This is a genomic window from Cytobacillus pseudoceanisediminis, from assembly GCF_023516215.1.
GTDB classification, from domain to species: Bacteria; Bacillota; Bacilli; order Bacillales; family Cytobacillaceae; genus Cytobacillus; species Cytobacillus pseudoceanisediminis.
Genome location: NZ_CP097349.1, coordinates 3,687,235 through 3,744,905 on the forward strand (window position 1 = coordinate 3,687,235; position 57,671 = coordinate 3,744,905).

The window sequence follows — 57,671 nt, forward strand, 5'->3', positions numbered from 1 at the left end:
CTGTACAATGTCACTAAATAAAGTAACATGTTACAGGGCTTAATACTCTTTGATAATCCCCTTTTTAATCGCTAAAATCAGGATAATATCAATGAACATAAACATATTAGACTCAAACGATGTGATCTCAAATTCACGCTGGGATTCAATTGTCGGATCGAGAATAGTAAACACAATATCGGCCAATTTCGCTGTCGTGCTTTTATCATTTCCTGTGAACAGGACGGTCTTTAACCCCTTTTCCTTAGCAATTTGGACTTTTTCAATTACCTTGCTTGTCTCTCCAGATCGCGAAAAGACAATCATCAGCCGATACTTCTGGATATTATTAAAGAAAATCGCCCTGCTGTCACTAGTCGATGTATTTGAAACATAATACCCGAAAAGCTCCAATTTCTTAGCAAGATAATTGGAGAACAGCGTAGAAAAGCCTGCTCCATAAAAATAAATCATCTTATGCTTTTCAATTTCATTTAAAAATTCCTGGATGCTTTCCTCATCTATGTAATCAAATGTAGTTCTGATATTTTTTATAAATTCATTGATGCTCGCTTCCAATGGACGATGGATCTCTTCTACTGATTCAGCATCTGAACTATGCACCTTCTTCACTTTCAGACCAAGATTATATACAAACTCACTGTATCCGCTAAACCCCAGCTTTTTACACAAACGAATGATGGATGTAGTTGAAACAAACAGCTCATCCGCTGCTTTCCGTATACTTAAATGCTGGTCATCTATCTTGCTTTTAATTAAAAAAGAAAGAATCTCTTTCTCTGACTGATTCAAGTCTTTATCAATTGTATAATCTAAATATATCTTCTCTGCATTATCCATTGATTCATCCTCTTTACATCTCATTTTTCTTATTATGACCGGCTGGTTCTATTTACATTGCTTCTATTATTAATATCCTACTATTATATAGGCGACATCAAAAGAATTTACCTTTCTACAGCAAAAAAGGAATGCCGCATTAAAGCAGCTTTCCTTTTAACTTTAATTCACCGCCATCCTCCCCAGCGGCCCATTTTCATCAATAATATCCTGCAGTGCATAAACGGAAATCGGAAACATCGGGAATCCATAAGCATAAGGCGTTATTTCATACAGCTGGAAATAGATGATCAGTGCTTTATCCGCTATATAAAAGTCCTGATCTGGCCTGATTGCTTTAAAGTCTACTAAGAGCGGTATATCACGCTCCTTGATTTGCACCTTAATCAGCTCGGATATTCTTTTTACATAGTCACTTCCCGGCTTGAATAAATCCTTAAGCTCCACCTGCCTTCTCTTCTGAAGGTCAAATGTCAGCGATTTTATAACTGTCATTCCATGGGCAGCATGATAGTGATATACATAATTGTTCAAGGACAAACTCAGTACATCACGCTGATTATTTTTAATCTCATAGTATCCATACAAATCAACCACGGTTGTATCCATATTGCCTGTCTGCTCGTTAATGATCTGCTGGTTTTGTCGGACAATTGTACTGTTAATAAATTGCTGCAGCTGCTTATTTTGCATTCCTTTCACACGGGGATAATAAACCACTTTAGTCGGCCCGCTGCTGATTGTCACCGTTTTGATGCCTACTGGAAAGTTGATTGCCACGGCTATCCATCCTTTTTGGGTTTTTAACATTCTATTCATCGGATAGGCGTTAAGGTGCATAACAGGTAATGGAAGTTTCAATGGTATATAATGATATCGATATATAAGAGACAGGAGCACACAAAGTGGATAAAAAGCAAACCAGCCTAAAACCATTCATTTCACTCATACTATCGACAAAAATACCAAAGGCTGCCCTCATCATTGGTTTAACAGCCAGCATTTTAACAACCTTGACTGGCCTTCTCGTACCGCTGCTGACCAAAAATCTGGTGGACGGTTTTTCTGTTGAATCTTTAAGCGTTCCGCTCATGATCGGAATTGGTGCAGCCTTTATCGTCCAGGCCATCATCAGCGGGATCTCCATCTACCTGCTCAGCTATGTCGGCCAAAAAGTGGTGGCCCGGCTTCGGGACCGGATGTGGATGAAGCTCATACGGCTGCCGGTCAGTTATTTTGACAAGCAATCCAGCGGCCAGACTGTCAGCCGTGTAGTTAATGATACCAGCATTGTCAGGGAGCTGATTACCAATCACTTTCCGCAATTTATTACCGGTATTATCAGTATTATCGGTGCAATTATTATCCTGCTTGTGATGGACTGGAAAATGACACTGCTGATGCTTACTTCTGTTCCTATTACACTGGCAATTATGATTCCACTTGGCCGAAAGATGGCCAAAATATCCCGTGGCCTTCAAGATGAAACTGCTATCTTTACCGGAAACATTACCCAAACACTCGGTGAAATCCGCTTAATGAAGTCTTCTACTGCAGAGCAAAATGAAGAAGAAAAGGGATTGGATGGGATCGACAAACTGCTTGGCTACGGCTTGCGGGAAGCCCGCATTTTTGCGATGATTGGTCCCACTATGTACCTGATCATGATGGTTGTTATTGTCATGATCATCGCCTATGGAGGCATGCGGGTGGCTAGCGGAACGATGTCAACGGGTTCTCTTGTAGCCTTTTTGCTGTATTTGTTCCAGATTATTATGCCAATTACCTCATTTGCGATGTTTTTTACTCAGCTGCAAAAAGCAATAGGCGCAACAGAACGGATCATTGATATTTTAGAGGAGCCTTTGGAAGACGGACAAGACGGCATCGAAATGGATATCAGCAGCAAGCCGATTACAATCAACAATGTCTCCTTCTCCTATAGCGCAGAAGAGAGTGTTCTGGAAAATATCTCTCTTGAAGCCCAGCCAGGTCAGATGATTGCACTGGCGGGTCCAAGCGGAAGCGGAAAAACAACCCTGTTTGGTTTGCTTGAACGATTTTACGAACCAGCTGCTGGTGAAATCAAAATTGGCGATACACCCATCCAGCAGATATCCCTTAAATCCTGGCGCAGCCAGATCGGCTATGTTTCACAGGAAAGCGCCATGATGGCAGGTACAATCCGTGAAAATTTATGCTATGGACTCGAAGATTCCAAAAGCATTGCGGATGAGAAGTTATGGGAAGTGGCGAAAATGGCATACGCCGATCAATTCATTGCCGACTTTCCGAAAGGGCTTGATACAGAAGTTGGTGAGCGGGGTGTGAAGCTATCCGGGGGACAAAGGCAGCGTATTGCTATAGCACGGGCTTTCCTGCGCGACCCTAAAATATTGATGATGGACGAAGCCACTGCCAGTCTGGACAGCCAATCTGAAGGTATCGTCCAGCAGGCCCTTACCCGCTTAATGGAAGGCCGGACAACTTTCGTCATCGCACACCGCCTTTCCACAATTGTCGACGCAGACCAAATTATTTTCATCGAAAAAGGCCAGGTCACAGGCATTGGCACACATTCCGAATTGACTCAATCACATGATCTATACCGTGAATTTGCCGAGCAGCAGCTTGCATAAGAAGTAGCCAGTCTATCAAAGACTGGCCATTTTACTGCAGATTTTGATTCCAGACCCCTCTTAAAACCGAAAACCTGTGATAAAATGTGACAAATTATCCATATAAACAAGAAGGTGAATTCCTTATAATGGAATTAAGATCTCAGTTAGTCATGCCAATCCAAAAGGAGGCTGAAGACTATGTCAATAGATCACACACTTAACATGCTTGAAACATTGAAATATTATTGTGACTCTGAAATCACTCAGACCTTTTCAAATGACAAGCAGCAGGTTTTATCTGTATGTTATTTGAAAAACAATCATTCTTTTGAAATTACCTACACAGAAACTAATATAAAGAAAAATTTCCGCCACATAGAATCAGCAGCAGAAGCAATCGAAAAAGCTTTAAGGTGATTAAGACATCCTTAAAGCTTTTTTTGATTGTTCTCCTTCCATGTAATTTACGAGTACAGGATACTGCTCCCTGCATCTGTTCATTTAAGCAGAAATCATACTGCAGCTTAAATCAATCAAACGTTTGAATGACTTTTTTCTGGCTGTTATAAAGCTTTCTCAGCCTGAAGAACTCTCATAATTTCCTTGCTGTCTTTTGTCAGAATGTCTTTCACATTTGGTCCAAACCATTCCAAAGATGCATCCATTTCCATCAAATTCGAAGCCTCTCTTAAAAACATCCTGTAATCTACAGCTCCTTCAAATAATGAAACCATGCCTTCCCTGCTGCCCGCTGCTGCATAGACATTATTAGGAGCAAACACGCCAAGCTGGGAACGGGACTGGATATTTTTAAAATGAAAGTGCGATATATATGGACGCAGCTGTTTTAGCGCAAAGATCGGATCCACTCCTGATTCCCATATATGAAGCACATCAAAATTAACCCTTAACGCTGAATGGTCTGTTTCCTCAATGAGCTGAAGTGTGGAGGATGGGTTATCTGTCAGTGTATTAGGATGAGTTTCAACCAGAAGCATCTGTCCCTCGGCTTCAGCCATTTTGCAGAGCATTTTCATGCGCGAAACCAGTTCGATTCTTTCCAGCCTGCTGATATCCGCACTGCCTTTTGTCCCGGCAAACGTTCTTATTTTCTTCGTTCCCCACCTATGTGCCATTGCACATAATTTTTGCATTTCTGTCATTAAAACTGGAAGAGGAGCATCAAGAGGCAGATAGTCGCTCAGCATGGTCGTTTCAAGATTATAGGAGCTAAGCCACTCACTTCCATAATGAATATCTTCCGCCAGGTTTTTGGCATGTACACCCCATATTTCTATCCCCTGGAATCCATTTGTCTGGGCATAGTGTGCGATTTGGTCAATGGACTGAAGATGATGCCGGAATGAGATGGTGCAGAGAGATAGCTTCATAGAGTTGCCTCCTTCATATTTTGGGATTCCTGCAGTTTAATCCAGGCTTCAAAGCTTTTCTGCAATCCCTGCTTAATTTTAAATTCCAGGATATTTAGTTCATCCAGTTTTAAAGAGATTTCATTTTTCAAACCCAGGTTTCCTGTCATGGCAAGCTTCATCGCCCGATATTGGATAACCGTATATCCTTTTACGAGCTTCTCAATTTCATTACACCAGGCTTCAAAGCCTTCCTCTTCATACCCAAGTGAATCCCAGAAAAACGCAAAAGCATGTTCATAGGCGTATTTTCGGATGGCGAGGACAGGGAGTTCCCTTAATGCGAATGTCAATCCTGATAAAGGGTAGTTATCGCTTCCGGATGTATATAGACCGACAATCTTTCCAACTGCATCAGTCATTGGGTTGCAGTCAAGCTTAATGCATGTATTAAAATATGCCTCCACTGTTTCAGCAGATGGGGGAATGATATTGGCTGCATCAAAGAAATATCCCCCTTCAGCAGAGGGATCCTCAATAGCTGCCAAAATCCTCTCCTTCGGCAAAATTCCTTCCCAGCGGAAGTCCGGATCATACATAAACCATTCCTCTTCGTTTCCTGTCAATTCCAGCATCACATAATGCGGAAATGGACTTTGATGAAACTTATTCTCCCTTTCAGGCAGCTTGGACAAATCAAGCATCACCATTACATACTGGTGGTGCTTCTTGTTCTCAAGCAGGCCCAGAAGCTTGTTTATGTTTTCCTGTTTGCTGCGTTTTTCGTCATACCATCTATATAGCTTAATTCCATACAGCATTTCATACCATTGGTGGAAAAAATCATGGTCGATCCGTTTGGAATGATAGGTCAGAACTCCATTATCCAATACATCGAAATCAGCATCCCATACTCCGAAATAATAAGGTCTGTGATCGGCCCCTTGCGTCTTTTTGACTGCCTCACATACACAGCTCACAAAACAATGGACTTTAATCATAAGAAGCCTCCGCTGTGACAGGCTTCTGCAGGTGATTCAGAAAGTCGGCCAGGCTTCCTACAGTCCTGAAATCTTTAGGCACCAGCATTTCATCCGGGATATCAAAGCCAAGATCCACTTCCAAATGAAGGATAAGCTGCAGGATCATGATGGAATCCATATATAAATCTTCATTTAAACGGGCACCCTCATGAAAGGCCGCCATCGAAGGCAGTTCTATTTGATGCTGCATAATATCTTGTAAAGCCTGTAAAATTTCTTCTCTTGTCATGCCAGCACTCCTTCTCCCAGCCTTTTTCTGCTGATCTTGCCATTCGGGAGCTTTTCTATTTCTTCTGTCTGGATAAATTCCATCGGGATTTGGTAAGGAGCGAGATATTCCCTGCACCACTCCCGCAGTTCCTGCTCCTCTATAGGCTGGGTGCATACATACTGCGCACAGACTCTTTCTCCGGAAAGCGGGTGGATTTTTTTATAAACCACTGCTTCTGCAATTCTTGGTTCTGCCATCAGGACATCTTCCACCTCCTGCGGATATACGTTCAATCCCGCTACATTAATGGTGTCATCCATTCTTGCAAGAAATGACAGGACACCGTCTTCCATAAAGCCAAGGTCCTTAGTAAAGATGGTTTTCTCAGAATCACGGATGATAATTTCATCAGGGTTTTCCTTACTTCCAGCCTCCACTTTTACATGGGGAAGCGGATAGCCCATCTCACGGGGGTCACATACATCCGGGTGAATGGCCACACACCCTGCCTCCGAACATCCATACTGCTGAAGAACCCGGTTTGAAACACTTTTTAAAGATTCCAGCCAGCCCGATGGCATTAAAGTGCCCGATGTCATCACACAATCGAACTGTCCGCCATCACGAACCAGATGTGTTAATGTATGCAAAAGCGCAGGAGCCCCATAGAGAATATGCTTCGGATATTCCTTAATTTTGCTAAGCACATACTTCGGGTTCATATTTGTCAGAATGACCGGTTCCGAACCGCGCCTTAAGCTTGCAAATACGCCGCAGATCAACCCATATGAATGAGTAACCGGACAGGCAACAATAGATGTGGTCTGATGATCTGCCGGCAATACAGAAACATAGCTTTCCAGTTCAAGCTCGATGGAATCCCAGCTGCGTTCAATGCATTTTGGTGCACCAGTCGTACCCGAACTCATTTGGACCAGGACACCTTCACGGGCATTCTTTTGTTTTGACAGTTCGATCGGTGTATGAGTATTTCCGTAAAGCAAGCTATGACTTCCAGCCGATGAAGCTATTCGTATTGCCCCTTCTTTCGGCATGGAAGGATGGATCGGAACAATGGATCCCCCTTTTCTGCGTACAAATAAACAAAGAGCGAGCCACTGAAACACATCCGGAATACAAACAGCTAATCTTCTATTTCCGCAATCTCTTAAATGAGGAATGTTTTCAAATTCTGTATATTGCTGCTCAAGGTTATCTAATGTATAGTAATGATCATTTACAAAAAACATCTCAATTCTCCTTTTGATGGTTATCTTAAAGAGTTTTTGACATAATGGCGAAACCCGCCAGCCTCATCTTTTTGAACTTTTCTCTTCAGCAGTGATTCCGCATAAATTACCGGTGCAGTATGCTGCAGCAAATAATTTCGGAATATCAATTCCGGATAACAGCTCAGGTGCTCCGTTAAAGCTTCTCCTGTCAGCTTCCAAAATCGCTTCTCACTGAAGCCATATTGCTCTTCAAGTACATAGGACAGTTCAGACAGATGAAAAACAAATAATGTATCCATTGCCAGTTCTCTAAGCGATTCAATAGAAGACATCCAATAATACTGATCTTCCCTGCCTTTTTTAAATTGTTCATGAATGCCCGCAAACTCCGGAATACGGTTTGGCTCCTCCAAAAAGTCATGGCAATACTCAACACTGTCATGGAAATCCCTCAGTGCAACACGTGTTGGCCAGCCGTCCTTATGAAGAAGAATCATATTCTGGGCATGCGCCTCAACGGCAATTCCATGCGCGGCCAGCAAATGCCAGACAGGAACCACACATACTTCCACGAGCCTTTTCAGCCATTTTTCAATTCCATAGCGTTTCAGCCATTCGTCAATAAACGGAAATCCGTCCCTCTCCATTAATGGCAATGCCGTACAAGGCACCGCCGCTTCATCTTCTTCCATATAAAGCCGGATGCTCTCTCTCCATATAGCTCCGAACTTTGCGCAAGGTTCTTCCTCCTCGGGATGATAAGAAATCCCTGCGTATTCCTTAAGAATGACCAATGAAGCTTCATCTTTTAAAAATGGATCTCCTTCCACTGTATCTGCTATCCATTTGGAAATATGGGGTGCGGCACAAACCGCGTGTGTGTCCAGAGTTCTTAGCGATGATGTGTTCACCATATTCATCGATAGTTTCACATGAGCTTTTTCTGGATTTGTCATATTCCATAGCGTACGGACGGACTGTGTTGACCGATAAGAATCTCCGCTGCTCCCCAGAAGCACTATGTCTGCATCAGCATTTGCTAACTTCACCTGCCAGGGGTGAATGGGCAGAAATGTGTATTCTTCAATGGTTTTGCCAATATGCTGCAAATCAGCAAGTAATTGTCCAAACATGGAAGGGCCAAGTTCCCGTTCCCAGAAACTTGTTTCATCCTCAAGCAGTTCGATTCTGGCATATTCACGTCTGACAGCTGCCCATTGCAGCTCGAATGACTGTCTTGCTTCCGGCCCATATGCCGCATGATCCCCAAGTGAAAATCCGCTTCTCGCCTTAAAGCAGGGATGGTAGGGGTGCCCTTCCCATATCTCTGATTCCAATTCTTCATAGCTGAAATTTCTCCTGGACATAGAATGCATTAGATGAGTTTCATTCCACTCACTCAGCAGAATGGTTTGTTCCAGCTCATTAATGAGCTGATTCCTTTTTCCGGATCTGCAATAAGGTCTTCAGCCAATTCCTCAATCACGGTTTCTGTTCGTGAGCCATCAGGGTGGACTGAGCGAATGCTTCCTTCAATTAAACGCACACGGTCAAACGAAGTAATTTTCCCCTCACAGCAGTATGTTCGCCGATTTCCGAAAATCGTAAAATGTAAGAGCGGATCTTCTGGCCGTTCAGCCGATTTGGCATAATCCATTAATCCTTCAAAAATAATAGCCTCCATGAACTGTCTGAGTACTCTTCTTTCAATTGTTTTAGACAATTGCGGATGCAGCTTCAGCATAGTTTTCCTCCTTCTTCATGGCGGCGAATGGATTGGGCAAATAGGTGTATACCGCTTGTTCGTTCTTTGCCATCAGCTCATCAACATCATGAAATCGGGTTAAAAGATTGGCTTTATAAGATAATTTCTCAGATTGAAGAATATGCCGAATGAAACCTTTCCCCTGTCCAAACAATCCTTTTTCCAGAGAGCTCAGCTGGTTTCGGCACCATTTGATTAAACGGTCCTCACTGATAAGATCATCCTGCCCAAGTCTTGAAATGACTGAAAAAAGCTGATTCATGAACAGATAATACGTAAACCTTTCCTGAATGAGAGCATCCTCATAGAATAATTCCTGGCATTCTTCCAATTCAGGCAGCAGTTTGCAAAGTTTCTCTCTATGAAGATTTGATAGATAATATCCTTGATTATCCCTGTAAAAATAAGTTTCCGGGTAGCCGGAAGAAAGATCCAGAACGCTATTTTGCTGATGAGCCTCTAATGCCATCCCATGTTCATCATATAAACGAATGAGAGGCTCTATTGCACATTTCCAATATTTCCGGAACCATTCCATGCTGACATCTTGGATATTACGAGATTCTTCCAATGCTATTCTCTCAATGGTTCGGCGCAGCCTTGAACGCATGCCAGGCAAAGGATCCTGAACCAATGCAGCTATGGAAGTAATTCCTCTCTGTTTTTTCCCTGAAATGGATTGGATCGCAGTATAACTTCAAAGCCTGATTCCTTCTGACCAGGGAATATGGCAGTAATATAGGCCGGATCATCAATCATCCTGAAAACCGGGTGTTCTTCTGTAAATCGGATTTTCTTGATTAACTCCGCCATAGCCGTGCCTGCCCTTAACTCATGGAAGCGATTTTTCCTTAGCGAATTTGTTATTTTTACCGGGACCGAAAACTTATACATCCACTCCTCTTCAGGATTGTAAACTGTCCTGATCGAAGAAGTAGCTGAATAATAAGGCCCCATACTGCCAAGGTCCTTTATAAGGCCCTTCTCTATTGCCTCTCTGACATAGTCCTGCTGCAGAAGCCATTGGGCCTGTAGAGGGTGCATTGGAATGAGGCATTCCTTTTCCGGAACAGTAAGGTGCGGCAGTGATTTTTTTATCGATTGAAGAATAATTTGACTTGCAGTTTCCTTGTCATTAGAGGATTCTTTTACCATCTCCCTTTCAAATTGGAAATAATGGAGCTGAAACTGTCCTTTTAATTCTGGCGCATAGCTTGGCTGCTGCCATCCAGTCATTCCTTGTCTGCTTTTCGGTGTAGGGTGAAGCCAGTGCCCAAACAGGAGCGATTGTTCTGCTTCAATGAAAGTACAATCCTCTGAATACAGGCTGTCCTCATCATTCATTCTCGCTTCAATATATGCCGCCATTGTCTGGTAGCTCTCAATCATCCTTAGCACAAGTTCATCAAAATGGGATGCAAGCTCATGACAGCCATTAGCTTTGGCCATCAAATGCATCTCATGGATTAGTGTAATCATCATCGGAAGTCTATCCTGGTGAATCCATTCCCGCCGATTTGAACAATATTTAAGTGCATGGCCGATTATATGTCTTCCTGTACGTGAACGATAAAGGACTTCGACAGCGAATTTAACGGACTGGCCAGATAATTCGATTTCTGCTACCGCCACCCCTGAAAGAGGGATGGATACCTGTTGTTCCTCAATCCACTCCCTGCTTTCCATCCAATGCCCGCTGTCCACTTCCCGCAAATAACTATTAATAAAAGCTTGAAACGTTGCATTTTCTGCAATTTGTTTGGCTGAATGATGCATAATTCCATCCTTTCACCGAGTCTTTAGACCTAGTAATTGATAACCATTCTCAATAACAGTTAAAAAATTTGATTCTTTTCCAATAAAAGAATCAAGATACTGGAGAGAACGGGTGCAAATGCGTCCCGGCCTCCCGCTGTAAGTTATTCGCTTAATAGAAGCGATTCAATTTCTTTCAAACCCTTTTGACGCTCAATCGGATCCCAGAACCCCCATGTAGTGGAAAGAGTATGTACCTTGTCATTTTGAACAGCCTTCAGGCTTTTCCAAACTTCACCCTGAGTCACTGAATCGTAAAATTCACCGCTGTTAAAGAAAGTAAGGTCAATAATATTGTCAGGATTATATTTTGCTAGCCCTTCAATTGAAATATTCTCGCCAAAATCCTCTGGAAGGTTCTCAGCAGGTGTTAATTTCAAATCATCAAATAATAATGAGTTGGTTGCATGGTTTGTCAGTCCAAAAACACGAATATCTTTTTTATTGATTGCCACTGCCATGAAAGTTTCTTCTCCTGTTTTCTCACGGACACGTGTTCCGATATCCTCTGCTTTCTTCTCCAGGTCTTCAATGACTTTCTTTCCTTCATCAAGCTTGCCTACAGCTTCTGCAACTTTCAGGTGATCTTCCTTCCAGTCACCGCCCACTTCAACAACAACTGTTGGGATAGTTTCAGAAAGCTGATCATAGAGCGGCTTATAGCGATCACTGATGATAAGAAGATCCGGATCAAGCTTCACGATTTCTTCTGAATTCATTTCATCAGCATAAGGGAGCGCCTTAACACCTTCAAGCTCCTTCGTTAAATGCGGCGGGAACTCATTATCATATGCCATTACCGCATAGGGCTTTACCCCTACTGATACAAGTGATCCTTCCCAGGAAACATGTGAAAGCAAAACTACTTTTTTCGGTTCTGCGGGCACTTCTGCTTTTCCTAAAAGATGTTCAACCGTTCTGGTTTCCTCTGTCTTTTCTTTCTCTTTCTTTTCAGATGCTTCTGTAGAGGCCTCTTCACCTTTACCGCATCCTGTTAAAATTATTAAAAATAACATGAAAACAATGCTCCATGGAGCACAAAACTTCTTCATGGATGATTCCTCCTAAGCAATAATGAAATTCATTCTCAATGATAATCATTATCACAGCGGCTTAACATGGACTTTTGCAACTTCTTGCATGGACAAAACATACAAAACCTGCAATCCACTAAAAATAGGGTCCAGCGGAAAAAACAGCTGGACCCTTGTTCGCATTAATTAAGCCTTAAGTTTTGCTTTCAGCAAATCGTCCAGAAACGCCTCCAGCATTTTCTTTCTCCCAAGCGGTCCCCAAGGATCCCACTCATGGCTGTCAGGATAATATACCTCACCTGTTTGGACAGCACGGATCTTATTCCATTCGGGAGAATGCGCAGTTCTCCAAACATCTCTTTCATGGCTCCATAAGATGAGTAGCTTATCGGGATTAAGATCAGCCACATCCTTCAGGCCAGCAGTCCGGTATCCTTCAAAATGCAAATCAGGATGAGGCTCGAAACCCAAATTCTGAAAGAACAGATTGAGCAGAGCATGCCCGCCCTGTCCATAAAGACGGATTTCCTCCGGGCGGATCCAAATGACTGCCCATCTGCCTTTTTTCGTTATTGGACATAGCTTATCTCTTACTTTACATTCAAGGCAGCGGATGTCTTTTTCTATGCATTCTGCCCGGCTTGTACATCCTATCATAGAAGCGATTTCGTAAAGATACTGCCGCCAATCCGGCTGCAGCTGAATATGATGGACCTTCTCCTGCTGTGAAAGAAGTACATTTTGGAGCTGATAATTATGCAGAGGCGTCTTTATGATTCGATCAGGCTGTGTTATGAGAATAGCCTCTGGCTGAAAGGGCTTTTCTGCATTAAGGAGCATGGTGCCCTCCAATTCTTTTTGAAGATAGCTCGGCACTCCATTGCTGGCAGGATAAACAGTTGGATAGGATGGCGCTGCAACAGGCTGTACACCCAGCGAAAGGAGATGGTCCTGCAAAAAGAGCTGACTGACTACCGCAATTCTTTCCTTAGCCCTTTTCATAAATACAGATGGCGGCAAGCCTGCTTTCATTTTAAAAAGACGGCTGAAATAAAACTCATCCTGCATACCGATTTGCTGCGCCACTTCTTTTGCCGTAATCCCTTTCTTCTGCAGCATAAGCTGTTTGGCTGCTCTCATTCTTTCTCCATTCAGGAATTCCTTCGGTGCCATCCCGGTTCGTTTTCGAAAGGCCCTGGTAAACGATACTGGGCTCATGTTTGCTTTAGATGCCAGCTCTGCCACCGTAACCGGCTGGGACAGATTATTTCTGATCAGGTCCACTGCCTCTTCAATCCCGTCTACTTCTGTCCTGTCTGTCAGAATTGACATCATATTCCACAGCTGGGACTGAAATCGGCACTCAGCCGATATCGATTTATCTTTGTTCCATTTCCTCAGCTCTTCCCACAAGGGCACCATCTTTGATGGCTCCTGATTAGCCAGTATCCCGGAAAGAAACCTGGAAAACACATCTTTATCCTTTGACCAGGTGAGTATATAAACCGTTAACAGGTCTGCAGATGCGGAAGTAATTATGCCGGTTTCCGAGAAAAAGCAGCTCTTCCCCGCCTCTATCTTCAGCTGGCGATTGCGAGTTTCGATTGTGCCTTTCCCTGCTGAAATATATATAAGTGTAAAATCATTGCTATTTTCATTGATGGTTTTCGACAATCCCCCTCTCAAGCTTGAAACTGCAATTTTATACGGTTCAAATTGTTTGCCGCTCAGCATATACAAAAAATACTCCCTTCTTTTTCCTTAAATAAGAATTGACAAAAGCTGTGAAAGGATAGTAGATTAATTACGATTATTTAGAACGATAACGATTATCATTTTCACTTAAAATTTACATAGAAAAGGACTGAATGTAATGGCCAGAACCGCAGCTGACATAACAGAGCACAGGCAGCCTGTACACCAAAAATCTATAAAATGGGGCCTGGCAGGAATTGTGCTGGTGCTTATCGGGCTGCTTGCATCGATTGGGCTGGGTGCAATCTGGATTCCCCCTTCCGTGGTGTGGGAGTCATTTGTCTCCTTTCAGGGAGGCCAAATTGAACATCAGCTTATCAGAGAAGTCAGGCTTCCCCGGGCATTGACCGGGGCACTTATTGGGGCAGCTCTTGCTGTAGCCGGCACCATTATGCAGGGAATTACACGCAACCCGCTGGCAGATCCCTCCATAATCGGCATTACACATGGAGCGGGCCTGGCCATCGCAATTGCACTTGCATTTCTTTCCGGCGGTTCATACTGGGTTCTGCTCATCTGGTCATTTGCAGGTTCCGCTGCTGGAGCCTTGCTTGTATTATCTTTCTCCATGCTGTCAAAAGAGCGGATATCACCTGTCACTTTGACACTGGCAGGAGCAGCATTAAGCACTTTGTTCAGCGCTCTTTCAACCGGCATCGCCCTTTATTTTCAGACTGCACAGGACCTGAGCTTCTGGTTTGCCGGAGGTCTTTCAGGAACACAATGGCGCCATGTGTATATTTTGCTTCCCGCCGTATTTTTAGGCTTGCTCCTGTCCCTTTGGATCAGCCGCTCCCTGACAATCCTGGCATTGGGAGAAGAAGTGGCTGCAGGGCTTGGTCAATCTCAGCAGAAAGTCCGCTGGATCGGGCTTGCAGCGGTTATATTATTATCTGGAGCGGCCGTTTCCATTGCTGGAGCTATAGGCTTTATCGGACTGGTGGTTCCCCATATGGTCAGGCTTTTGATTGGGTCTGACTACCGCTGGCTTATCCCGCTTAGTGCCATTGCAGGTGCACTGCTTCTAATAGCAGCAGATATCGGGGCACGGATGATCAACCCGCCGTTTGAGACTCCTGTCAGTGCTGTTACTGCACTAATCGGTGTTCCATTTTTCTTATATTTGTCCAGAAGGAAAAGGGGGTATATGTAATGGATTGGAAACAGGCTTTACTCCAATCGCGGGGCTGGATGGCAGCCTTTATATTCCTTATCCTGGTTACTTTTGTACTAAGTCTCTCGACTGGTGTGATGCCAGTAGGAATGAATGAAATTTTGGCTGTTCTTTCAGGCAGCGGCACTCCGAAACAGGAGCTCGTACTGCTTCATTTAAGATTGCCAAGAATGATCATTGCCCTTCTAATAGGAGCAGGCCTGGCTCTTTCCGGCAGCATCCTTCAGGGGCTATCCCGGAATTCACTGGCTGATCCCGGCATTCTCGGCATTAATGCCGGGGCCGGATTAGCAGTTGTTCTCTCAATCTACCTGTTCGGGCAATCGGGAGGAAGCCTTCTAGCAAAACCGTTCTTCCTTCCCGTATTTGCTTTCGCCGGAGCACTCGCCATAGCAGCTCTGATCTATCGATTTTCGTGGAAAGGCGGAATAGACCCGGAACGGCTTCTCCTCGTTGGCCTTGGATTTAATGCACTATGTGGTGCCTTGCTGCTGATCCTGCAGCTGAAAATGGATCCAAAGGATTTTCAGCAGGCAGCCATTTGGCTGACTGGCAGCATCTGGGGTATTCAGTGGCCATATGTGTGGGCACTCCTTCCCTGGATTCTTGTTCTGATGCCAGTCGCCTTTATAAAAGCAAGAACAATGAATATCCTTCAATTCAAACAGGAAGTTCCTGTTGCACTCGGCTTAAGAGTCGAATCCGAACGCCGGCTTCTTCTCTGTCTTTCAGCCGCTCTTGCCGGAGCATGTGTAGCAGCTGGCGGCGGAATTGCTTTCATTGGACTCCTGGCGCCACATCTGGCACGCCGCCTTTGCGGCCCCAACTATTTCAGCAACTTGCCTTTAGCTGCACTAATAGGCGCGGCACTTGTTCTCATTGCAGATATGATAGGAAAAAATCTCCTTGCACCTGCAGATATTCCGGTTGGGATCGTCATCTCCGTAATCGGAGCTCCCTATCTGATTTTCATGCTTCTCACCCGGAAAGGCACGGGACTGAAAGCTTAATAGATAACAATCACATAAAAAATGCCCATTCAAAAATCCCTTTATGAATGGGCATTGCACTTTATTTAATTTCAGCTGGCTCACGGTACTGCTTCTGGCCCAATGAATGATAGACATCCTGACGGCTATCAATAATATATTCTGGCTTCGGCTTGCCGCGGTTTGCCTTGTGCCCGGCAATATGGACATCACTTGTTTCCCACGCCTTCCAGGCTCCTTCCGATTCCCAGCGAATCATAATAGCCACTTCTTCGTCCCCGCTGCGCTGCTTCTTCTTTAAAACATTCAAATCAATGAAGCCCGGCTGCTCTTCGATTATTCCTTCCCCTGCAAAGCGCTCGACTAGCTTATTTGAATGGCCTTCTTTCACAGTAATCGTTTTTAATTGAATAAACATATCTGTTCCTCCCCTGCTTCTTTTCTGTTATTATAATTGATAACGATTTTCATTTTCAACTATTTTAAAAAATAGATTCATTATTTCCTTGGTTTATAGTATCTTTAGATTATCGAACTAATCAGAAAACGGGGCCTGAGTATGTGGAAAAATAAAAATGTTTGGATTTTATTAACCGGGGAGTTTATAGCAGGGCTGGGCTTGTGGCTCGGTATAATAGGGAATCTGGAATTTATGCAGGAAAAGGTTCCCTCAGATTTTCTAAAGTCGCTTATTTTGGCTGGCGGATTGCTGGCAGGGATTGCTGTTGGACCCTGGGCAGGAAGAATAACTGACCAAATCAGCAAGAAGACAGTCATGCTGGCATCTGGCTTCGCCCGGGCATTGAGCGTTGTTTTTATGTTAATTGCCATACAAACCGGGTCAGTCTGGTGGATGGTTATTTTTCTGGTATTCCTGCAAATCTCGGCAGCCTTCTATTTTCCAGCTCTGCAGGCTGCCATTCCTCTGGTTGTGGAAGATAAGGACCTGCTGCAGCTGAATGGAGTCCATATGAATGTGTCCACACTTTCCAGAATATTAGGTACTGCTTTAGCTGGCGTTTTGTTAGTTATCTTGCCATTATCAATGCTTTACATCGCTTCGCTTGTCGCTTATCTGATTCTCTTTATAATCACCTTTTTTATGGATTTTGAAGAATCCTTCTCAAAGGAAAGCAGGGGAAGAAACTCAAGCAGTGGCAGCGGAGGCTTCAAGGAAGTATTCCCGATTATTCAAGGTCTGCCCATTGTGTTTATGACATTGATCCTAACCTTGGTTCCGCTTCTGTTCCTTGGCGGATTTAACTTAATGGTCATTAATATCAGTGAGCTTCAGGAAAGCTCATCCATTAAAGGCTTGATCTATACGGCAGAAGGACTCGGCTTCATGCTTGGCGCATTCATTGTCAAACAAATCAGCCAAAAACGTTCGCCTTATGCGATCCTGTTTTTCTTCTCATTCATCATCGGACTATCCCAGCTGCTTCTGTACTTTGCAGATGTGCCTGTTCTATCCATACTGGCTTTTTTTATTTTTGGGTTTGCCGTCGGCTGTTTCTTCCCTACTGCCGCTACCATTTTCCAAACAAGAGTGCCAAAGGAATTTCACGGAAGATTCTTCTCCTTCCGAAACATGCTTGACCGTGTAACTTTTCAGATTGTCCTGCTCCTGACTGGATTCCTTCTGGACGCAGTCGGCCTTCAGATAATGGTCGTGATCTTTGGAATACTGTCGCTGATTATGACGGCAGCATTCTTTGCTAAATTCAGGCAGCTTAGGACAGAAGCTCAAGTAAAAGAAAAGATCAGTACGTAAGAAAAGCGGAAGCGCCTTGCCCACGAAGGAACGCAGACTAAGAACGCCACGTCCTGTGGCAACGTCTGCATGACCCCCATCCTGGGGGCCTCAAGCACAAGACGAGCCTCACGGAAAGGCGTTCTTTGCCTTTTGGGAGGCTTGTCCGAAATGTGGAGGCGACTGCCCAGGGACGACAAGCATAATACGAGCCCTTCCAGAAGGTGTTCTTCCCTTCTGGAAGGGCTTGACTAGTCTTTCGTCCCTAGGAGCCGCAACTAGACAGGCTTGTGACCTCGAGAGGGTAGGCGCTGGAACTAGAAAGTTGTCAGACTTCAGATTGTATAAATCTTACCTTAAAAAACCGGTCCACATCGTGTGGGCCGGTTTTTCACTGCTAGTTCGCCTTAATTCCAGGCGTTTTTTCAATTTATGTGCGGATAGAATTTTTCTGTGCGCATAACCAAGTTTTATGTGCGAATAAAAAAATTTATGTGCGTTTAGTTTTTATCCTAGTGGACCAGCTGCTTCACCAATTCCCGATTCCGTTTTTTAAAAACATCATTATGAGATGAAACCATCGCAGCTGCGGCAGCATCCGGTTCAATGTACTGCTTCGCTTTGTTTACTGCATTGGCAGCATCCTGGAATGCCCCGGCAATTAAGTGAAGTTTGCCGTCATGCTTTAGGATATCCCCTGCAGCATATAGCCCTTCAACCGATGTTTCGCTGTTTGCATTGCCTGCAATATAGAAATCTTCGAGCATTTCAATATTCAGATTGCTATTTTTTAAGAGTTCCGTATCCTGTTCATAGCCATGATTAATTACTACTTCATCAATCTGCAGATAAGAAACTTCGCCAGTTTCATTATTGGTCAATTCCACCTGTTCAATTTCCTCGTGATTTCCGCCGGCAATTAATTTTGTGATGGACGTATGGTTAATGCAGATAACCGAACTATTCATCAGCTGTGAAACCTGAGCTTCATGGCCAGTCAAAGCATCTCTCCTGCAAGTGATGTATACCTGCTTGGCAACGGGCTCCAATTCATTTGCCCAGTCTACTGCAGAATTTCCTCCGCCTGAAACAATTACAGTCTTATCTTTAAAGTGTTTAAGGGATTTGACTGTATAATTCAGATTGGAAACTTCAAAACGCTCTGCCCCTTCTATCTTCAGTTTCTGCGGCTTTAAAATTCCGCTGCCAACAGCCACAATGACGGTTTTCGTATAGTGCTCTTCTCCAGAAGAACCTTTTAAAACAAATAAACCATCTTCATTTTTGGCAATGGATTCTACCTTTTCATTGAGAACAACCGTTGGATTAAACGTTAGCCCCTGCTCCACCAGCTGTTCAATCAGTTTTGCCCCAGGAGTCGGAGTCAGGCCGCCCACATCCCAGATCATTTTCTCCGGATATACATGTATTTTACCGCCAAGCATCGGCTGAAACTCGATCAGCTTTGTTTTCATTTTCCTTAATCCGCTGTAGAAAGTGGAATAAAGACCAGCAGGTCCGCCTCCAATGACCGTCACATCAAACACTTCAGCATTTTTCATTTACCGTTCACTCCTATAACCAATTACTATTGATTATCATTCTCACTTCAACTATACGACCTTTCTTCTCCTTTGACAATGAAATTTTTTCTGAATACTTTTCCTTTAAATACTATTGACATAAAAATCAGATAGACTTATAGTAAAAAAGAACCGATACTGATAATCATTATCACTAAAATATATTCTCAACTAAACGGAGGTTACATAATGGTCCGCCTATATACAGATGGCTTGAACATTGGATATAGTGAACGCTTGATTGTGAAAGACCTTAGTGTCCAGATTCCCGATAAGAAGATCACGACTATAATCGGCCCGAATGGCTGCGGAAAATCAACCCTTTTAAAAGCGATTACACGAATCATTTCTCATCAATCAGGCACTGTCATTTTGGACGGCGAGAACATTTCAAAGGAAAATACAAAGATCCTTGCCAAGAAAATGGCAATTTTGCCGCAAACACCTGAAAGTGCAAGCGGTTTAACAGTTGGCGAACTGGTCTCATACGGTCGCTTTCCTTATCAGAAAGGATTTGGCAGATTAACGAAAAAGGACTATGAAGTCATTGATTGGGCTCTTGACGTTACTGGGATCAAGGATTTCAAATTTCGTCCGGTTGACGCCCTTTCCGGCGGCCAGCGTCAAAGGGTCTGGATTGCAATGGCTCTGGCACAGGAAACAGACATCATTTTCCTTGATGAACCGACCACTTACTTGGATATGGCCCATCAGCTTGAAGTTCTCGAGCTTCTCCAAAAGCTGAACCAGGAGCAGGAACGCACCATTGTAATGGTCCTTCATGATTTAAACCAGGCAGCCCGTTTTGCTGACCATATCGTTGCATTAAAAGATGGTGAAATTGTTAAATCAGGAAGCTATGAGGAAGTCATTACACAGGATGTCTTAAGGAAAGTGTTCAATATTGATGCAGTCATCGGGCGCGATCCCCGCACAAACAAGCCAATGTGTATTACTTATAATTTACTAAAAGGAGAAAATCAACATGAAGAAACTATTGATCCCGTTTACGATCTTGCTGCTTCTGCTTATTAGCGCCTGCGGCAATACAGAGCAAGGAGAATCAAAAGAAGGAGAACCAAAAGAAGATAAGAAATCAGGCACCTTTACTTATGAATCTGAAACCGGGCCGGTTGAAGTCCCGGCTGATCCTAAGAGAGTTGTTCTCCTTTCCGGTTTACAGGAAATGTAATGCAATTAGGCGTAAATATCGTCGGTGTGGACACATGGTCCAAGAATAATCCTCGTTTTGAAGAAGAATTGAAAGATGCTGAAGAAGTATCTGAAGATAACCTGGAAAAAATAATTGAATTAGAACCAGACTTGATCATTGCATTATCTACTGTAAAAAACTACGATAAACTTAAGGAAATTGCACCAACTGTAACTTATACATGGGGTAAATTAGATTATCTGTCACAGCATGAAGAAATCGGCAAGCTTCTTAATAAAGAAGAAGAAGCAAAGAAATGGGTGGCAGACTTTAAACAGCGTGCTGAAACAGCTGGTGAAGACATCCGTGCAAAAATTGGAGAAGATGCAACCGTTTCTGTATTTGAAATCTTTGATAAACAGCTTTATGTGTTTGGCGATAACTGGGCACGCGGAACTGAAATCCTCTATCAGGCAATGGACTTAAAAATGCCTGAAAAGGTTAAGGAAATGGCTCTTAAAGATGGTTATTACGCTATTTCAACAGAAGTGCTTCCAGAATATTCCGGAGATTACATTATTCTGAGCAAATACTCTGATGCTGACCATTCTTTCCAGGAAACTGATACGTACAAAAACATCCCTGCTGTAAAAAATAACCGCGTCTTTGAAATGGAAGGCAATGGTGCTTCCTTCAGTGATCCTATCACACTTGATGCACAGCTGGAGTTCTTTAAAGAATCATTTTTAGGAAAGTAATACTGCAGGAGGGATTCTTATTTTGGGAATTCCTCTTTCCTATTTAGAAAAGCGGAAGCGCCTTATCTACGAAAAGAATCAATTCTGTTATTATAAGAACAGCGAAAAGTTCCCGCATGTCAGCTGGAACTAGACAGTTTTCGAAGTTTAAGGCAGTTCTGATCCCATAAAGAAAGATGAGAGTACAATGACAAAAGATGCTCAACCCTTTATTCCATTTATCTATAAACTCGCCGCAGGCTTTGTTATCTTTGCCGGCATGTTTGTGGCTGCATGTGTGTTTGGAGCTGCGGATGTAACGGTCAAAGATGTTTGGCTGGCGCTTACTTCCAATGCTTCTGGAGAAAAAATTTCGATTATTCGTGAAATCCGTCTTCCTCGTGAAATTGCTGCAGTCTTCGTTGGAGCTGCGCTTAGCATTTCCGGTGCCATTATGCAGGGAATGACAAGAAACCCTCTTGCTGATCCAGGCTTGCTCGGATTAACGGCTGGAGCAAATGCCGCACTTGCATTAACTCTTGTGGTCATTCCTTCAGCAAATTACATAGGGATTCTCTTCGCCTGTTTTATCGGTGCAGCGGTTGGAGCTTCGCTGGTTTTCGGCATTGGCGCCATGAAAAAAGGAGGTTTTTCTCCTATTCGGATCGTATTGGCCGGAGCCGCGGTGTCCGCCTTCCTTTTCGCAATAGCCGAAGGAGTCGGCATTTATTTTAAAATTTCAAAAGATGTCAGCATGTGGACTGCAGGCGGAATCATCGGCACATCCTGGAGCCAGCTGCAAGTGATTGTCCCGGTTATTTCCATTGGCATTCTTGTTTCTCTTTTTCTGTCCAAGCAGCTGACTATCTTAAGCTTAAATGAGGAAGTGGCAGTAGGTCTGGGGCAAAATACAACTCAGATTAAGACCATCCTTTTCATCTTAGTGACCCTGCTTGCTGGCGCATCAGTGGCACTGGTAGGCAATATGGCTTTTATCGGGCTGATGGTGCCTCATATTGTCCGTGCTATTGTAGGTACAGACTACCGTTTTATTCTTCCCATGTCTGCCCTGACAGGAGCTTCTTTTATGCTTCTGGCCGATACATTAGGGAGAACCATCAACGCTCCTTACGAAACACCGGCAGCTGCTATTATCGCCGTTATGGGGCTTCCTTTCTTCCTGTTTATTGTTCATAAAGGAGGTAAGGCGTTCTCATGATTCAGCCAGAGTTAGTAAAAAAACAGCGAATTTTAATGGCCGTGTTATCAGCACTCATTATTGTTACCATTGTGATTGGAATGGGATTAGGCTATGCCTCCCTTTCATATGACCGATTGCTCCCGACTATTATGGGACAGGGCACATTTAAAGAAGAATTTGTGTTATTTTCCATTCGGCTGCCGCGGGTATTTATCACTGTCTTGGCCGGCATGGCACTCGCATTATCCGGTGCCATTTTACAAGGGATTACACGCAATGACCTGGCAGATCCAGGCATCATTGGCATAAACTCCGGTGCCGGAGTTGCTATAGCGGTTTTCTTTCTGTTCTTTCCGATTGAAGCTGGCACTTTCATATACATGCTGCCTTTATGCGCATTTTTCGGCGCTTTACTTACTGCAATCCTTATCTATGCTTTTTCCTATAAAAAAAGCGAGGGGCTTCAGCCTGTAAAGATGGTGCTGGTCGGGGTCGGATTTTCCATGGCGCTTTCCGGTGTCATGATTGTCCTGATTTCTTCAGCGGAAAGAGAGAAAGTCGATTTTATAGCTAAATGGCTATCAGGGAATATCTGGGGAACGGATTGGCCGTTCATTTGGGCACTCCTCCCCTGGCTTCTTCTGCTGATTCCATTTACTTTATATAAAGCAAATCGCTTGAATCTATTAAGCTTAAGCGAGCCTGTCGCCATCGGGATAGGGGTATCCATTGAAAGAGAACGGATCGTCCTTCTGCTTACAGCCGTTGCATTGGCCGCTTCAGCTGTGTCGGTAACCGGCGGAATTGCTTTTATCGGCTTAATTGCACCGCACATGGCTAAAGCGCTTGTTGGACCGCGGAATCAGCTTTTCATTCCGATTGCTATCCTTTTAGGAGGATGGCTTCTCTTATTCGCCGATACGCTTGGCCGGAACCTGGTTGATCCTGACGGCCTGCCAGCCGGCATTATGGTTGCACTGATCGGTGCTCCTTATTTCATGTATTTACTGCTAAAAAAATAGCCGATTAAAAAGACGTGTTCGCACGTCTTTTTATCTTTTGAAATGTATATTAATATATTAATTTCTTAAAAACATGTTTCTTCCTGCTTTTTTCAGGGCAATAGATACAGTGTATATTTGGAAATCTATAGCATAGGAGGAATTTAGATGTTTTTTCATGTAAAAGAATTGCAATTTGAAGCTAAGCCGGAACGTCCGGATCCCGTTTTTGCCAAAAAGCTTCAGGAATTGATTGGCGGCCAATATGGTGAAATGACGGTTGCCATGCAGTACATGTTTCAGGGTTGGGCAACTCGTGGGAATGAAAAATATCGCGACCTTCTGCTGGATATTGGGACTGAAGAAATTGGACATGTGGAAATGCTCGCAACAATGGTTGCCAGACTAATGGACGACGCCCCTGTTAATCAGCAGCAAGAAGCAGCAAAGGACCCAGTGGTTGGAGCGATTATGGGCGGAATGAATCCGCAGCATGCCATTGTCTCCGGACTTGGTGCACGTCCGACTGACAGTGTAGGGAACCCTTGGATGGGTACCTATATTACAGCCAGCGGAAACCTATTAGCAGACTTTCGTTCAAACTTGAATGCAGAGTCACAGGGCCGGCTGCAGGCTGCACGTCTCTATGAAATGACTGATGATAAGGGCATTAAAGAGCTGCTTTCAGTTCTGATTGCCAGAGATGCCTACCACCAAAACCAATGGGCTGCTGCGATTGCGGAGCTTGAAGAAAAAGAAGGCCTGCTCGTCCCTAGCACCTTCCCTCGTGAGAAAGAACGCACAGATATCTCTTACACTCTCTACAACCTATCAGCAGGCGAAGAAAGCAGCACAGGCAGATGGGCACAGGGCCCTGCTCTGGATGGCCAGGGAGAATACAAATATGTAGGCAATCCAAAGCCTGAAGGGGACAAGCCTATGCTCAAGCCTGCACCTCCAAACCTTCATAACACATTACCGATGGATTAATAATAGAACTAACAAAACAGGCTGAAGCATCAGCTTGTTTTGTTAGTTCAATCAAACGTTTGATTGAATTGGACATCGCTTTCCTCTTTAATATCCATCCTCTCCATTGACTTCCTTCAGATTTTTTATATGATAAAACCATCCCACCCTTTTGAGATGACTGGAATAATGAATCTAAATTCTATTTTCATTACATTCACTATGAACATTAAGGTTACCCTCACTATAAAAGGGGAATGAAAATAAGTGATACACCGCCGGAAAGGATCTAGTTTGCATGATTTATTTTTTTACCGCCGCACTGATTATATTTATTAGTTACGCAGTTCTGCCCACTGTACTCATACGATCGCTGAATTGGGGAATTGTAAAAGAAATAACCGAACCCAATTCCATTGCTTTAACCTTTGATGATGGCCCGGATCCACAATATACAGCGAGGCTTCTGGATGTCTTAAAAAAGCATGAAGCAAAGGCAGCCTTTTTTGTTGTCGGGGAAAAAGCAGCCAAGCATCCGCTGCTGCTTAAAAGAATGCAGGCGGATGGTCATACAATTGGCATCCATCATTATAGGCATGTCTCAAGCTGGATCCTTTCACCGGGATCTTTAAAAAAACAGCTGGAGCAAACAAAACAAGTTATTGAAGAAACGATTAATGAAGAAGTCTATTTTTATCGTCCGCCATGGGGACACTTCAATTTATTTACCCTCTGGATGGCAAGAAAGTATAAGATTATTATGTGGTCGGGCATTTTTAAGGATTGGAAGATCCAGCATATCAGGAACACCCTTTCAAAGTCGCTGGCAAAAGAAACCGTGCCTGGCCGGATTTTTCTTCTCCACGACAGCGGTGAAACTCTTGGCGCAGACTCCAATGCACCTGAATATATGATCGGCCATCTGGACCAGTATTTGCAGCAGTCAGCACTAAAAGGGATCCATTTTGTTTCTTTAAAAGAAGGATATCAGGGGCATCGCACATGAGTACTGAAACAATTATTGAATTTATTTCGTCCTACGGGTATTGGATTATCTTTTTATTTTTATTTTTCGGGATTGTCGGCATTCCTGCTCCGGAAGAATCGCTATTATTCCTGATTGGCGTGTTAATTGGAAATCATCAACTAAGCTTTGCCGAATCCGCTGTCTGTGCAGAAGCAGGTGTGCTGCTTGGGATGCTTTCAGCGTATTGGATCGGTAAAAAAGCAGGTACGCCCTTTCTCAAAAAATATGGCAGATATATTGGGATCACGGAACAGAGATGGAATACCGCCCAGAAAAAGTACATGGAGAATCATCGATTCATGATCTTTGCTGGTTTTTATATGCCGGGAATACGTCAGATAAGCCCTTACTTTGCCGGCATTTCAAAAGTTCCTTTTCATCAGTACCTTCTATATTCTGCTGCAGGCTCCCTTAGCTGGGTGCTCCCTATAATTGCCGCGGGATACTTTGCAGGAAGCCTATTTGATATAAATCCTGAATATGTTCCATATCTCGGGGTTTTATTATTAGTTATATTCGCAATCTACATGCTCTTTAAGTATGCAAAAAATAAATCCAAGTGACAGAGAGGAGGGTATTATGAAAGTTCTGCTGCTCCCATTATTTCAATTCCCCACGGGACATTCAAAAGTTGCCAAAACAATTCAGGATAATATTCAAAGCCAATATCCTGATGCTGAAATCAAAATAGTCGACTTTCTTTCCTATTGCAGTGATAAGCTTGAGAAGCTGGTATCAGGGATATATTTAAAAGGTTTCCTGGGTGCCCCTTTCCTTTACAGGGCATTATATTACACCATTATGTATAAGCAGCACCCTTTTAAATTGCAGCCTGATTTACAGGTTCTATCCTATTATTTTGAACGAAAAATGCAGAAGTTCCTTGATGAAGAAAATCCGGATTTAATATTTTGCACTCATTCTTTTCCATCTGGAATCATCAGTTCACTAAAGCAAAAGGGACGATACCGGGACGTCACGGCGGTGAATGTTTACACGGATTTTTTTATTAATGATATATGGGGAAAACGGGAAATTGATTTTCATTTCGTACCTCATCCCGAGGCGAAGGAAAAGCTTATTAAAAAGCACAATATTCCTGATGAGCAAATTTTTGTAACAGGCATACCGGTTCATTCTGCGTATCACCTTCAGGTTCCATTTAAGAAAGATAACCGGATACGCCATATTCTGGTTGCAGGAGGAAACAGCGGCTTAGTAAACTGTGATTTTATAGTCGCTATGCAGAAGGTTCCTCATATTCGATTTCTGATCCTTTGCGGAAATAATGACGAATTATATAGCTCACTCCAAGCACTCGATTCAAAGCATATCGAGCCCATTGGATATATTGAAGACCCTTTTGAAATGAACCAGCTATATAATAAAGCCGATGCTATTTTGACCAAACCAGGCGGAGTTACAATTAGTGAAGCACTGCAAAAGAAACTTCCGATTCTGGTCCATACCTCACTCCCCGGACAAGAGGAAATCAATTTGGACTATTTGCTTGAGAAAAATCTGGTGCTTGTCATTAATGACAAGCACATTGCTGAACAGCTTAATAATGAAGAAGCTATACTTAGTCTAAGAAAACACATTGATTCCTATCTGGCAAAAGTCAATTGCCCATTGGACTATGCCATGTTCATGTCAATTAAAAGCACCGGCAGAAAAACGCCTGAAACTGTACATTCCATAAGAGCTATCCCCACTTTAAAGTGAAACTTCGCTCAGCTGGGCTCTGGAAGTAAGACTGCGATAAATAATTAACAGCCTGGAATCTTCAGGCTGTTTTCCATTTCAATCAAACGTTTGATTAATCAAACCCTCTTCATAAAGAATATCCTCAATCCCAGGGCTAGTTCCTTGATCATCCATGTTCTCATCACAGCCAACCGAAAAATAGGTATACGAATATTCATAACCATCTCCCTGTACACCGCCTGATCCGCCATATGAAATACAGCTTTCTGATATCGCTTCACGCTTCCCCTTTTATCCACATAATAGTACAAATCATCAATATATCCTTTACTTTGCGGTAAAGAGGTAATGGCATATCCTCTATCATTCACCCGTAATACATCGTACTTCCCTTCTGTCACAGGCACAGGGGCATTCTCTATTTCATGAACAATTCTCACCTGACCAGCATACCCTTTTGGAATCAGATAAAGATCATGAGTTTTTTCTTCCAAATCTGCCTGCTGAAGCATCCAAAAGCCCCCATCGGCAGCAGGCAGGCGATGAGAAGACCAGCTGCATTCAAGGCAATCCTCCACCCCCTGGCATCTCGCGGTCCCATTTCCGCCACTCGTCCACTAAAAAGAAAAGCACCGAAGCAATTAATATGTAAAAAGCAAACCCTTCCATAATAAAATAAGTGACAGCAGCCAAAATGGTATGTATAAATGCCGCCGCGGGAAACCGCCATATTGCTAGATTCTTAGTAAAAACCTCAGAAAGCAGCGACACTGGAACACCGTATATCACATTTCCGAAAAAGCAGTAAAAAAATCATAATCAGGAAGAAAGAAAACAGTTCCCCTTCAGACAAGAAAAAGAGAAGCCAAAAACCAAATGTAAAAAGAATGGAAGCCTGCAGGGCCGTTTTTATTTTAAATCCCAGCATAAGAAATAAATGAACCTCCTCTCTCTGTTGTGATTAATTTCACATATAACTAAGCATACATACAAGGTATCATTAACCTTTTATTTTCAACGTGCACAAAATTAATGCCAGGCGGCCTGCTTCCTTAACTAACAGACCCTTCCTCAATCACCTCTATTGCCCACCCGATCCCTTCTTCTACCATTTTTTCCGGAGGGTTCGTGTGTGGAGTGTATTCCATGACAAAAAATACATCCTTGCATTCTTTAGCTAAAAAATCCATCAGCTTCTTAATTTTATGATGATTGCCATCATTCTCATGAGATGGATGCACAGGCACCCAAATATATTTATCACCCTGATATTCAACATTATGTAAATGGACCACTCTTACAAACTCGGACCATTTTTCTATATAATTTATGGCCTTCTCGCCTGCGGCCAATATATAATCCCCAATATCGACACAGAGGCTGAGTCCGTATTTCTTCCTTGTCTCTACAGGAAAGCGGTCAAGATAATGAATCCCTGCTGGCGATTGCTGGAATCCCAATTTAGGTTCACACACAATCATAATCCCATACTTACTCTGAAAAAAACTGAGTTTCTTGAGTCCCTCCTCAATGATCTCTGCTGGATTCCCATTGGTTTCCTTTTTAAAGTAAGGAAAGTGCACCAATATGTATTCAGCTCCAAGCCGGGACATTCTTTCCACTTCCGTCTCAAACTGGATCCAGGCTTCCTTCGGATTTATACGGATCTTTTCCAGCAGATCGTATTTGCTTTGTCCCCGGAAAAGAGGCGAATGAAAACCAAAGCTTTTGTTTGTTTTACCCAGCATTTCAATAAAACAGCGGAAAGATTCTTCATCTTGAAATTCGCCTATCTCAATATGCGGCAAATGACGTTTAAAAAGTTCAGGAAACAGCTTGCTGTCTGACAAAATGACGCTTCCCGATATCCCTATATGATGAGCCATGATATCCCCTCTCTTATGTATTCTTATAGCAATCTTATCATACCTCATGTAACTTATTGGAAAATAGTGCCGTCTAATCATTAAAATACATGAGGAGACTTTTATGATAAAAAGAGTGTTTGGTTCCATTATCGCAGTACTGTTATTATTCATTCTTTTTTTCCGAAGCGGAATCATTCTGGATTCCATCGGCATTCATTTTGAAAATCCTTTGGCTAAGAAAATGGAAGTGCCTGCTGCTTATTCAAAGGCCGATTCTAATCAAAACGGCATTGCCGATCCGCTTGATATGGTCCTGACAGCCAGAAAAGAAGTGGAACAGCGCACGCCATATAAAAGTGCCTACTATGCGGGAGGATATCCGCCCGATGGTGAAGGTGTCTGTACAGATGTGGTTTGGAGGGGTTTCCAGGGGGCTGATGTAACCATAAAGGATCTTATTGATCAGGATATCGCCGAGAATACGGACTTGTATTCAAGAGTGAAGGGCAATCCTGATCCAAACATTGATTTCAGGAGGGTGCCAAACCAGAATGTCTTTTTCAGCCGCTTCGCAAAGTCATTAACAACAGAACTGATTCCAGGAGATATTAAGAACCTTCAGCAATGGCAGCCGGGTGACATTGTGGTTTTCCTTTCTCCTAAATTCGACCATGTTGCCATCATATCTGACAAACGGACGAAAGATGGCATTCCATATGTCATACATAACTCCACACCATTTGCAGCAGAAGTAAAACTCTCTTCTTTTAAGACTCCTATTACCGCTCATTACAGATGGGATTTTGAAAAAACGCCTGCACTGCCATAAAGCAGATGCAGGCGTTTTTCTTATTAAATACGAAAGTATAAAATTTTGAACTTCGATAACTGTCTAGCGCAAGCAGCCTCCCCCTTGAGGTCACAAGCTTGTCTAGCTCCGGCTCCTAGGAACCCGGGGCCATAAGGAACCGTCTTATCCCTGAGGCCCGCAGGACAAGGAAGGCTTCGTCAGCATAATCATCGCACGACCAAAAGCGGCAGATTATGGGAGGATGTAGGTCATGCAGACGTTGCCACAGGACAAGGAAAGCTACGGCAGCGATACATCGCACGACCGAAAGCGGTAGCTTTTGGGAGGACGTTGCGCTCTTAGCCTGCGTTCCTTTTTGAGCGAGGCGCTTGCGCTTTTCTTATCTTACTGCTGAAGGATTGCCTGCCGGCCACTCTTCGCAGGTGTAAGCCATCTCCCAGAAGCCAAGCTCCAGCTGGCAGCTTTTTCGGAAAGCATCCTTCATTCGCTGCCTTTCTTCCGGTGATGCCGCATCAGCAAGCTCATCCAAACGGTTTCTCATATTCATGGTCACAGCTTCGACCCTTAAATTTGCGTAAAAAGAGATCCATGGATAAAACGGATGGTTCTCATCTGGCTCATATTGCTTCATGAGTTCAAGCCCAATCTCCCAATAAGTCCATGGACAAGGCAATAATGCAGCAAGGATTTCACCCATGCCGCCTGTGTGGGCATGATACATCATATGCTTAACATAATGATCAGCTGTTGGAGGGAGCGGATAGCCCTGCAATGCCTCGTAATCCACGCCAATCTGCTGGCAGAAATTATGGTGGGGATGTACTTCGCTGTTCAATACAAATTCTATTTGCTGATTAAAATATGCAATATCCTTACGCTCTGCTGACTTTGAAATGGCAATCCCATAAATATGCATGAACGCATTCAGATACTCAAAGTCCGCTTTAATGTAATGGGCCAGTGCCTCTTTCGGCACGTCCCCTCTCCCGATACCCTGGACAAATGGGTGCTCAAATATCAGCTGAAACAAATCTTCATTTTCCTTGCGCAGAATCTCTGAAAAAGTCATAAAAATAGCCTCCTTATTAATTACAGAAGCTGCCGGGGAAAAAGCATGAGGATATAAAACGAGGTCCTCACTGCTTCCCTGCGCTGGCATTATCCAGATCAGGTTCCAAGGGACAAAGGAAAAGCTCCTTATCTCAGCCGTAGCGCCCCTAGCAGTTTTCTAACATTTTAATTGTTTTTTACCGATTTTCTAACTTGACGTTTTTCTCTCATAAATTTGGGATTTCGCTTATAACTCTTGAAAATCGCTCATTAAGTCAGATTTCTTTACTATGCTGCTTACTCATCCAGCTTCGCCAGCTCAAAATCATCATATATTCTGAACCAGATTCTTCTCTTTAACCTTTGCCAAAACCATCCAGCCTATGGCCGCACCGGCAATGCTGCTGACCAGGAATGGCGGCACAAAGAAGAATGCCCCAGCTGCGCTTCCCATGAGAACCTTTGCAAAAGGGACTGCAAACAATGCACCGATTATGCCGGTACCTACCACTTCTCCTACAGCAGCCCATATTTTCCGGCCGAACTTCAAATAAAGCACACCTGCCAAAAACGCTCCGATCATGCCGCCTGGAAACGCAAGCAGCGTCCCGAATCCAAGCAAATTACGAAGCAGGCCAATCATAAATGCCACAGCTGCTGCAGGCAGGGGCCAAGCGTCACCGCTGCCAATACATTCACCGCATGCTGCACCGGATAGGCCTTGGCTATGCCTGCCGGAAACCAGAGCAAATGGGATCCCAGTGTCCCAATTGCTACAAATAAAGCCATCGTAGTTAACAATCGGGTTCTGTTCATCTAAACCTCCTTTCTAAAGGGCCGCCTGATTGCTTATCAGGATGGGAAGTATGTATACAAAAAAGCCAGATTCCCTTAAGGACCTGGCTTGGTTTAAGTATATGAATTGACATATAGTCAAATCCTACTTCCCTCCGCTGGCATTAACCAGATCAGGTCCATAAGAGTCAGAAAGCTATAACGCGCTTTCCTCTCAGCCCGCACATTCGGGGCACCCCTAGTAGCTGCATAGATATTTAGTTTGATAAGCTATCTCAAGCTTAACAAATTATTCCGGCACTGTCATCAATCTTTTTGCTTATATACTTTTCTTGGTGCAATCAATGTATTAAGCGCTCTTCGATTTCTGCTGAGAAACTATCGAAGTAGCTTCAGACTTGCCATTTCCTTTAGACTCCCGACTCCTGCCAGAGAAAGTGACACTTTTGTTTCTTCAATAAAGTTGGCAAGTACTTTTTCAACTCCATTCTGCCCGCCAATGGCCAAACCGTACACATACGGCCTTCCCAGGCAAACTGCGTCGGCTCCTAATGCCAGTGCTTTGACCACATCGGAACCGCGGCGAATGCCGCTGTCAAACAATACTGGAATTCTTCCTTTGACTTCCTTCACAACCGGTCCAAGCGCATCAATCGCCGCAATCACTCCATCAAGCTGCCTGCCGCCATGATTGGAGACTATGATTCCGTCTATCCCTTTTTCAACGGCCAGCCTGGCATCTTCGGGATGGAGAATACCCTTTAATAGAATCGGCAGATTTGTTTTCTCTTTTAACCTAGCAATATGCTCCCAGCTCAAGGTTGGATGATGGATATTATCAAGGATTCCCTGAACTACATCACCGTCATGGAGAGTGGCCATAAAGACCGGGTCACTCTCATAGTTTGCTTTTCCATAGCCAAGCTTTAACGGTGAAAAATTGTTTCTTAGATCAGCTTCCCTCCACCCCATCATCACCGTATCTACTGTTAACACAATTGCTTCATAGCCTGATTCCTCCGCCCGGCGCACCATACTGAACGCAGCATCTTCATAATTGGACCAATATAATTGGAACCATTTTGGACTCGTGCCTGTTGCATTTGCGATTTCTTCAATGGAATAACTGGATACCGTGCTCTGGATAAAAGGAATTCCAAACGAAGCTGCCGCCCGGGCAGATGCAAGCTCTCCCTCACTGTGTTCAAGACGCTGCATTCCTATAGGTGCAAGGAATACTGGATAAGGATACGTTTTTCCAAATAAATTCACACTTATATCCGGCACTGATACATCTCTAAGCATCCTCGGTACAATTGAGTATTTTGCAAAGGATTCGATATTCTTTTTCAGCGTTTCTTCTCCCCCGGCTCCTGATTGGACATAGCCAAATCCGCCAGCTCCCATCACTTTCTCTGCTTCTTCTTCCAGTTCCTTAAATGAAATAGGAAAGTTTTCTGCGAAACTAATATTCTCTACTTTTGCCATATTCCAGCCCTGCCTTTTTTGAATTTATTGAAAATAATAACACTTTTTCAGATTTTATGAAACCATCTAATAAAATCATAAATTCGCAGTTACAGCCTTTCCTATACAAATTAGCCGCAATAAGCAGGGATTTCACAAAAAATCATGAATAAACATTTTAACCTTAATGAAATTGGAGTGTACAAAATGTTAATCAAACAGCCTTTTGATGAATTTCTGAAATTCCATTACGAAAGAGTCAGTGAAAGCAATATGAAAGTGACTTTGCCAATTCAGCCGCTCTTTATTAACAGCGCGGGGCTGGTTCATGGAGGCGTCATTTCCACTCTTGCGGATGTAGCGATGGGGAATATTTTCGAGCCGGATGAAAACCAGATGCAATCCGTGGTGACAGCTGATTTAAAGGTCACTTTCCTAAAGGGGGCGACAGGTGAATTTCTTATCGCCAATGCTCACCTTGTGAAGAGGGGCGCACCCTCAACCACACAGACTGCCTGATTTATAACGACCAGGATCAGCTGGTCGCCAAAGCATCGGGAATCTTCGCATCTATCTAAAGTGATTAATCCTATCGTTGCCTGAATAGTTTCGCTGACAGCGATAGGAGGAACCATTAAAGGTTAAAGACAGTCCTAATAGTTTCTATCCTTCTTCTTTTTATACAAGTGGGATACACTGTAAAATACCCCTATCACAACCGAAACGACTAATAAAAGCTGTGAGCCAGATAAAGATAAGGCATTGGCCAATGAAAGCGAGTAAGCCAGCAGCAAGGAAGTTAACATTTTGGAAATAGACGCAATTCCCAGGAACTTTTTAAATGAAACACCACCCATTCCTGCTCCAACACAAATGATCTCATCCGGCAATATCGGAATAACAAACATCAGCATTAGTATGGTGTTTTCATTTTTCTCCATGTATTTTTGGTATTTGATCAGATGCCGCTCTTTTATAAACCGGGATACAAGCTTTAATCCTCCTATCCTTGCAGTCAAGAACATAACAATAATCCCCGAAAGTGTACCTGTAAATCCAAGAAAGGCAGCGGCTGCGGGACCGAATACGGCACTTCCGGCAGGCAGTGTTACGGCTTCAGGAAGCGGCAACAGAATAGGCTGTAAAAAGCAAACCAGGAAAAAGATGAGCTTGCCCTCCGCTTCATATTCCCTCAGCATTCTCTCGAGCCCATAGGCATCAGTCAAAACAAGTATTTTTGTTAAATAAAAGGTCATAAAAACTATTAACAGCAGACAGAACATATAAATAAGTGCCAGTCTGCTGTATTTCAATCGGGATAACTTGCCTGCAGCAAAAAAGTAAAAATCCATCACTAATATGGCAGCCATGCCTGCAATAATACCCCATTTATAAGCCGGCAAAAGTGTCGGCATATAATTAAACAATATATACAATGCTAATAAAATGATAAGTCCATGAAAACTAACTTCAATTTTTCCATTCATACATTTTCCCCTTCTTGCTTTTCTTAACTATAGTTTAGAAGAGAATACAAAGAGGATTAAGCTCCCTTAGCATTAAAATAAGCTAAGGCCAGAGACTTAAATATTAAAAAAGCAGGACTTATCCTGCTTTTTTAATACTCTATCTCATCATAATCCTTAGGCTGCGGAACCGGCTGATCCCCTTTATACTTTCCAAACTCATTGACAAGTTCCCTCTCTTCTTTTGGGCCTTGTGTCTGTTTCTTATTTTGCTCATCTTTTCCAGACAACTCATTTGCTCCTTCCTTATGGTTCTTTAAATTAATATGTACTCATTACTTTCATTTCACGCATAATTAGCAGGATTTTTCCTGCACTCTGTAAAATAGGTAAAAAACTCGATATAAAAGGAGGGTCCAAATGTTTATTTCACATATTGCTACTGTTGAGATACCAGTTTCAAACTTGGAGCGGTCAGTAGCATTTTATGTAGAGGTTCTTGGTGTTAAAGTTGAATTCAAAGGTGAGAAAAATGCTATGCTAAGCTTTCAAGCAAAGGGTGTTCCAACAATCTTCCTTGTAGAAACCGAAGACAGAAAGTCATTATCTTTTTCCAATTCCCATAATGGTGTCGAACACAGCATCATTGATTTCTATACACAATCCTTAGAAGAGTTCCATCATTGGCTGCAGGTGAAAAACATTGAAGTTGGTCCGCTTAATATTAATGAGGAACATGGCTTTGGAGGATTTGGCTTTAAGGATCCGGATGGCAATCTGCTTAGCGCATGCAACGTGCTGCATAAAGGCCAATAAAGAAAAAAGCCTCAAGCCTCAATTTACAAACCAGGCTGGTAAAAGGGAAAAAGGTTGAAAAACTGCGAATTCAGATGATTAATAAGAAGGAGATTCCCATGGTAAGATTAGAACCTTTTACAGAAAAAGATTTCGATTTGCTCATCAGCTGGATCAGTACACCGGAATTAATGGTTCAGTGGAGCGGTGCCCATTTCAAATTCCCCCTTAATCATGAGCAGCTTGCTAAGTATATAAGCTCTGCAAATCTGGAAACCAGCTCGGAATATATCTGCAAAGTTTTGGCAAACGATGAAATCGTCGGTCATATTTCCCTTGGCAGAGTTGACCGTGTCAACGAAACTGCGAGGATTGGCAAGGTTTTCATCAGCCCCACAGCACGGGGGAAAGGGTATGCTTCAGAAATGATTCATCAAATCCTGAACTTTGCCTTCCAAGAGCTGAAATTAAATAGAATCAGCCTTGGGGTTTTTGATTTTAATTTGCCTGCTATTAAGATTTACGAGCAGGCAGGGTTCCAAAAAGAGGGACTTCTTAGGCAGACCAATAAAGTTAGAAATAAATATTGGAACTTGATAGAAATGAGCATCCTGAAAGCTGAATGGCAGGCCAGACCCGGGCTCATGGGTATTCAATCAAACATTTGATTGAATGATCCTCTACATAAAAAACAGGGCGGTATACTCCGCCCTGTTTGATTTAGCTTGCTTTTTCTTCAGCCGGCACTTCCTGTTTTTCCTTGAAAGAAACCATCCAGCTAATGCTATTCCAATTAAGACTACATAGAAAGTAGTTTTCCATTCGGTCGATTTGGCAAATCCTTCAGGCAGGATCGCCAGCGCCGGATGGGACATTGTATAGACAGCCAGTTTGACACCAACCCAGCCGACAATACCAAATGCTGCAACCTCAAGTCCAGGTCTCCTGTGAAGCAGATCGACAAAGAGGTTTGCAGCAAAACGCATAATGATCAATCCGATCATACCCCCGGCAAAGATGACAAAGAACTTTCCGCCGTCAAGTCCGCCTATATGGCCAAGTCCTGAATCCGGAAGGGCCACGGCCAGAGCGACCGCTGCCAGAATGGAATCTACAGCGAATGCAATATCAGCCAGCTCAACCTTAAATACTGTCAGCCAAAAACCAGATTGTTTCTTTTCTTTCGTTACTCCTGCTTCTTCCTCGCCTTTTTTTACAAGGAATTTTCTTAATATATGATTAGCAGCGATAAACAGAAGGTATAGCGCTCCAATGGCTTGAACCTGCCATACATCTACTAGATATGAAATCGCAAATAACGATCCAAAGCGGAAAACAAACGCTCCAGCTAACCCGTAAAATAAAGCCTTCTTCCTCTGCTCCTCCGGAAGATGCTTAACCATAATCGCCAGCACCAGCGCGTTATCAGCAGCCAATAAACCCTCCAGCGCCACAAGCAGCAGCAATACCCATCCATACTCAAGTATTAGTGATAATTCCATCTAAACACCCTCCCTTATTTCACCTTTGTATATTTTTCGTCTACACGTTTTTCAATTTTAGCCAGCAATTCTTGATCTCTCAGCAGCTCTTCTTTGTTTTTCTTAATTAATTCTGCAAATGATACTCTAGCTTTTTTCATCTTGGTCTCCTTTCCTTCTATTTTTTAAGTATTGAAAGCTTCGCACTGTTTCCCTGCAGTTATGTCGATTGAGGATTTCCATTGCCAAGCTATATCAGGCAATAAAAAAACCTCTACCAGCAAGCGGTAAAGGTTTAAAAAACAAAAAGACCTTTACCCGAAACAGGCAAAGGTCTTGCTAACAACGTTAAGGTTGCCAACAAAGCCGGGAGCTCTAAACTCCGAAATGACGACTCTGCTGTAAAAGCTACTCCCCTTTAGGAGAAACTATTCAACTATACGTTAATCATATTCTATTTTTCTTAAGGTGTCAACCCTTATGCAAATCGGTAATAAATCAGAATGAATGTCGCAAGGACGAAAATAAAGTTCAGGAAAACAAACACAAATTGATCTGCCCTGGTTTTATGAAGCTTAATAGGCGGGTTATAAAAAGACACCCCTTCAATGATGAAGATAATCAGGACAATATGGATCATAAAATGGCCGATTACTTCTGTCATTCCAAACAGCATCGTGGTTGTAATAAAAATAACCGTAACCACAAAGCCAACTACCCGGTTAAGGATCCCTACCACTAGAAGGTAACCGACAACAAACTCAATGAATGCAGCCATAACAACGAATGCAGCCGGGGCAAAGCCGAATGTGGGAACTCCGTGATTGGCTACAATATCAAGAGACATGCTTGGATATACCCATTTTTCAACAGCCACCCAGCATAAAGATAAACCTGTGCCTAAATAAAGGAATGGAAATCCAACCTGCTCAAGCTTTGTGCTGCCGACCAGCAAGACTCCAATAATGGCAACATAATATCCATAATCAAGCATATGGAAAATGCCATTCCAAAGGGTAACGTACACAAATAGCCCCAATAAAATAACGGCTCCGGCCTTTGTAGAGATGTGATGCGGAATAAGCAGAAAGCCAATTGCTGCCCAAGTTAGAATCATTGCAATCGTATTGGTTAAATAAAATTCAGGCGCAAATAATGTTCCATTCGTCACCTGTATTATTAATGCCGCGGCTGTACCATACTTAAGGATATACCTGCTATATTTGCGGAATCCTGAGAGCCAGTCATCCAGCTTTTTAACTTTGTCCCATTGCGCTGTCCTTGGGATAATCAATGTCAGCATCGCAAGGACAATCGCAGCTGTCAGTGCCAGTCCCAAAAATAAAGGTGATAATATATTTTCAATCGTTTCCTTTTGAGGTGTCACATTTGTGAACCATTTCACATGTGCGCTCGCAAAAAAAGGCGTCATAACCAATCCTGCTATTAATAAAAACTGGAATATTTTTTTCATGATGATCGTGCCTCCCTGATGGCATTTTAGGTAAACAATATAAGTACAGTATTAATATATAATACTTTTCATTCCAGTGGATGAATCAAAAATGAACAATATGTGAAATATTTCACATATTGTTCGCAATAAAAATACAGGCTAATTCGCTTGCCTGTATTTTTATTTCCTACTTTTCTTTTTTCAAGGCTGAAAGTACCGGCTTTTGCTCTTCCTTCTTTTCCTCATCTGATACCAAATCCTTTGCCGCACTTTTAAACTCCGTTAAGGTCCGCCCAAATGCCCGCCCGATTTCAGGAAGCTTGGATGGCCCAAATATGATCAACGCAATGACAAGAACGAGAATTAAGCCTGGAATGCCAATGTTGGAAATCATCTTCTCACCGTCCCGTTAATGTAATACCTTTTCTCGCTTTTTCTTAAGCTGCTTTTCATGTGCCCTTGAATGAGCGTGATGGCGATCTTCTTCCACCTCAGAAGAGATTCCAGCCCCCTGAGGTACAGCAGATGCCGATACCTGCTTCAAGCCAGCCTGATCTTTTTCAAAAATAAATGATGCTCTTGTTGAAATATCCGCTCCAGGCTCTGTTACGAAAGGAAGAACCCGATAATCTGCACGCCATTGCTCTGGTGTTACCCGGCAGCGGACATAGCCTCTATAATTATTAAAGAACTTAATATGCGGATTTTCTGCAAGCGTCTTTTCCGTATCCGCTCTCACATCTGATCCGTTTCCTCCTGATGTGATAGAGGTTCCGACAAATTCAGCCCCAATCAGCTTTGCATTTGGATCATTATAGTCTGTTAGAATATTCGAAGCCCAGCTTGCATGGACATCCCCAGTCAGAACGATTAGGTTTCCGATATTGTTTGAAACAGCAAAATCTGTCAGACGCTGCCGGGCAGCAGGGTAACCATCCCATGCATCCATGCTGAACTTCGGCGAAGCAATTGATCCAAAATTTCTCTGGGCAAAGAACACCTGCTGTGCAAGTACATTCCAATGCGCATTGGAGCTGGCTAGATTGCTTTCAACCCATTGTTCCTGTTCATTGCCAAGGAGAGTGCGGGTTGGATCAAGCGACTCCGGAGTATGCGGCTTGCTGCCATCACCATTTGCCTGGTCATCCCGATATTGCCGGGAGTCAAGCACAAGGAATGACGCTAGGCTGCCATAGCTGAATTCCCTATACAGCTGCATACCATCACCATTTGGCATGGAAGATAACCGGAGCGGCATGTGCTCATAGTAAGCCTGATAAGCAGCTGCACGGCGTTTAATAAATGCTTCTGCCGACTGGCCTTTTTCCGGAATCCCAGCTGCATAGTTATTTTCCACTTCGTGGTCATCCCAAGTGACTACCCAAGGGAAAGCAGCATGCGCTTCTCTCAGATGCGGATCCGTTTTGTACTGGGCATGGCGATTCCGGTAATCTTCGAGAGAGATAATTTCCTGTCCGCTATGATGACGGACATTTCCTGTTGGTGAAATATATTCATTTGGTCCATATTCATATATGTAGTCACCAAGGTGAATGACAAGATCCAGATTTTCCTTTGCCATATGCTGATAGGCTGTAAAAAATCCATGTTCATACTGCTGGCATGAAGCAAATGCAAATGATAGCCCTGATACTTTGGCACCCGCAGCCGGAAGCGTCTTTGTTTTCCCAATTGGGCTTAATTCATTGCCGCTTTTAAAACGATAATAATAGACAGTGTCCGGCATTAAGCCTTCTGCCTCCACATGCACAGAATGCGCCAAATCCGGCACTGCAATTTCTGTCCCGCGTTTAACAACTTTTCGGAAATGTTCATCTGCAGCAAGTTCCCATTTGACTGGGACAGCATGATGAGGCATCCCGCCTCCATTAAGCGGATCTGGTGCAAGCCTTGTCCATAAAACCACACTGTCCGAAAGAGGATCTCCTGATGCCACACCGAGGGTAAAAGGATATTTGCTGAACTTAGGAGCTGCATCAACCGTTAGATTACCCACCCCTAATGATTGCGCCATAGCCAGCGCAAGCGAAAAACCGGCAATTTTCCCTGCACCAGATAGAAAGCTCCGGCGGTCAATGTCCCTCTTTAAGTTCTCTTCATTAAACTTCCTGATTAAATCATCAATCGATCTCTCATGTCCCATTTTTCTTCACCTCTTAAATCAATCTGGATTCACAGTTGATTATAAGAGGCTATTTTTAAAGCAATATGAAGATGTGTAAAGGAGAATGACAATACCTCTGCCTATTTTATCAGGACTTTGTAAGCATTAGGTTATTCATTCAACCTATAATCCAGACTTGCAGCCAAAATCCCTTTGTGCCCCTGTAACATTTGTCCCAGCTATTTTTACAATATATACATAGAATATTAACGAATCCTGTCAAAATCTTTTAGTTTACTAATCTATAAATAGTGTTTATGATGATAGTTATAATCTTGAAAAGGGGTGAGGGAATGAAAAAAATGAAGTTACTGCCACTTTTAATGCTGTCTGTATTTTTATCCTTCCTCATCACCCAATACCCTGGTGTCCATTTTAATGATATTCCAATGGACCAAAGCAAAGCGGTAACGGTTTCGGACTTTACCGAGAGCTTTCTATTAAAAGATGATCCTAAAAAACATATCTTCACACAGGATATGCTTTCTATAGCCATCATAAACCTAACCATTATCCTTTTTGTATACAGTGCCCTTCACATCATCGCCCGCAGAAAAAAGATATTTTATACCCCCATCTTCTACGAGGCGAATTATGTAATCCACACTCCTTAATTGTCCAACAAAACAATTGAAGGAGGAAACGAATAATGTGGATTCGATTCTTAATGATTGGCTTATTTTCATTAACAGCTTCCAGCCTGTTCTTTTATCAGGGAATGGAAATGTATCATGCTTTCACAGACTTCTTTAGACAAAAATAAGAAGCTGGCGCCCAGGGACTCCCTGGGCGTTTTTAATGCTTTTATCAAGGGGAAACTACCTATCTGCATTAGTTTCCTTCGTCCCCTTTTCATCTTCTTCTGGGGCACTACCCATTCTTATTATCTCCCTTCACTCCCGCTTGCCTCTCCTTCAAAGGCAATGTTCATCCTTATCAGTTCTCCTCACCCCCGCTTATCTCTCCCCAAAGGCCCTATTCATCCTTATTAGTTCCCTTCACTCCTCTTGCCTCTCCTCAAAGACGCTATTCTCCCTCATTAGCTCCCTTCGTTCATTTCCTGCTCTTCCGCAGACACTAATCTCAATAAGTCTCGCGCCATTTTCACTTCTTAACCCAGCTCCATAAAAAAACACCCGGCCTGTTTTACTCCCAGACCGGGTGTACTCTCTTACTGCGCTCTTGCATATTTATCGTCTATTTTCTTTTCAATTTTTTCAAGCTCCCGGCTATCTTTTAAAAGCTCTTCTTTATTTGCCTTAATCATTTCAAGCATTGATAATTTTTTCTTTTTCATTTCTGCTCACCTTCTCTCATGATGTCTGTAATCTCCTGGATGCTGGATCTATTTTTTTTGACAGAGTATGGTGTCTGTCTATCACCTAAAAAACAATCGTCTTATTTCCATGCACAATGACTTTGTCTTCCACATGCCAGGCGACTGCCTGAGCGAGGACCTGTCTTTCTACATGCCGTCCTGCAATTTTGAGATCCTGTGCAGTGTGGCGGTGATTAACCCGCTGGACATCCTGTTCAATGATTGGGCCTTCATCCAAATCATTCGTTACATAATGAGCTGTTGCCCCAATCAGCTTTACTCCGCGGTTAAACGCCCGTGCATAAGGATTGGCTCCCACGAAGGCTGGCAGAAAGCTATGATGGATATTGATAATCCTGTTTGGATATTTAGAAATAAAGCTAGGCGAAAGGATCTGCATATATCTCGCGAGCACAATGAAATCCACTTTTCCTTCCAGAAGCTCCACCGACTTTTGCTCAGCTTCAGCTTTAGTGTCAGGTGTAATCGGAATATGATGATAAGGTATTCCGAAACCCTCCACCACTTCCCTCATGTCGGGATGATTGCTGATCACCAAGGGAATATCCACTTCAAGCTCCTTCGATTTCCAGCGCCATAGGAGCTCCAGCAGACAGTGATCCATCTTAGAAACAAAAATAGCCATCCGCTTGCGCTCGCCTTTGCCGCTCAGCTTCCACTCCATTGAGTATTCCCTGGCCATTTCAGGCAGATCCTCTTTCAGTTTTGAAAAGGACTCATCAAAATGATTCATATCGAATTCAATCCGCATAAAGAATATGCCTGCCAGCGGATCGGTTGTATGCTGGTCAAAATGGACAATATTAGCCTTATGCTCCAGCAGGAAATTGGAGACTGTGGAGATTATGCCCGGCCGCTCAGGACAAGATATCAGCAATGTCGCCCTGTTTGCATTGATATTTTTATTCATATAGATTCCTCCATCTGCATTTCCCGAAGCTGCCATCCATATAAAAAGGACAGAAAAAAGGCGGCTTCTTCATCCCCCTTCTCTGTCCTTTTACCTGAGAGTTTAACCCCTTTGGTGTCGCAGGATTCCTGCGCGCTCTCCAGAGATGCGTCCGACTGCGGTTCTGTCTACCTGAGAGATTGGCTTCAAGGGTATTTTTGAAGCTTGCTCCTTCGGTGGCTACTAAATGCTCTCTCCCGCAGCCGTCATTCGCTCAATATTTTTGTTATTTTCAGAATAATACATTATTTAGGCTGTGTCAATCGAACTGCGTTTCTTTCACAAAATTGCCACAATTATAACCTGACTATTTTTCTTTCAATATCATTTGAGAATAAAGGGCAAATAAAAAAGCCTGAAGACAATGTCTCCAAGCCGTTTTCTATACAGCCGCTTTCGGTTTTGGTTCCTTTTTTTGCCAGGCAATCGTGATACACAATGTAACGATCAATAGGGCCAGACCGAGAACAAACGGATAGGTTATCTGCACATCGTAAAGTACGCCGGCAATCGTTGGTCCAAGTACATTTCCAATGCTCATATAAGCATTATTCATCCCCATCGCAAATCCCTGCTCATTGCCAGCCATTTTTGAGATAAGCGTGGTTAAAACCGGACGCAGGATGGAAGTGGCCAGGAAAATGATCAGTGAAATGAAAAAGAATAGTGCATAACTTCCTGCAAACAGCGACACAAGGAAACCTGACGCCGCAACAGCCAAGAAGATATTCAATACCTTTCCTTCTCCGAATTTATTAACCACCCGATCGACTACAAATAACTGAACAATAACACTAATAACCCCCGTTGAAGTCACCATAATGGCGATTTCCTGCGGAGTAGCAGCAAACTCATTATCAAGATAAAGCCCCAGCACTGATTCATATGCCATTAGTCCAAAGCTCATCACCAATGTGATAACAAGCGGAATAAAATATGGCTTCTTAACAGACATTGCCAGCTTCTTGACCATTGGTTCCTCTTCAGGCATCTCTCCCGGCACCGTCTGCAATGTGCTGCTCTCTTCGAGGAGCATAATTGAAAAAATAACTGCAACTAGAGATACAAGCGCTGAAATCAGAAATGGCATTTTCAATCCGAAGTCAGCCAAAAATCCGCCAATTCCAGGTCCGACCACGATTCCAAGTGACATCGCAGCTGAGACAAGGCCATTCCCTTTTGCACGCTGCTCCATGGTTGTAATATCTGCAATGTAGGCAAAAATAGCTGGAATCAGCAATGCTGCTCCAACGCCTCCAATGACACGAGAAAAATATAGCAGCCATATGGAATCCACTGCATAAAAGACAAGCATGGATAAAGTCAAACCAGCTAACCCGTAAATAATCATCTTTCTGCGGCCGTATTGGTCAGCCCATTTCCCTGCAATGGGTGAAAAAATCAGCTGGGCACCCGCAAAAATGGCAATCATCAAGCCTGCTGCCGTTCCACCCTGATTAATGGATTCCAAATAAGCGGGCAAAATCGGAATAATAATCCCAAAGCTTCCGATCGCAATAAACATATTGATCATTAGTATGACCATCTTTTTCTTTTGATCCCCAGACATAGCGGATACCCCTCCTTCTATATGTGAAAAATTTACATTAAATTATTTAGCACGCTAAATAGCTTATAATGAGACAGGCTGCTTTGTCAAAGGAAAAATAATAGAAGCTCCAGCATGTACTGAAGCCTCTTGTATTCACCCTTTGAATTTGTCTGGGAATTGCTTCACAACTGCATCTGAAATGGCATCTGCCATCATGATAATATGCGACAATCCATCATCAATTGAAACAATTCTTGCATCCCAATCCTTAACCAGGCTCGCTGTTAAATCATCCGTCACCAATTCGAGGTGCGTGTACAGCAATTTTTTTACATCTTCATTTTGCAAATTAGGATTGGCTCCGCTTAGAAAAGCAGCAATCTCATCTGCATTGCGATGCCATATTTTGTTCAGCTGATTCACTTTTGCGCCTTGCCCGCTCTTGGCAGCTTCAACAATATCTCCGGCAATAACAATATGCTCCTTAAGCAGCTCTGTAAGCTTATTACCTGCAGCATCTCCATAATAAGGCTTTATCGAATTGCCGATATCCTCCTGGTTTTTCAAAAGCCTTGCCAGAACCTGCTTCTGATCCTCCGCTCCGGCAGTTGTGGCACTTGTAATGTAATTGCTTGTCCATAATACATGGTCGACCCATAACCTGCGGAATTCATTTCCAAATTTAACCTCTGATTGGGTGATACACGGTTTCTGTGCAGCCGCATTGCCTGGAGCTGTTAGCATATTCAGCGGCAGCAGCAGCATTATTCCCAATATCAATACTTTCTTCATATCCTTTTCTCCTTCCAGATTGAAAAAGTTTCCTTCTTATTTTGATTATCTTAAGATTTTTCATTCCAAAAAATAAAGCTCGAGGCTAATGCCCCAAGCTTTTTCAATCAAACGTTTGATTTATTTGCATATAAAGCCTATTTACTATCGGATAAAACATTTTACTTTCGTATAAACAGATTTACCTTCGGATAAACCATTTTACTTTCGTATGAGCAGATTTACCTTCGGATAATGATCACACAGCTGCCACCGCAGCAAAAAACTCATTATATAGAGCCTGTACCGCGCGTTTTTCATCCACTGCCTGTACGCCAAACATCATGCTCACTTCAGATGAGCCCTGATTGATCATTTCCATATTTACTTTCGCTTTAGCGAGGGCCTTGGAGGCGCGGGCCATTGTTCCGATGTTTTGGCGCATCCCCTCACCAACTACCATGATAAGCGACAGGCTATGCTGGATTTTCACCTCATCCGCGTGAAGCTCATATTGAATGCGGCTCAGAATTTCCTCCTCCACACCATCAGTAAATTGGTTTTCCCGAAGAATAATGGAGATGTCATCAATTCCTGACGGGGTATGCTCATAGCTGAGGCCATACTCTTCCAAAATGGTCAGCAGCTTCCTTCCGAAGCCGACTTCCCTGTTCATTAAGTATTTGCCGACGTATATGCTGCAGAATCCCTGATCACTGGCAATCCCGATCACAGGTCCGTTTGTGTTATCGCGCTCGTTCACAATCCTGGTGCCAGGAGCAGATGGATTATTCGTATTTTTAATCTGCACAGGAATTCCAGCCCTGAATGCCGGCACAAGTGCTTCATCATGCAGGACGGTAAAACCTGCATAGGAAAGCTCCCGCATTTCGCGGTATGTCAGTTCTTTGATTTCTTTAGGACTTTCCACAATAAATGGATTTACCGAATAAACAGCATCCACATCTGTAAAGTTTTCATACAAGTCCGCTTTGACTGCTCCAGCCAAAATGGAACCTGTCACATCCGATCCGCTCCTTGAAAATGTGAACACCTGCCCATCCCTGCTGTATCCAAAGAAACCTGGAAAAATGATAATCCCGTCCTTTTCCTTTAAGGAATATAGATTCTCATATGCCTCAGGAAGAACCTGTGCATTTCCGGGCTCCGGGCTTACAAGCAATCCCGCTTCCTTCGGGTTCACATACCTTGCTTCCACTCCCTGCTGCTGAAAATAAGCTGCAACAAGCTTAGCGTTATTATCCTCGCCGCTCGCTTTGATCAGATCCATAAAAACTTCAGGATCATCTGTATCGCTTGAAAGCCTTGTAAAAAGATCCTCCCTGATCATATCTTTAATGTCCAGACCCAGCTCCAATTCATCAGCTATTTGGCCATACCGATCCAATACAGCTTCAGCCAAGTCATCTGCTGATTCCCCCTGAATCCGTTTCTCCGCACATGCGATTAATAAATCAGTAACCTTATTATCTGCTGAAAATCGCTTTCCAGGAGCCGAGACGACGATTATCTTCCGCTCTGGATCAGCATTTACAATATTGAAAACTTTTTCGATTTGCTTTCCGGATGCTAAAGAAGATCCTCCGAACTTTACGACTTTCATCCTGACATCTCCTAATCTCTGAAAATTTAATCTTTATTTTACTCTTATCCGAAAAGAAATCAAGAGAAATTCTATCCTAAAAATACAGATGTTCACCATAAAAATACACAAAGTTATATAGATATATTTAATATAGCTAGTTTGTGTGATTATATCACTTTATAATATTATTTCAGAAAAACAAAAGAAAACGCTTACAATATAAAGTTTATTTTATGCCGTTCTGCCAAATTGCCCAAAGCAAATAAACTATTAATATTATGGTTTTCCCCTTGTCAAAACGGGGTATATGTTAAGGATATTTATATAAAGAATTAAATCGTAAAACACGGGAAGGGAAAAAGTCTATGGGAATCCTAATTGTGGACGATAATCAAGCCAATTTATTTGTCATTCAGCATATATTAAAACGCGCGGGTTATAAAGACCATTTAACGTTTTCTTCTGCAAAGGATATGTTTCAGCATCTTCAGGGATATTCACCTTTTTCAGCTGATATAAAAGCAGACATTATCTTAATGGATATTATGATGCCGGAGATGGATGGAATTGAGGCATGCCGGCGGCTTCAGCAGATTCCGCATTTAAAGGATATACCGGTGATTTTTGTAACTGCATTGGAAGATTCAAATAAGGTAGCTGAGGCTCTTGATGCGGGCGGAACTGATTATGTTATGAAGCCCATAAATAAAACGGAACTGCTTGCCCGGATTCGTGCTGCTTTAAGACTTAAATATGAAAAGGACTGGCATAAGGAGCAGGAAAATAAAATCAAGAATGAATTGGATTTATCCATGCAGGTTCAGACCAGCATGCTGAGCGAGCCGATTTATCATGAACATACACTGTTAAAAGCTTCCTACCTGCCAGCCAACAAACTTGCAGGGGATATGTATTACTGGCACCAAATAGATGAACACCGCTTTGCTGCCATCCAGCTGGACATGATGGGCCACGGGATTTCAGCATCCCTTGTATGCATGTTTATTTCTTCTGTTCTAAGGGATGCCATCAGAACATGCAGCGATCCTGAATACGTCATGAAGGAACTAAATCGGTGGATGAATTCCCTTAATCAGCGCAATCAGCGGATTCCATATTATTTTACAGCCATTTACCTCGTCCTTAATAAAAAAGACAAAACCGTTGAGTATGTGAATGCCGGACATCCAACCGGATATGCGCTCACAGATAAAAAGGAAATGTTCAGCTTATCAAGCAATATGTGTGCAGTAGGCTTTTTTGAAGATATTACGATACAAAAAGAAACAATTCCCTATATAGACTCCATCCAGCTGCTCCTGTTTACGGACGGAGTGGAGGAGGCAGTGGAGCAGAATAATCTTAACCCTTGTGAATATCTTCAGCGCTTCGCATCCTTCCATTGGAATGCAGCCAGAACAGCAGAGCCAATCGATATGATTCTGACTAAACAGCAGCAGGCAAGCGCTGATGATGATATGTGTGTTGTTTTGGTCCAGGCAGATTAGTGTGTATACATAATATTTTTGCAAAAAAACAGAGTGCAGTCCCTGAAATAGGGTCCGCACTCTGTCTTTATATAAAAGATAAAAATGTGATTCCTTTTGAACTTTGAGTATTGTCCAGCTCCTGCGCCTGCCCCTCGAGGGGGCGGGCAAGGCGTTTCCGCTTTTTTATGCTGGAGCGGTCTTCCTGAAAATCTTTTCCTGCAGGTTGATTTCTTCAAATACAGGCACTTCCATCCTCAGCGCTTCCTTGCTTCCAAGTCCCAGAAACCCTCCCATGCTGAGGCTTTCATTGAAAAGATTAAAAACATGGCTTTGCAGATCAGTATTAAAATAAATCATGACATTGCGGCATATAATCACATGAAATTCATTAAATGAGCCATCGGTCACCAGATTATGCTGCGCAAAAACCATTCGATTAAGCAGGGATGAATTCAAATAAGCTGCTTCACAATCTGTAGTATAGTATTCAGAAAATGATTTTTTTCCGCCTGCCATAATGTAGTTCTTTGTGTAGAGCTGCATTTTTTGCAAAGGGATCATTCCGCTCTCTGCTTTTTTTAGCACTTTTTCATTGATGTCTGTGGCATAAATTTTAGTTCGTTCTCCCAAACCCTCTTCTTCCATCAAAATAGACATGGAATAGGCTTCCTCTCCAGTCGAACAGCCTGCATGCCAGATTCTGATCTCAGGCAATTCTCTGAGCATCGGGACAACCTCATTTCGAAAAGCTTTAAAAAACGAAGGATCCCGGAACATTTCGGTAACATTGATTGAAAAATCGCTCAGGACCTTTTGCAGATACCCATCTTCATGTATAACCTTCTCTGTGAGGCTTGTTATGCTGGGCAGCCGATCCCTGCTAATGCGATTTTGAATCCTCCTTGTAATGGAAGAGCGCATATATTGCCGGAAATCATACCCGGATAAACCGTAAATGGCCTTTAAAAGTAAATCTATCTCTAATTCTTCCTTTTTCAATTCTAGTCATTCCTCAACTTTCGAGAATAAAATTATGGATACGGGGAATGCTCCTCTGTCTGTCCGTACATTAGAAATGGCGCTCCCCTGGTTCCTTCTATGAAAGCCACACCCTCATAACGGACAGCAGCTGGTCCAGTTTTAATGGCTTGCTGATATAATCTGTTGCACCGGCTTCCATGCACTTTTCCCTATCGCCTTTCATTGCCTTGGCAGTAAGGGCAATGATTGGAACATCCTGATGCCTGTCCAGCCCGCGAAGCCTCTTCATGGTTTCATAACCATCCATAACCGGCATCATAATATCCATCAGCACAATATCAATCTTTTCTGTCCCCATTATTAAATCCAGACATTGCATCCCGTTTTCTGCTGTAAGGACATTCATGCCTTCTTTATTCAAAGCATTTTTCAGCGCATAAATATTTCTGTGATCATCATCTACGACAATGACTGTTTTATCTTTAAGCTCGGTACCTGTATGCTGATGGTCTGCTTCACTATTTCCTTCAGCGGCTGGGGGGATGCTGGCTCAGACACTTCCTCCAGAGGTTCTGCGGTTACAGCAGCTTCTTCAAAAGCAAGCGTTCCTGCCTCAATTTCAGGCATGCCGTTTGGCAGATTCGGAATGACCAGTGTAAAACGGCTTCCTTTTCCTTCTTCACTCTCCACTTTGCATATGCCGCCGAGCAGCTGGGCAAATTCCTTGGAGATGGACAATCCCAGGCCCGTTCCGCCATATTTTCTCATCGTGGCTCCATCAGCCTGCTGGAAGGCTTCAAAAATCAGCTGCTGCTTTTCTGCTGGAATGCCAATGCCTGTATCCAGCACTGTTATTTTAAGCCAATCATCTGTATAGGCGGATAACGGCAAACCAAAGAAATCGCTCTGTGCAGCTTTTTCAAAAGTGACTGCTACTGAACCTTCTTCCGTAAATTTAAATGCATTTGACAGGAGATTTTTCACAATTTGCTGCAGCCGCTGCTCATCTGTATGGAATACAGGCGGCACTTCTTCTGAAGAGCTTACAGTAAACTCAAGGTTTTTATGCTTTGCCACTTGTGTAAAATGCTGATTCATACGCTGCGACATTTCACCCATATTGACTTCCTCAAAGCTGATCTCCAGTTTTCCTACTTCCACTTTTGAAAGGTCCAGAATATCATTGATCAGGGTAAGCAAATCCTGTCCTGATGTATGAATAACTTTGGAAAACTCCTTCTGTTCTTCAGTTAGCATTTGATCCGGGTCTTCTGCCAGCATCTCTGATAAAAGCAATATGCTGTTAAGCGGCGTGCGCAGCTCATGCGACATATTTGCCAGGAATTCTGACTTGTATTTTGAGCTTAAACTCAGCTGCTTTGCTTTTTCCTCCAGCTCTTCCTTGGCAGCCTGAAGTTCTTCAGACTTCATTTCCGCATCTCTGGAGCGCTCTTCAAGCTGTTCATTAATCATACGCAGCTCTTCGGACTGACTCTGCATTTCTTCAGATTGCGCCTGCAGCTCCTCCGACTGGGACTGCAGCTCTTCAGCCTGTGCCTGCAGTTCCTCTGTCTGTGCCTGAGATTCTGCCAATAAGCGTTCGATCTCCATTCTTCCTGAAATATTCGTAATGGCTATTCCTAATGTTTCAATTACTTTTTCCAGGAGCTTGATCTGTGCATCAGTGAATGGCCGCAAACTTGCCAATTCCACAACTGCAACGGCCTCGTCTTTGAGCATGACGGGTGCCATCATGATGCTTTTCGGCCTGACATCTCCCAAACCGGTTGATAGGACCTTGTAATCCTCAGGAACATCATGAAGGAATATTGTTTTCTTATCCCTGACTGTTTGCCCTGCTATTCCTTCCCCAGCAAAGAAAAAGTCTCTTCCTGCATCTTCCGCCCCATCGGCATAAGCAGCTTGTTTTTTATATACAGGTTTGCTTCCGCTGTCATCTTTCACGTAAAAGACTCCGAGATTGGCTCCGGCGGCAGGTGCCAGCCTGGAAATAAAATCATCTGCCAAATTCGCTATGGTCACATGCTGGCTATAGATGCTTACTAATGCAGCAGACTGGCTTTGAATCCAGTTCTGCTCACTGATTTCAGCCGAATAGCGCTGTTCTTTTTCGTAATAGTTCTCGAGTGAATCAGCCATAGAGTTAAAGGCTATCGCGATTTCACCGATCTCATCTTTTGTTTCAATATTCAGCCTTGAGATGGAAGAAAGGTCTTGATAATCAATATCCTTAATCCCTTTTGTAATTAAGCTGATGCTTCTGCCTGTACTTCTAATCACCCAAACCGTAACTCCGACGATTAAAATAATGGCTATTGCAACCGCAGCAACCAAAGTCGCTACTAACTGGCTATATGTTTCATTTGCATTTTCCAGCGAATCAGCCATGATGGATTCCTGATATTCTTTAAATTCAGCCAGCTTTACTAGAAGAGAGTTCCGGTTTTCCCTTTCATCCCTGTACAGATCTTCCAAGGAATCCAGATCTCTGCTTCCCATTAATCCAATGAAGCTGTTTTGCATTTGGGCATATGATTCATATGCCTGTTCTACTTCCTTTAATAGCAGACTGGATTTCTGTCTATTTAATTCATTTTCCAATTTCAAAATCCGGGTTTGTATCCCTTCATGGTTTGCCTCGATCAATTCAGCCGTCATGGCGGGATCTGCCGATTCTATGTCGGTGAGCACACTCAGCAGCTGCTGATCTGTCTGATAAAAAAGCTGTCTGATCTCTGTAGCCTGGTTTACCTTATAATAGCGATCCTCCACAATTTCCAGCATGTTTGCCTTCATTCCGTTCACCATAGACAGAATGACAAACATTAGAATAAACATAAAAAATACAGTTAGGCCCAAACCCATTATTTGCTTTCTCTTAAAGCTCACCTGTTCTCTCCTTCTTTCCCCCAATTTTTCTTTATCTTTGTTTCCGTTTTCAAGTTCCTGTTCACGTTTATGAGCTTAAAAATTTTAATAGACTGGCTTCTTTACCCTTATTCGGTATAAATCAAACCTGTTTTTCTATTTTTTCATAAAAAAAGGAAGGAAAACTCCTTCCTAATGTTTAACGATATTCCTTAACTTTCTCCCCTGCTGAAGTCATCCATTCAAACTGGCGGAGCTTCAGGTCAAATAGTGTCAGAGGATCCTGGTAAATCTCAGGATTTTTGCGCATATCGCTTAAAGCCTCTTTATTATCTGCAATGTCCGTATAGGTCTCTTCAACCGTATGATTCAATACATCAAACGGATTTCTGAAGAACATTTTAATATCCCGTTCAAGCGATTTCTCGAAAAGCTCGAATTGCTGCATGAATTTATTGGTGATGGATTCTGCGATCTCGCTATAATCTTCGTGTTCAATGAACTGTTTATATTTATTATGGAGCATGGCTTTATTCTGCTGGATCGCACCAAGCAGCTTGCCTGCACTCTTCAGCAGGAACTGCGATGGCGAAAAGCGGTTTAGAATGTTGGCCTTTTCCAGCTGAACACTTCCCCGCGTCATTCGATCCGCGTCGCGGCGCCAGTCATCCAGCACCCTGAAGTCACAGGCCAGCGAGATTTTCTCCTCGCCATATAGCTCATTAAAGCTTTCGCTCATTTCATCCAGATATGCCTGGCTGCTTCTGAACTCTCCTTCACTTTCAGCAATCCACTCCTGAATGGAGACATGGAAATCCGGCAAAACCGTCTCTTCAATATATTCGTGTACCCGATTATTCATTTCGTCATTGAGTTCAGTGTGGATTTTTCCAAAATCACTGTCCTCTGTCACCATTTCTGAACAATTCCGAAGCAGTTCCGGAATCTTTTTCTCAAGATCCTGTCTCATTTTATCTTTAATTTGACTGTAGGACTTTTTAATTGTCCGGACCTTTTCTTCTTCCATATCACTCAGCTGATTGTTGGCACCCTTAAGTTTTGTTACCATTTCTTCGTTCCATTTAATAGTGTCAATCAAGCTGTTTTCCATTTCAACGCGTTTTTCAAGAAGGAATTTGATCGATTTTTTAACATAGTATAGAACCTTTGCTGTACGCTCTTCTTTCCGGTCCCGTCCATCCATCATCGACCTGATAAAGACTGCTAAATCTTTCAGCTGGCTTTCGCTTTCATAATAGGCGGAGAAAGCAAACACCTTTGCTTTTGGAAAGTAGGTATGAACACGGGACTGAGTTTCATCAAGAAGATCCATGGCATCCTGGCTGTCTGGAATCCGGTCCATTTTACTGAGAAGGAAATGAATAGGCAATTCCGGAGCCTGTTCTCTCATTCTCACAGCAAGATCCAGCTCTTTATCTGTCAGAGGCGAATCCGCATTCAGGACAAACAGCATGCTGTCTGCGAAATGGAGATATTGGAACACACCATTTCTGAATTTGCTTTGCCCCGCAAGACCTGGCGTATCAATAACAGCAAGTCTATTATTCTGTAAAAAGGCGAATGGCATTCTGCATCGTATAAGTGTCTGCTGGCTTTTTCTGCGCTTTGCCTAAAGTCCTCCAGGTCAGAAATACTCCGGACTTCCTCGTCCGTAACGGCATGAATTTCCGCTACATCACTATCCTTGAACAGCACTGAGGCAGAAGTGGAATCTCCCATCAGCTCTTCACCGAGAAGAGTGTTGACAAACGAGGATTTCCCATTTGATGCCGTACCGGCAATCAGCAAATGCCCTGCATCCAAATCAAGGAGCTCACGGACCATCCATTCAAAGCGTTCACCCATCAGCACGCCCTTTTCCTTCGCCCATTTCATGACATTTTCAAATAGCTTGAAGCTTTCCTCCAAGCCGTCCTGATAGCGGACAGAGCGATTCACAAGGCCTTCTGCCTCGCTGACAGCTGAGGAATCAATATTAGACGGGAAAATTTCGCTCCACGCCAGCACTGCCGAGGCCGAAACAAGGGAATGCGAAGGTGCAGCTATTTTCAACCAGTTAGTTATATGATTCGGTATCAGGTGTGATAAGTCCCTGATTAGATGCTTACCGCTGATTAGTTCAAAATAAGTATCCTTGTAAAGCTCGGAAAGCTGGCCCCATGTATGTGAGCGCCCTGGCTCCATATTCAGGAGAAGATGGTTATATTCTTTCAGCCATGAGAAATAAAGACCTGATTTCTTGTAGCTACTCCATAGAGCGGCTGATAAACTTTCAAAATGAGCATGGTCCACACGGTATAACACCGAAAGCGCCTCGCTGAAATAGTTCGGCTCCATTTTAGCTGTCCGCCCCTGGTCCACATACGAATGAAGAACTTCAAACCAAGATAGGGATTCCGTCCTGATTGCTTCATTGACAGCCAGCTCCACCGCATTTCCCCAATCGCTGTGTTCCTCAAAGAATCCGCGTGCCAGATCAGTCACATCCGGATAATCCGGATTTAACCGGACCGCATCTTTAATGGATCCAACAGCCATTTCAAGCTTGCCGCGCTGTATGTAAAGTGAAAACAGCTGAAGGAGCACTTCGGTTTTCAGCACTTCTGAATCTGTCTCAATCGATTTGTAAAAGTCCTCTGCATTTGAAAGCAAATCCAATTCAAAATAGGCATCAGCCATATTTTTCTGTGCCCATGGCCCCAATTCATTCGGAATGCTCTCCCATTTAAAAATGGCCGCTTCGTAATCCTTGTTAAGGAAATACACCTCACCCTGGGCGAAACGGATATTGGTTAAATCGGGCACTTCGTTCTGCTGCTCAGCAACATACAGTTCACCCAAAACCCTGATCGGATGCACATTTTCATTAGATTCCATGAAGGTCTCATAAAAGGTTTTGCTGATTAGCTGCTTCTCTAAAGTCATCTTGATCCCCCGCAGTGCTATTTTTAAAAGTGCGCCTAAAGGCACCGGCTTTTAAAAGAGTTTTATTGAACAGCCTGCTGATTTCCTAATATCATAGGGCTTTATCAGCATGCTTTTATAAGAAAAGCGGAAGGCGCCCGCCTATCGGCTTATGACCTCGAGCCGATGGCGCCTGGAGCTAGACAGTTATCTAACTTCAGAGTTTACCTTCTTATCTTTTATAAAAAACGCATAATGCGCCAATTTTCATCCTTTATCCTTATATTGTAACAAAAATTTTTCTGCAAAAAATTTCATTTCTCTATCATTTTTGAAACATTGCTGTATTCCTGTGTAATATTCTTAATAGTTAGAACCAGCTTCTATATATTAATACCACCCCAATCAAAATAAAAACTGGCAGACAGAAATATATATTCCTGCCTGCCAGTTTATATTCTTCATCAAGAGGCTTGCTGCGGCCGGGCAGCTGAGCGCCGTCTGCCATAGAGGATTGTAACAGCCATGCCTAGAATCAGGAACACACTTGATATTTGGAATAGGGCTGCCGTTTCCACAAACTGTGCAAGCACACCAAACACAAGGCCGCTTAGCCCAATGCCAAGGTCGATAGATGAGAAGAACATTCCATTTGCCACACCCCTGCGGTTGGATGGTGTCATTGATAGTGTCCAAGACTGCAGAGTAGGTATCAATGATCCAAAGCCAATTCCGAACAAAATTCCGCTTATGATAATAAACAAATTCGAATGAGCGAAAGAAAGTACCCACATGCCGATAAAGGTCAGGAACGTGCAAAGCAGGACAAGTCCCTTTGGCCCCCGCTGGTCAAACCATTTTCCGGAAATCGGTCTCGAAAGCGATGCCATGATCGCATTGAACAGGTAAAAAAGGAAAATTTGATCAATACCGCGCTCTTCTCCAAAAATAACAATGAACGTTACGATGGAACCATACCCAAATGTCACAATTATCGTAATAAAGGCAGGAAACCAGCTGGTTTTTTCGATTAAAGAGTCTAAGTAAGAGAATTTCAGATCCTCTTTCCTTGTTTCCAGAACAGCTGCAGGCGTTTCGTAGCGAACAATGGATAGGAGCCCAATGGCAATTACGCCAAGTACACTCGAGATATAAATAAGATTGGTAAAAGAGGTAATCTGATATAGATAGATTCCAAGACTCGGAGCGATGATCATCCCGATTGTAACGCTAAGGCCATAGTAACCCATTCCCTCTCCAAGACGGGAATTAGGCACTACATCTACTGCTGCCGTACCATTCACAGTAGTTGACCAGCCCCAAGCGAGTCCGTGGATGAATCGGAACAGCAGAAAAATCATCACCACGCTTGACAGCGGATAAATAACCGTTATGGCCAGAAGCGCCGCTGCCCCTATCAGCACCAGCTGCTTCCTTGCTCTATATTCAAGCATAAATCCGATGAAAGGCCTGCTCAAAACGGCTCCAATCGAAAACAGCGCCGTAACCAGACCAATTTCAAGACCAGTTGCTCCTATGGACTTTATATATGGGGGCAGTGTCGGAATCAGCATCTGAAACGACATAAAGACAAATAAATTCCCGATCATCAGCATTATGAAAGACTTGGTCCATAAAGTCTCTTTTACAGCCCTTACCAACTGCATCCCCCGCTTTCCTTTTATCTCCAGAATAAATCAGTTAATTATTTCGCATCACTAAATACTACCATAACTGATTGGAAAAAGGAACGGGAATTTTGCATCATATCAAGGGGTAGAACTTTATTAAGACAATGAAAATCTTCTATAATAAAGTCCATAAAAAAAGGAGCCAGATTAAGCTCCCCCATCACCCCTGCAGACTGCTTGTTTCCAGTACCCGCTGCAGAAAATGCAGTGTTCTTTCTATAATGATGTCCTGATCGTTATCCAGTGTTGCCACATGATAGCTGTTGTCCAGGGTGACCAATTCCTTTGCAGCCGATTTAATGCTGCTGTATATTTCCTGCGAATTGGAAGGCGGAACTACATGATCTTCTTTTGAGACAAAAATCAGCGCAGGACAATTCACTTTTTCTAAATCGCCTTTGACCTTCTTCATCAGTTCCGTTATTTCACCAATCGATTTAACCGGTGTCTTTTCATAGGCAAGCTCTTTTATATCAGGGTTTTTAATGTCTGAACCAATTGCATCAAGGAAGCGGACATCCTCCAGGCTGGCTGCTGCCTCCATATCAGAAATCTCAATTGCTGCATTAATCGGGATAATCCCCTTAATCTCCGGATATTTCTCGGCCATATACAATGTCAGGGTGCCGCCCATCGACAGACCTGTAACGAATATCGTACTGCAGCGCTCTTTCAGCCACTGATAGCCTTCTTCAACAGAATGAATCCAATCCTGATAGGTCGTTGTTTCCATTTCTTCATAATGAGTGCCATGTCCCCGCAAGCGTGGACCACAGACCGTATACCCTGCATTTGCATAAGCTTCCCCAAGCGGACGCATGCTTTGAGTTGAACCGGTAAAGCCATGTGAAACCAAAATCCCAATCTCATTTCCTTCATAATAAAAAGGTTCTGCGCCTTCTATAATCGGATACTTTTCAGACAAGGTTCATTCCTCCATTCAATAGATTAATTCCTAATAAGAGGTATTCTTCCCACCCCACTCTATCCCTCCTTATTTGAAAATATTTAACATTTTTGTAAAACTTCGCATCCAGTCTTCAGAAAAACTTTTTTCCAGCATCGTCTTGTTTATAATAGATAGAATGAATAAAGAAATAAGCAGCATTGCCCTCTAAACAAAA

Annotated in this window: 55 protein-coding genes, 2 pseudogenes and 3 riboswitches; of the genes and pseudogenes, 19 read left to right on the top strand and 38 right to left on the bottom strand. The window is 43.0% G+C overall.

Annotated elements, in window-relative coordinates:
* Nucleotides 1–39: 39 nt before the first annotated feature.
* Nucleotides 40–840 carry a MurR/RpiR family transcriptional regulator gene (locus M5V91_RS19990; protein ID WP_019380068.1) on the bottom strand — a complete coding sequence of 267 codons (801 nt, stop codon included), beginning with the start codon at nt 838–840 and terminating at the stop codon, nt 40–42.
* A 162-nt stretch (nt 841–1,002) separates the two neighbouring features.
* The gene (locus M5V91_RS19995; RefSeq protein ID WP_251175337.1) at nt 1,003–1,620 is read right to left on the bottom strand and encodes a DUF3298 and DUF4163 domain-containing protein; all 618 of its coding nucleotides are present in this window, start codon (nt 1,618–1,620) and stop codon (nt 1,003–1,005) included.
* 125 nt (nt 1,621–1,745) lie between these two features.
* On the opposite strand from M5V91_RS19995, the gene M5V91_RS20000 reads away from it, so the two are divergent.
* Together M5V91_RS20000 and M5V91_RS20005 are read left to right on the top strand one after the other, a co-directional pair.
* Nucleotides 1,746–3,479, top strand: coding sequence for an ABC transporter ATP-binding protein (locus M5V91_RS20000; RefSeq protein WP_251175338.1), 1,734 nt, complete (start codon nt 1,746–1,748; stop codon nt 3,477–3,479).
* 180 nt (nt 3,480–3,659) lie between these two features.
* Entirely contained in the window at nt 3,660–3,878 is a 219-nt protein-coding gene (locus M5V91_RS20005) for a hypothetical protein (RefSeq protein ID WP_009335878.1), read from the top strand.
* A gap of 146 nt (nt 3,879–4,024) precedes the next feature.
* On the opposite strand, the gene M5V91_RS20010 is transcribed toward M5V91_RS20005, so the two are convergent.
* From M5V91_RS20010 to M5V91_RS20055, 10 genes are all read right to left on the bottom strand, one after another.
* Nucleotides 4,025–4,852, bottom strand: coding sequence for a sugar phosphate isomerase/epimerase family protein (locus tag M5V91_RS20010; protein ID WP_251175339.1), 828 nt, complete (start codon nt 4,850–4,852; stop codon nt 4,025–4,027).
* Nucleotides 4,849–5,832 carry a DUF6005 family protein gene (locus M5V91_RS20015; protein WP_019380072.1) on the bottom strand — a complete coding sequence of 328 codons (984 nt, stop codon included), beginning with the start codon at nt 5,830–5,832 and terminating at the stop codon, nt 4,849–4,851. The genes M5V91_RS20010 and M5V91_RS20015 overlap by 4 nt, the downstream gene beginning before the upstream one ends.
* The gene (gene asbD, locus M5V91_RS20020; RefSeq protein WP_251175340.1) at nt 5,825–6,103 is read right to left on the bottom strand and encodes a petrobactin biosynthesis protein AsbD; all 279 of its coding nucleotides are present in this window, start codon (nt 6,101–6,103) and stop codon (nt 5,825–5,827) included. Before asbD ends, M5V91_RS20015 begins: the two co-directional genes overlap by 8 nt.
* Nucleotides 6,100–7,335: an AMP-binding protein gene (locus M5V91_RS20025; protein ID WP_251175341.1), complete on the bottom strand. Its 1,236-nt coding sequence runs from the start codon at nt 7,333–7,335 to the stop codon at nt 6,100–6,102. Before M5V91_RS20025 ends, asbD begins: the two co-directional genes overlap by 4 nt.
* A gap of 20 nt (nt 7,336–7,355) precedes the next feature.
* On the bottom strand, nt 7,356–8,693 hold the full coding sequence (locus M5V91_RS20030) for an IucA/IucC family protein (RefSeq protein ID WP_284521459.1): 1,338 nt from the start codon (nt 8,691–8,693) through the stop codon (nt 7,356–7,358).
* A gap of 23 nt (nt 8,694–8,716) precedes the next feature.
* Complete coding sequence (locus tag M5V91_RS20035; RefSeq protein WP_284521460.1) at nt 8,717–9,061, bottom strand: hypothetical protein; 345 nt, start codon at nt 9,059–9,061, stop codon at nt 8,717–8,719.
* A complete protein-coding gene (locus M5V91_RS20040; RefSeq protein WP_284521461.1) occupies nt 9,033–9,653 on the bottom strand; it encodes an IucA/IucC family C-terminal-domain containing protein in 621 nt (206 codons plus the stop codon). Before M5V91_RS20040 ends, M5V91_RS20035 begins: the two co-directional genes overlap by 29 nt.
* Before the next feature lie 68 nt (nt 9,654–9,721).
* The gene (locus M5V91_RS20045; protein ID WP_284521462.1) at nt 9,722–10,858 is read right to left on the bottom strand and encodes an IucA/IucC family protein; all 1,137 of its coding nucleotides are present in this window, start codon (nt 10,856–10,858) and stop codon (nt 9,722–9,724) included.
* 143 nt (nt 10,859–11,001) lie between these two features.
* On the bottom strand, nt 11,002–11,949 hold the full coding sequence (locus tag M5V91_RS20050) for an ABC transporter substrate-binding protein (RefSeq protein WP_251175344.1): 948 nt from the start codon (nt 11,947–11,949) through the stop codon (nt 11,002–11,004).
* Nucleotides 11,950–12,117: 168 nt separating this feature from the next.
* On the bottom strand, nt 12,118–13,665 hold the full coding sequence (locus M5V91_RS20055; RefSeq protein ID WP_251175345.1) for a helix-turn-helix domain-containing protein: 1,548 nt from the start codon (nt 13,663–13,665) through the stop codon (nt 12,118–12,120).
* Between the two features lie 139 nt (nt 13,666–13,804).
* Between M5V91_RS20055 and M5V91_RS20060 the strand changes: the two genes are divergently transcribed.
* Both M5V91_RS20060 and M5V91_RS20065 read left to right on the top strand, forming a co-directional pair.
* Complete coding sequence (locus M5V91_RS20060; protein WP_009335888.1) at nt 13,805–14,839, top strand: FecCD family ABC transporter permease; 1,035 nt, start codon at nt 13,805–13,807, stop codon at nt 14,837–14,839.
* Nucleotides 14,839–15,870, top strand: a complete 1,032-nt coding sequence (locus M5V91_RS20065) for a FecCD family ABC transporter permease (protein ID WP_009335889.1) — start codon at nt 14,839–14,841, stop codon at nt 15,868–15,870. Before M5V91_RS20060 ends, M5V91_RS20065 begins: the two co-directional genes overlap by 1 nt.
* A 61-nt stretch (nt 15,871–15,931) precedes the next feature.
* Here the strand turns inward: M5V91_RS20065 and M5V91_RS20070 are convergent, their stop codons facing one another.
* A complete protein-coding gene (locus M5V91_RS20070; protein WP_009335890.1) occupies nt 15,932–16,267 on the bottom strand; it encodes an antibiotic biosynthesis monooxygenase family protein in 336 nt (111 codons plus the stop codon).
* 141 nt (nt 16,268–16,408) lie between these two features.
* Here M5V91_RS20070 and M5V91_RS20075 point away from each other — a divergent pair, with 141 nt between their 5' ends.
* The gene (locus M5V91_RS20075) at nt 16,409–17,623 is read left to right on the top strand and encodes an MFS transporter (protein ID WP_009335891.1); all 1,215 of its coding nucleotides are present in this window, start codon (nt 16,409–16,411) and stop codon (nt 17,621–17,623) included.
* A gap of 491 nt (nt 17,624–18,114) precedes the next feature.
* Here M5V91_RS20075 and M5V91_RS20080 read toward each other — a convergent pair whose 3' ends face one another.
* Nucleotides 18,115–19,164 carry an NAD(P)/FAD-dependent oxidoreductase gene (locus M5V91_RS20080; RefSeq protein ID WP_009335892.1) on the bottom strand — a complete coding sequence of 350 codons (1,050 nt, stop codon included), beginning with the start codon at nt 19,162–19,164 and terminating at the stop codon, nt 18,115–18,117.
* A gap of 210 nt (nt 19,165–19,374) precedes the next feature.
* Between M5V91_RS20080 and M5V91_RS20085 the strand changes: the two genes are divergently transcribed.
* From M5V91_RS20085 to M5V91_RS20120, 8 genes and pseudogenes are all read left to right on the top strand, one after another.
* A complete protein-coding gene (locus M5V91_RS20085) occupies nt 19,375–20,220 on the top strand; it encodes an ABC transporter ATP-binding protein (RefSeq protein WP_009335893.1) in 846 nt (281 codons plus the stop codon).
* Nucleotides 20,171–21,096, top strand: a pseudogene (locus tag M5V91_RS20090) (iron-hydroxamate ABC transporter substrate-binding protein). Before M5V91_RS20085 ends, M5V91_RS20090 begins: the two are co-directional and overlap by 50 nt.
* 187 nt (nt 21,097–21,283) lie before the next feature.
* The gene (locus M5V91_RS20095; protein WP_009335895.1) at nt 21,284–22,294 is read left to right on the top strand and encodes a FecCD family ABC transporter permease; all 1,011 of its coding nucleotides are present in this window, start codon (nt 21,284–21,286) and stop codon (nt 22,292–22,294) included.
* The gene (locus M5V91_RS20100; protein WP_009335896.1) at nt 22,291–23,298 is read left to right on the top strand and encodes a FecCD family ABC transporter permease; all 1,008 of its coding nucleotides are present in this window, start codon (nt 22,291–22,293) and stop codon (nt 23,296–23,298) included. The genes M5V91_RS20095 and M5V91_RS20100 overlap by 4 nt, the downstream gene beginning before the upstream one ends.
* Nucleotides 23,299–23,445: 147 nt before the next feature.
* Nucleotides 23,446–24,267: a manganese catalase gene (locus tag M5V91_RS20105; RefSeq protein ID WP_009335897.1), complete on the top strand. Its 822-nt coding sequence runs from the start codon at nt 23,446–23,448 to the stop codon at nt 24,265–24,267.
* A gap of 277 nt (nt 24,268–24,544) precedes the next feature.
* Nucleotides 24,545–25,252 (top strand): polysaccharide deacetylase family protein, encoded by a 708-nt coding sequence (locus M5V91_RS20110; RefSeq protein ID WP_009335898.1) that lies wholly within the window; start codon nt 24,545–24,547, stop codon nt 25,250–25,252.
* Entirely contained in the window at nt 25,249–25,836 is a 588-nt protein-coding gene (locus M5V91_RS20115; RefSeq protein WP_192908073.1) for a DedA family protein, read from the top strand. Before M5V91_RS20110 ends, M5V91_RS20115 begins: the two co-directional genes overlap by 4 nt.
* A gap of 16 nt (nt 25,837–25,852) precedes the next feature.
* Complete coding sequence (locus M5V91_RS20120) at nt 25,853–26,998, top strand: MGDG synthase family glycosyltransferase (RefSeq protein ID WP_284521463.1); 1,146 nt, start codon at nt 25,853–25,855, stop codon at nt 26,996–26,998.
* Nucleotides 26,999–27,096: 98 nt separating this feature from the next.
* Here M5V91_RS20120 and M5V91_RS20125 read toward each other — a convergent pair whose 3' ends face one another.
* Together M5V91_RS20125 and M5V91_RS20130 are read right to left on the bottom strand one after the other, a co-directional pair.
* On the bottom strand, nt 27,097–27,492 hold the full coding sequence (locus M5V91_RS20125) for a DUF6843 domain-containing protein (protein ID WP_284521464.1): 396 nt from the start codon (nt 27,490–27,492) through the stop codon (nt 27,097–27,099).
* 540 nt (nt 27,493–28,032) lie between these two features.
* Nucleotides 28,033–28,866, bottom strand: coding sequence for a TIM barrel protein (locus M5V91_RS20130; protein WP_284521465.1), 834 nt, complete (start codon nt 28,864–28,866; stop codon nt 28,033–28,035).
* A 103-nt stretch (nt 28,867–28,969) separates the two neighbouring features.
* Here M5V91_RS20130 and M5V91_RS20135 point away from each other — a divergent pair, with 103 nt between their 5' ends.
* A complete protein-coding gene (locus M5V91_RS20135) occupies nt 28,970–29,677 on the top strand; it encodes a DUF1287 domain-containing protein (RefSeq protein ID WP_251175349.1) in 708 nt (235 codons plus the stop codon).
* Nucleotides 29,678–30,038: 361 nt separating this feature from the next.
* Here M5V91_RS20135 and tenA read toward each other — a convergent pair whose 3' ends face one another.
* The 3 genes and pseudogenes from tenA to M5V91_RS20150 all read right to left on the bottom strand — a co-directional run bounded on the left by tenA (nt 30,039) and on the right by M5V91_RS20150 (nt 32,992).
* Entirely contained in the window at nt 30,039–30,728 is a 690-nt protein-coding gene (gene tenA / locus M5V91_RS20140) for a thiaminase II (protein ID WP_251175350.1), read from the bottom strand.
* 58 nt (nt 30,729–30,786) lie between these two features.
* Nucleotides 30,787–30,888: riboswitch (TPP riboswitch) on the bottom strand.
* Between the two features lie 149 nt (nt 30,889–31,037).
* Nucleotides 31,038–31,525: pseudogene (gene thiW / locus M5V91_RS20145) on the bottom strand (energy coupling factor transporter S component ThiW).
* A 112-nt stretch (nt 31,526–31,637) separates the two neighbouring features.
* Nucleotides 31,638–31,754, bottom strand: a riboswitch (TPP riboswitch).
* Between the two features lie 128 nt (nt 31,755–31,882).
* A complete protein-coding gene (locus M5V91_RS20150) occupies nt 31,883–32,992 on the bottom strand; it encodes an alpha-hydroxy-acid oxidizing protein (RefSeq protein WP_071156456.1) in 1,110 nt (369 codons plus the stop codon).
* A 186-nt stretch (nt 32,993–33,178) separates the two neighbouring features.
* Here M5V91_RS20150 and M5V91_RS20155 point away from each other — a divergent pair, with 186 nt between their 5' ends.
* The gene (locus M5V91_RS20155) at nt 33,179–33,490 is read left to right on the top strand and encodes a PaaI family thioesterase (RefSeq protein WP_284521466.1); all 312 of its coding nucleotides are present in this window, start codon (nt 33,179–33,181) and stop codon (nt 33,488–33,490) included.
* Nucleotides 33,491–33,624: 134 nt separating this feature from the next.
* Here M5V91_RS20155 and M5V91_RS20160 read toward each other — a convergent pair whose 3' ends face one another.
* Both M5V91_RS20160 and M5V91_RS20165 read right to left on the bottom strand, forming a co-directional pair.
* Nucleotides 33,625–34,458: a TVP38/TMEM64 family protein gene (locus M5V91_RS20160; RefSeq protein ID WP_009335908.1), complete on the bottom strand. Its 834-nt coding sequence runs from the start codon at nt 34,456–34,458 to the stop codon at nt 33,625–33,627.
* A 131-nt stretch (nt 34,459–34,589) separates the two neighbouring features.
* Nucleotides 34,590–34,727 (bottom strand): hypothetical protein, encoded by a 138-nt coding sequence (locus tag M5V91_RS20165; RefSeq protein WP_019380083.1) that lies wholly within the window; start codon nt 34,725–34,727, stop codon nt 34,590–34,592.
* A 130-nt stretch (nt 34,728–34,857) separates the two neighbouring features.
* On the opposite strand from M5V91_RS20165, the gene M5V91_RS20170 reads away from it, so the two are divergent.
* Together M5V91_RS20170 and M5V91_RS20175 are read left to right on the top strand one after the other, a co-directional pair.
* Nucleotides 34,858–35,253 carry a VOC family protein gene (locus M5V91_RS20170; protein WP_009335909.1) on the top strand — a complete coding sequence of 132 codons (396 nt, stop codon included), beginning with the start codon at nt 34,858–34,860 and terminating at the stop codon, nt 35,251–35,253.
* A gap of 98 nt (nt 35,254–35,351) precedes the next feature.
* Nucleotides 35,352–35,900, top strand: a complete 549-nt coding sequence (locus tag M5V91_RS20175; RefSeq protein ID WP_192908066.1) for a GNAT family N-acetyltransferase — start codon at nt 35,352–35,354, stop codon at nt 35,898–35,900.
* Between the two features lie 12 nt (nt 35,901–35,912).
* Here the strand turns inward: M5V91_RS20175 and M5V91_RS20180 are convergent, their stop codons facing one another.
* The 5 genes from M5V91_RS20180 to phoD form a co-directional block, all read right to left on the bottom strand.
* Nucleotides 35,913–36,734 carry a TerC family protein gene (locus M5V91_RS20180; RefSeq protein ID WP_284521467.1) on the bottom strand — a complete coding sequence of 274 codons (822 nt, stop codon included), beginning with the start codon at nt 36,732–36,734 and terminating at the stop codon, nt 35,913–35,915.
* Between the two features lie 14 nt (nt 36,735–36,748).
* Nucleotides 36,749–36,874 carry an FbpB family small basic protein gene (locus M5V91_RS20185; RefSeq protein ID WP_019380085.1) on the bottom strand — a complete coding sequence of 42 codons (126 nt, stop codon included), beginning with the start codon at nt 36,872–36,874 and terminating at the stop codon, nt 36,749–36,751.
* Nucleotides 36,875–37,191: 317 nt separating this feature from the next.
* A complete protein-coding gene (locus M5V91_RS20190) occupies nt 37,192–38,187 on the bottom strand; it encodes a hypothetical protein (RefSeq protein ID WP_251175352.1) in 996 nt (331 codons plus the stop codon).
* A 169-nt stretch (nt 38,188–38,356) separates the two neighbouring features.
* Complete coding sequence (tatAD, locus tag M5V91_RS20195) at nt 38,357–38,563, bottom strand: sec-independent protein translocase protein TatAD (RefSeq protein WP_009335913.1); 207 nt, start codon at nt 38,561–38,563, stop codon at nt 38,357–38,359.
* A gap of 15 nt (nt 38,564–38,578) precedes the next feature.
* A complete protein-coding gene (phoD, locus tag M5V91_RS20200) occupies nt 38,579–40,333 on the bottom strand; it encodes an alkaline phosphatase PhoD (RefSeq protein WP_251175353.1) in 1,755 nt (584 codons plus the stop codon).
* Between the two features lie 314 nt (nt 40,334–40,647).
* Between phoD and M5V91_RS20205 the strand changes: the two genes are divergently transcribed.
* Nucleotides 40,648–40,968 (top strand): hypothetical protein, encoded by a 321-nt coding sequence (locus M5V91_RS20205; protein ID WP_009335915.1) that lies wholly within the window; start codon nt 40,648–40,650, stop codon nt 40,966–40,968.
* 557 nt (nt 40,969–41,525) lie between these two features.
* Here M5V91_RS20205 and M5V91_RS20210 read toward each other — a convergent pair.
* The 5 genes from M5V91_RS20210 to M5V91_RS20230 all read right to left on the bottom strand — a co-directional run bounded on the left by M5V91_RS20210 (nt 41,526) and on the right by M5V91_RS20230 (nt 46,589).
* On the bottom strand, nt 41,526–41,651 hold the full coding sequence (locus M5V91_RS20210) for an FbpB family small basic protein (protein ID WP_139266815.1): 126 nt from the start codon (nt 41,649–41,651) through the stop codon (nt 41,526–41,528).
* Between the two features lie 85 nt (nt 41,652–41,736).
* Nucleotides 41,737–42,603 (bottom strand): formyltetrahydrofolate deformylase, encoded by an 867-nt coding sequence (purU, locus tag M5V91_RS20215; RefSeq protein ID WP_019380091.1) that lies wholly within the window; start codon nt 42,601–42,603, stop codon nt 41,737–41,739.
* A gap of 148 nt (nt 42,604–42,751) precedes the next feature.
* A riboswitch (glycine riboswitch) is annotated at nt 42,752–42,852 on the bottom strand.
* 172 nt (nt 42,853–43,024) lie between these two features.
* Nucleotides 43,025–44,212 carry an MFS transporter gene (locus M5V91_RS20220; protein WP_009335917.1) on the bottom strand — a complete coding sequence of 396 codons (1,188 nt, stop codon included), beginning with the start codon at nt 44,210–44,212 and terminating at the stop codon, nt 43,025–43,027.
* Between the two features lie 135 nt (nt 44,213–44,347).
* A complete protein-coding gene (locus M5V91_RS20225) occupies nt 44,348–44,986 on the bottom strand; it encodes a hypothetical protein (RefSeq protein WP_009335918.1) in 639 nt (212 codons plus the stop codon).
* A gap of 238 nt (nt 44,987–45,224) precedes the next feature.
* The gene (locus tag M5V91_RS20230; RefSeq protein WP_009335919.1) at nt 45,225–46,589 is read right to left on the bottom strand and encodes an aspartate kinase; all 1,365 of its coding nucleotides are present in this window, start codon (nt 46,587–46,589) and stop codon (nt 45,225–45,227) included.
* 347 nt (nt 46,590–46,936) lie between these two features.
* Between M5V91_RS20230 and M5V91_RS20235 the strand changes: the two genes are divergently transcribed.
* Entirely contained in the window at nt 46,937–48,079 is a 1,143-nt protein-coding gene (locus M5V91_RS20235) for a PP2C family protein-serine/threonine phosphatase (RefSeq protein ID WP_251175354.1), read from the top strand.
* Between the two features lie 165 nt (nt 48,080–48,244).
* On the opposite strand, the gene M5V91_RS20240 is transcribed toward M5V91_RS20235, so the two are convergent.
* From M5V91_RS20240 to M5V91_RS20265, 7 genes are all read right to left on the bottom strand, one after another.
* On the bottom strand, nt 48,245–49,060 hold the full coding sequence (locus tag M5V91_RS20240; RefSeq protein WP_009335921.1) for a CheR family methyltransferase: 816 nt from the start codon (nt 49,058–49,060) through the stop codon (nt 48,245–48,247).
* A 97-nt stretch (nt 49,061–49,157) separates the two neighbouring features.
* On the bottom strand, nt 49,158–49,463 hold the full coding sequence (locus M5V91_RS20245) for a response regulator (RefSeq protein WP_260508180.1): 306 nt from the start codon (nt 49,461–49,463) through the stop codon (nt 49,158–49,160).
* A 38-nt stretch (nt 49,464–49,501) separates the two neighbouring features.
* Complete coding sequence (locus M5V91_RS20250; RefSeq protein WP_284521468.1) at nt 49,502–51,952, bottom strand: ATP-binding protein; 2,451 nt, start codon at nt 51,950–51,952, stop codon at nt 49,502–49,504.
* A 178-nt stretch (nt 51,953–52,130) separates the two neighbouring features.
* Complete coding sequence (locus M5V91_RS30610) at nt 52,131–53,405, bottom strand: hypothetical protein (RefSeq protein WP_369425904.1); 1,275 nt, start codon at nt 53,403–53,405, stop codon at nt 52,131–52,133.
* Nucleotides 53,390–54,877 (bottom strand): hypothetical protein, encoded by a 1,488-nt coding sequence (locus M5V91_RS30615; protein ID WP_369425905.1) that lies wholly within the window; start codon nt 54,875–54,877, stop codon nt 53,390–53,392. The genes M5V91_RS30610 and M5V91_RS30615 overlap by 16 nt, the downstream gene beginning before the upstream one ends.
* A gap of 443 nt (nt 54,878–55,320) precedes the next feature.
* Complete coding sequence (locus M5V91_RS20260) at nt 55,321–56,523, bottom strand: MFS transporter (protein WP_034297759.1); 1,203 nt, start codon at nt 56,521–56,523, stop codon at nt 55,321–55,323.
* Between the two features lie 184 nt (nt 56,524–56,707).
* The gene (locus M5V91_RS20265) at nt 56,708–57,472 is read right to left on the bottom strand and encodes an alpha/beta hydrolase (RefSeq protein ID WP_050807844.1); all 765 of its coding nucleotides are present in this window, start codon (nt 57,470–57,472) and stop codon (nt 56,708–56,710) included.
* Between the last annotated feature and the right edge of the window lie 199 nt (nt 57,473–57,671).

Bases quoted from the DNA above. Each gene is read 5' to 3' on its own strand.
- M5V91_RS20205 (WP_009335915.1), top strand. From the start codon at position 40,648: ATGAAAAAAATGAAGTTACTGCCACTTTTAATGCTGTCTGTATTTTTA.
- M5V91_RS20225 (WP_009335918.1), bottom strand. From the start codon at position 44,986: ATGAAGAAAGTATTGATATTGGGAATAATGCTGCTGCTGCCGCTGAAT.
- M5V91_RS20100 (WP_009335896.1), top strand. From the start codon at position 22,291: ATGATTCAGCCAGAGTTAGTAAAAAAACAGCGAATTTTAATGGCCGTG.
- M5V91_RS20085 (WP_009335893.1), top strand. From the start codon at position 19,375: ATGGTCCGCCTATATACAGATGGCTTGAACATTGGATATAGTGAACGC.
- M5V91_RS20010 (WP_251175339.1), bottom strand. From the start codon at position 4,852: ATGAAGCTATCTCTCTGCACCATCTCATTCCGGCATCATCTTCAGTCC.
- M5V91_RS20045 (WP_284521462.1), bottom strand. From the start codon at position 10,858: ATGCATCATTCAGCCAAACAAATTGCAGAAAATGCAACGTTTCAAGCT.
- purU (WP_019380091.1), bottom strand. From the start codon at position 42,603: ATGAATAAAAATATCAATGCAAACAGGGCGACATTGCTGATATCTTGT.
- M5V91_RS20055 (WP_251175345.1), bottom strand. From the start codon at position 13,665: ATGCTGAGCGGCAAACAATTTGAACCGTATAAAATTGCAGTTTCAAGC.
- M5V91_RS20050 (WP_251175344.1), bottom strand. From the start codon at position 11,949: ATGAAGAAGTTTTGTGCTCCATGGAGCATTGTTTTCATGTTATTTTTA.
- M5V91_RS19990 (WP_019380068.1), bottom strand. From the start codon at position 840: ATGGATAATGCAGAGAAGATATATTTAGATTATACAATTGATAAAGAC.
- M5V91_RS20210 (WP_139266815.1), bottom strand. From the start codon at position 41,651: ATGAAAAAGAAAAAATTATCAATGCTTGAAATGATTAAGGCAAATAAA.
- M5V91_RS20220 (WP_009335917.1), bottom strand. From the start codon at position 44,212: ATGTCTGGGGATCAAAAGAAAAAGATGGTCATACTAATGATCAATATG.
- asbD (WP_251175340.1), bottom strand. From the start codon at position 6,103: ATGACAAGAGAAGAAATTTTACAGGCTTTACAAGATATTATGCAGCAT.
- M5V91_RS20135 (WP_251175349.1), top strand. From the start codon at position 28,970: ATGATAAAAAGAGTGTTTGGTTCCATTATCGCAGTACTGTTATTATTC.
- M5V91_RS20035 (WP_284521460.1), bottom strand. From the start codon at position 9,061: ATGCTGAAGCTGCATCCGCAATTGTCTAAAACAATTGAAAGAAGAGTA.
- M5V91_RS30615 (WP_369425905.1), bottom strand. From the start codon at position 54,877: ATGACTTTAGAGAAGCAGCTAATCAGCAAAACCTTTTATGAGACCTTC.
- M5V91_RS20170 (WP_009335909.1), top strand. From the start codon at position 34,858: ATGTTTATTTCACATATTGCTACTGTTGAGATACCAGTTTCAAACTTG.
- M5V91_RS20025 (WP_251175341.1), bottom strand. From the start codon at position 7,335: ATGTTTTTTGTAAATGATCATTACTATACATTAGATAACCTTGAGCAG.
- M5V91_RS20080 (WP_009335892.1), bottom strand. From the start codon at position 19,164: ATGAAAAATGCTGAAGTGTTTGATGTGACGGTCATTGGAGGCGGACCT.
- M5V91_RS20190 (WP_251175352.1), bottom strand. From the start codon at position 38,187: ATGAAAAAAATATTCCAGTTTTTATTAATAGCAGGATTGGTTATGACG.
- M5V91_RS20065 (WP_009335889.1), top strand. From the start codon at position 14,839: ATGGATTGGAAACAGGCTTTACTCCAATCGCGGGGCTGGATGGCAGCC.
- M5V91_RS20235 (WP_251175354.1), top strand. From the start codon at position 46,937: ATGGGAATCCTAATTGTGGACGATAATCAAGCCAATTTATTTGTCATT.
- M5V91_RS20120 (WP_284521463.1), top strand. From the start codon at position 25,853: ATGAAAGTTCTGCTGCTCCCATTATTTCAATTCCCCACGGGACATTCA.
- M5V91_RS20005 (WP_009335878.1), top strand. From the start codon at position 3,660: ATGTCAATAGATCACACACTTAACATGCTTGAAACATTGAAATATTAT.
- M5V91_RS20130 (WP_284521465.1), bottom strand. From the start codon at position 28,866: ATGGCTCATCATATAGGGATATCGGGAAGCGTCATTTTGTCAGACAGC.
- M5V91_RS20030 (WP_284521459.1), bottom strand. From the start codon at position 8,693: ATGCATTCTATGTCCAGGAGAAATTTCAGCTATGAAGAATTGGAATCA.
- M5V91_RS20125 (WP_284521464.1), bottom strand. From the start codon at position 27,492: ATGCTTCAGCAGGCAGATTTGGAAGAAAAAACTCATGATCTTTATCTG.
- M5V91_RS20070 (WP_009335890.1), bottom strand. From the start codon at position 16,267: ATGTTTATTCAATTAAAAACGATTACTGTGAAAGAAGGCCATTCAAAT.
- M5V91_RS20115 (WP_192908073.1), top strand. From the start codon at position 25,249: ATGAGTACTGAAACAATTATTGAATTTATTTCGTCCTACGGGTATTGG.
- M5V91_RS20230 (WP_009335919.1), bottom strand. From the start codon at position 46,589: ATGAAAGTCGTAAAGTTCGGAGGATCTTCTTTAGCATCCGGAAAGCAA.
- phoD (WP_251175353.1), bottom strand. From the start codon at position 40,333: ATGGGACATGAGAGATCGATTGATGATTTAATCAGGAAGTTTAATGAA.
- tatAD (WP_009335913.1), bottom strand. From the start codon at position 38,563: ATGATTTCCAACATTGGCATTCCAGGCTTAATTCTCGTTCTTGTCATT.
- M5V91_RS20180 (WP_284521467.1), bottom strand. From the start codon at position 36,734: ATGGAATTATCACTAATACTTGAGTATGGATGGGTATTGCTGCTGCTT.
- tenA (WP_251175350.1), bottom strand. From the start codon at position 30,728: ATGACTTTTTCAGAGATTCTGCGCAAGGAAAATGAAGATTTGTTTCAG.
- M5V91_RS20110 (WP_009335898.1), top strand. From the start codon at position 24,545: ATGATTTATTTTTTTACCGCCGCACTGATTATATTTATTAGTTACGCA.
- M5V91_RS20260 (WP_034297759.1), bottom strand. From the start codon at position 56,523: ATGCAGTTGGTAAGGGCTGTAAAAGAGACTTTATGGACCAAGTCTTTC.
- M5V91_RS20175 (WP_192908066.1), top strand. From the start codon at position 35,352: ATGGTAAGATTAGAACCTTTTACAGAAAAAGATTTCGATTTGCTCATC.
- M5V91_RS20155 (WP_284521466.1), top strand. From the start codon at position 33,179: ATGTTAATCAAACAGCCTTTTGATGAATTTCTGAAATTCCATTACGAA.
- M5V91_RS20075 (WP_009335891.1), top strand. From the start codon at position 16,409: ATGTGGAAAAATAAAAATGTTTGGATTTTATTAACCGGGGAGTTTATA.
- M5V91_RS20150 (WP_071156456.1), bottom strand. From the start codon at position 32,992: ATGGCAAAAGTAGAGAATATTAGTTTCGCAGAAAACTTTCCTATTTCA.
- M5V91_RS20015 (WP_019380072.1), bottom strand. From the start codon at position 5,832: ATGATTAAAGTCCATTGTTTTGTGAGCTGTGTATGTGAGGCAGTCAAA.
- M5V91_RS20060 (WP_009335888.1), top strand. From the start codon at position 13,805: ATGGCCAGAACCGCAGCTGACATAACAGAGCACAGGCAGCCTGTACAC.
- M5V91_RS20160 (WP_009335908.1), bottom strand. From the start codon at position 34,458: ATGAATGGAAAAATTGAAGTTAGTTTTCATGGACTTATCATTTTATTA.
- M5V91_RS20105 (WP_009335897.1), top strand. From the start codon at position 23,446: ATGTTTTTTCATGTAAAAGAATTGCAATTTGAAGCTAAGCCGGAACGT.
- M5V91_RS20095 (WP_009335895.1), top strand. From the start codon at position 21,284: ATGACAAAAGATGCTCAACCCTTTATTCCATTTATCTATAAACTCGCC.
- M5V91_RS20185 (WP_019380085.1), bottom strand. From the start codon at position 36,874: ATGAAAAAAGCTAGAGTATCATTTGCAGAATTAATTAAGAAAAACAAA.
- M5V91_RS30610 (WP_369425904.1), bottom strand. From the start codon at position 53,405: ATGCTGTTTGTCCTGAATGCGGATTCGCCTCTGACAGATAAAGAGCTG.